This window comes from Paenibacillus sp. SRL342, from assembly GCF_984798905.1.
This window is the reverse complement of sequence record NZ_OZ481790.1, coordinates 1,268,773-1,326,443: the sequence shown is the minus strand read 5'-3', so window position 1 is coordinate 1,326,443 and position 57,671 is coordinate 1,268,773. Positions and strand designations below refer to the sequence as shown.

The 57,671-nt window shown below is 47.7% G+C and carries 54 protein-coding genes (2 of these 54 only partly in view); 20 read left to right on the top strand and 34 right to left on the bottom strand.

What is annotated here, in order from left to right:
- The 4 genes from AC4E8D_RS05900 to AC4E8D_RS05885 form a co-directional block, all read left to right on the top strand.
- Positions 1–221: the 3' end of a proline dehydrogenase family protein gene (locus AC4E8D_RS05900; protein WP_221819017.1), read on the top strand. The gene continues 703 nt to the left of window position 1, outside the view; only the last 221 of its 924 coding nucleotides appear in the window; the start codon falls outside the window, past its left edge; it ends in the stop codon at positions 219–221.
- Positions 222–384: 163 nt separating this feature from the next.
- The gene (locus AC4E8D_RS05895) at positions 385–942 is read left to right on the top strand and encodes a MarR family winged helix-turn-helix transcriptional regulator (RefSeq protein WP_221819016.1); all 558 of its coding nucleotides are present in this window, start codon (positions 385–387) and stop codon (positions 940–942) included.
- A gap of 127 nt (positions 943–1,069) precedes the next feature.
- The gene (locus AC4E8D_RS05890; protein ID WP_221819015.1) at positions 1,070–1,549 is read left to right on the top strand and encodes a hypothetical protein; all 480 of its coding nucleotides are present in this window, start codon (positions 1,070–1,072) and stop codon (positions 1,547–1,549) included.
- Positions 1,550–1,578: 29 nt separating this feature from the next.
- Positions 1,579–2,454: an SDR family oxidoreductase gene (locus AC4E8D_RS05885; protein WP_490205968.1), complete on the top strand. Its 876-nt coding sequence runs from the start codon at positions 1,579–1,581 to the stop codon at positions 2,452–2,454.
- A gap of 137 nt (positions 2,455–2,591) precedes the next feature.
- On the opposite strand, the gene AC4E8D_RS05880 is transcribed toward AC4E8D_RS05885, so the two are convergent.
- Positions 2,592–2,747: a hypothetical protein gene (locus tag AC4E8D_RS05880; RefSeq protein ID WP_221819354.1), complete on the bottom strand. Its 156-nt coding sequence runs from the start codon at positions 2,745–2,747 to the stop codon at positions 2,592–2,594.
- A gap of 237 nt (positions 2,748–2,984) precedes the next feature.
- Here AC4E8D_RS05880 and AC4E8D_RS05875 point away from each other — a divergent pair, with 237 nt between their 5' ends.
- Positions 2,985–4,694: a sigma-54 interaction domain-containing protein gene (locus AC4E8D_RS05875; protein ID WP_490205967.1), complete on the top strand. Its 1,710-nt coding sequence runs from the start codon at positions 2,985–2,987 to the stop codon at positions 4,692–4,694.
- Between the two features lie 47 nt (positions 4,695–4,741).
- Here AC4E8D_RS05875 and AC4E8D_RS05870 read toward each other — a convergent pair whose 3' ends face one another.
- A complete protein-coding gene (locus AC4E8D_RS05870) occupies positions 4,742–6,811 on the bottom strand; it encodes an ATP-binding protein (protein ID WP_221819012.1) in 2,070 nt (689 codons plus the stop codon).
- A gap of 319 nt (positions 6,812–7,130) precedes the next feature.
- Between AC4E8D_RS05870 and AC4E8D_RS05865 the strand changes: the two genes are divergently transcribed.
- Positions 7,131–7,421 (top strand): hypothetical protein, encoded by a 291-nt coding sequence (locus tag AC4E8D_RS05865; RefSeq protein ID WP_221819011.1) that lies wholly within the window; start codon positions 7,131–7,133, stop codon positions 7,419–7,421.
- A gap of 59 nt (positions 7,422–7,480) precedes the next feature.
- Here AC4E8D_RS05865 and AC4E8D_RS05860 read toward each other — a convergent pair whose 3' ends face one another.
- On the bottom strand, positions 7,481–9,151 hold the full coding sequence (locus AC4E8D_RS05860; RefSeq protein WP_221819010.1) for a PucR family transcriptional regulator: 1,671 nt from the start codon (positions 9,149–9,151) through the stop codon (positions 7,481–7,483).
- A gap of 189 nt (positions 9,152–9,340) precedes the next feature.
- Between AC4E8D_RS05860 and ald the strand changes: the two genes are divergently transcribed.
- Complete coding sequence (gene ald / locus AC4E8D_RS05855) at positions 9,341–10,474, top strand: alanine dehydrogenase (protein WP_221819009.1); 1,134 nt, start codon at positions 9,341–9,343, stop codon at positions 10,472–10,474.
- On the opposite strand, the gene AC4E8D_RS05850 is transcribed toward ald, so the two are convergent.
- Positions 10,441–10,656 carry a hypothetical protein gene (locus AC4E8D_RS05850; protein ID WP_490205966.1) on the bottom strand — a complete coding sequence of 72 codons (216 nt, stop codon included), beginning with the start codon at positions 10,654–10,656 and terminating at the stop codon, positions 10,441–10,443. The two genes, ald and AC4E8D_RS05850, sit on opposite strands and share 34 nt — an antisense overlap.
- The gene (locus AC4E8D_RS05845) at positions 10,640–11,557 is read right to left on the bottom strand and encodes a PD-(D/E)XK nuclease family protein (RefSeq protein ID WP_339308619.1); all 918 of its coding nucleotides are present in this window, start codon (positions 11,555–11,557) and stop codon (positions 10,640–10,642) included. The genes AC4E8D_RS05850 and AC4E8D_RS05845 overlap by 17 nt, the downstream gene beginning before the upstream one ends.
- Before the next feature lie 414 nt (positions 11,558–11,971).
- Between AC4E8D_RS05845 and AC4E8D_RS05840 the strand changes: the two genes are divergently transcribed.
- Positions 11,972–12,655, top strand: a complete 684-nt coding sequence (locus tag AC4E8D_RS05840; protein ID WP_221819008.1) for a serine/threonine protein kinase — start codon at positions 11,972–11,974, stop codon at positions 12,653–12,655.
- Positions 12,656–12,807: 152 nt separating this feature from the next.
- Here the strand turns inward: AC4E8D_RS05840 and AC4E8D_RS05835 are convergent, their stop codons facing one another.
- Positions 12,808–13,704 (bottom strand): AraC family transcriptional regulator, encoded by an 897-nt coding sequence (locus AC4E8D_RS05835; RefSeq protein WP_221819007.1) that lies wholly within the window; start codon positions 13,702–13,704, stop codon positions 12,808–12,810.
- Positions 13,705–13,833: 129 nt separating this feature from the next.
- Between AC4E8D_RS05835 and AC4E8D_RS05830 the strand changes: the two genes are divergently transcribed.
- The gene (locus AC4E8D_RS05830; protein WP_076214488.1) at positions 13,834–14,721 is read left to right on the top strand and encodes a sugar phosphate isomerase/epimerase family protein; all 888 of its coding nucleotides are present in this window, start codon (positions 13,834–13,836) and stop codon (positions 14,719–14,721) included.
- A gap of 48 nt (positions 14,722–14,769) precedes the next feature.
- On the top strand, positions 14,770–15,825 hold the full coding sequence (locus tag AC4E8D_RS05825) for a Gfo/Idh/MocA family protein (RefSeq protein WP_490205965.1): 1,056 nt from the start codon (positions 14,770–14,772) through the stop codon (positions 15,823–15,825).
- 301 nt (positions 15,826–16,126) lie between these two features.
- Here the strand turns inward: AC4E8D_RS05825 and AC4E8D_RS05820 are convergent, their stop codons facing one another.
- Positions 16,127–17,446: a glycoside hydrolase family 125 protein gene (locus tag AC4E8D_RS05820; RefSeq protein WP_221819004.1), complete on the bottom strand. Its 1,320-nt coding sequence runs from the start codon at positions 17,444–17,446 to the stop codon at positions 16,127–16,129.
- A 114-nt stretch (positions 17,447–17,560) separates the two neighbouring features.
- On the opposite strand from AC4E8D_RS05820, the gene AC4E8D_RS05815 reads away from it, so the two are divergent.
- Entirely contained in the window at positions 17,561–18,619 is a 1,059-nt protein-coding gene (locus tag AC4E8D_RS05815; RefSeq protein ID WP_221819003.1) for a LacI family DNA-binding transcriptional regulator, read from the top strand.
- 235 nt (positions 18,620–18,854) lie between these two features.
- On the opposite strand, the gene AC4E8D_RS05810 is transcribed toward AC4E8D_RS05815, so the two are convergent.
- From AC4E8D_RS05810 to AC4E8D_RS05800, 3 genes are all read right to left on the bottom strand, one after another.
- Positions 18,855–20,474 (bottom strand): hypothetical protein, encoded by a 1,620-nt coding sequence (locus tag AC4E8D_RS05810; RefSeq protein ID WP_490205964.1) that lies wholly within the window; start codon positions 20,472–20,474, stop codon positions 18,855–18,857.
- On the bottom strand, positions 20,452–21,027 hold the full coding sequence (locus AC4E8D_RS05805) for an RNA polymerase sigma factor (RefSeq protein WP_339307173.1): 576 nt from the start codon (positions 21,025–21,027) through the stop codon (positions 20,452–20,454). The genes AC4E8D_RS05810 and AC4E8D_RS05805 overlap by 23 nt, the downstream gene beginning before the upstream one ends.
- 259 nt (positions 21,028–21,286) lie before the next feature.
- Positions 21,287–21,802 (bottom strand): mismatch-specific DNA-glycosylase, encoded by a 516-nt coding sequence (locus tag AC4E8D_RS05800; RefSeq protein WP_237176703.1) that lies wholly within the window; start codon positions 21,800–21,802, stop codon positions 21,287–21,289.
- 121 nt (positions 21,803–21,923) lie between these two features.
- Here AC4E8D_RS05800 and AC4E8D_RS05795 point away from each other — a divergent pair, with 121 nt between their 5' ends.
- Positions 21,924–22,844: an AEC family transporter gene (locus AC4E8D_RS05795; RefSeq protein ID WP_091015648.1), complete on the top strand. Its 921-nt coding sequence runs from the start codon at positions 21,924–21,926 to the stop codon at positions 22,842–22,844.
- Between the two features lie 63 nt (positions 22,845–22,907).
- Here AC4E8D_RS05795 and AC4E8D_RS05790 read toward each other — a convergent pair whose 3' ends face one another.
- Positions 22,908–23,159, bottom strand: coding sequence for an RNA-binding protein (locus AC4E8D_RS05790; RefSeq protein ID WP_036606446.1), 252 nt, complete (start codon positions 23,157–23,159; stop codon positions 22,908–22,910).
- A 276-nt stretch (positions 23,160–23,435) separates the two neighbouring features.
- Between AC4E8D_RS05790 and AC4E8D_RS05785 the strand changes: the two genes are divergently transcribed.
- Entirely contained in the window at positions 23,436–23,828 is a 393-nt protein-coding gene (locus AC4E8D_RS05785) for a RidA family protein (RefSeq protein WP_221819000.1), read from the top strand.
- Between the two features lie 140 nt (positions 23,829–23,968).
- Here the strand turns inward: AC4E8D_RS05785 and AC4E8D_RS05780 are convergent, their stop codons facing one another.
- The 3 genes from AC4E8D_RS05780 to AC4E8D_RS05770 form a co-directional block, all read right to left on the bottom strand.
- Entirely contained in the window at positions 23,969–26,578 is a 2,610-nt protein-coding gene (locus AC4E8D_RS05780) for a polynucleotide kinase-phosphatase (protein ID WP_490206470.1), read from the bottom strand.
- Between the two features lie 65 nt (positions 26,579–26,643).
- Positions 26,644–28,128 carry a 3' terminal RNA ribose 2'-O-methyltransferase Hen1 gene (locus tag AC4E8D_RS05775; protein ID WP_221818999.1) on the bottom strand — a complete coding sequence of 495 codons (1,485 nt, stop codon included), beginning with the start codon at positions 28,126–28,128 and terminating at the stop codon, positions 26,644–26,646.
- Between the two features lie 59 nt (positions 28,129–28,187).
- Positions 28,188–28,988 carry a nucleotidyltransferase domain-containing protein gene (locus AC4E8D_RS05770; RefSeq protein ID WP_221818998.1) on the bottom strand — a complete coding sequence of 267 codons (801 nt, stop codon included), beginning with the start codon at positions 28,986–28,988 and terminating at the stop codon, positions 28,188–28,190.
- 262 nt (positions 28,989–29,250) lie between these two features.
- Between AC4E8D_RS05770 and AC4E8D_RS05765 the strand changes: the two genes are divergently transcribed.
- Positions 29,251–30,606 (top strand): helix-turn-helix transcriptional regulator, encoded by a 1,356-nt coding sequence (locus AC4E8D_RS05765; RefSeq protein ID WP_490205963.1) that lies wholly within the window; start codon positions 29,251–29,253, stop codon positions 30,604–30,606.
- Positions 30,554–31,438 (top strand): WYL domain-containing protein, encoded by an 885-nt coding sequence (locus AC4E8D_RS05760; RefSeq protein WP_449005271.1) that lies wholly within the window; start codon positions 30,554–30,556, stop codon positions 31,436–31,438. The genes AC4E8D_RS05765 and AC4E8D_RS05760 overlap by 53 nt, the downstream gene beginning before the upstream one ends.
- Before the next feature lie 141 nt (positions 31,439–31,579).
- Here AC4E8D_RS05760 and AC4E8D_RS05755 read toward each other — a convergent pair whose 3' ends face one another.
- From AC4E8D_RS05755 to AC4E8D_RS05730, 6 genes are all read right to left on the bottom strand, one after another.
- Entirely contained in the window at positions 31,580–32,080 is a 501-nt protein-coding gene (locus tag AC4E8D_RS05755) for an LURP-one-related/scramblase family protein (RefSeq protein WP_449005270.1), read from the bottom strand.
- A 180-nt stretch (positions 32,081–32,260) separates the two neighbouring features.
- Positions 32,261–33,001, bottom strand: a complete 741-nt coding sequence (locus AC4E8D_RS05750) for a hypothetical protein (RefSeq protein WP_449005269.1) — start codon at positions 32,999–33,001, stop codon at positions 32,261–32,263.
- The gene (locus AC4E8D_RS05745) at positions 32,998–33,696 is read right to left on the bottom strand and encodes an ABC transporter ATP-binding protein (protein ID WP_490205962.1); all 699 of its coding nucleotides are present in this window, start codon (positions 33,694–33,696) and stop codon (positions 32,998–33,000) included. The genes AC4E8D_RS05750 and AC4E8D_RS05745 overlap by 4 nt, the downstream gene beginning before the upstream one ends.
- Positions 33,689–34,075, bottom strand: coding sequence for a GntR family transcriptional regulator (locus tag AC4E8D_RS05740; RefSeq protein ID WP_026081254.1), 387 nt, complete (start codon positions 34,073–34,075; stop codon positions 33,689–33,691). The genes AC4E8D_RS05745 and AC4E8D_RS05740 overlap by 8 nt, the downstream gene beginning before the upstream one ends.
- A gap of 218 nt (positions 34,076–34,293) precedes the next feature.
- Positions 34,294–35,160 carry an aldo/keto reductase gene (locus AC4E8D_RS05735; RefSeq protein WP_339182490.1) on the bottom strand — a complete coding sequence of 289 codons (867 nt, stop codon included), beginning with the start codon at positions 35,158–35,160 and terminating at the stop codon, positions 34,294–34,296.
- A gap of 43 nt (positions 35,161–35,203) precedes the next feature.
- Entirely contained in the window at positions 35,204–35,761 is a 558-nt protein-coding gene (locus tag AC4E8D_RS05730) for an STM3941 family protein (protein WP_221818991.1), read from the bottom strand.
- Positions 35,762–36,153: 392 nt separating this feature from the next.
- On the opposite strand from AC4E8D_RS05730, the gene AC4E8D_RS05725 reads away from it, so the two are divergent.
- Positions 36,154–38,163: a S9 family peptidase gene (locus tag AC4E8D_RS05725; protein WP_490205961.1), complete on the top strand. Its 2,010-nt coding sequence runs from the start codon at positions 36,154–36,156 to the stop codon at positions 38,161–38,163.
- 130 nt (positions 38,164–38,293) lie between these two features.
- Here the strand turns inward: AC4E8D_RS05725 and AC4E8D_RS05720 are convergent, their stop codons facing one another.
- The gene (locus AC4E8D_RS05720; protein WP_339307153.1) at positions 38,294–38,986 is read right to left on the bottom strand and encodes a stalk domain-containing protein; all 693 of its coding nucleotides are present in this window, start codon (positions 38,984–38,986) and stop codon (positions 38,294–38,296) included.
- Positions 38,987–39,396: 410 nt separating this feature from the next.
- Here AC4E8D_RS05720 and AC4E8D_RS05715 point away from each other — a divergent pair, with 410 nt between their 5' ends.
- Positions 39,397–40,590 carry a MalY/PatB family protein gene (locus AC4E8D_RS05715; protein ID WP_490205960.1) on the top strand — a complete coding sequence of 398 codons (1,194 nt, stop codon included), beginning with the start codon at positions 39,397–39,399 and terminating at the stop codon, positions 40,588–40,590.
- Between the two features lie 183 nt (positions 40,591–40,773).
- On the opposite strand, the gene AC4E8D_RS05710 is transcribed toward AC4E8D_RS05715, so the two are convergent.
- From AC4E8D_RS05710 to AC4E8D_RS05660, 11 genes are all read right to left on the bottom strand, one after another.
- Positions 40,774–41,385 (bottom strand): ABC transporter ATP-binding protein, encoded by a 612-nt coding sequence (locus AC4E8D_RS05710; protein WP_221818987.1) that lies wholly within the window; start codon positions 41,383–41,385, stop codon positions 40,774–40,776.
- A complete protein-coding gene (locus AC4E8D_RS05705) occupies positions 41,375–42,331 on the bottom strand; it encodes an ABC transporter ATP-binding protein (protein WP_221818986.1) in 957 nt (318 codons plus the stop codon). The genes AC4E8D_RS05710 and AC4E8D_RS05705 overlap by 11 nt, the downstream gene beginning before the upstream one ends.
- Before the next feature lie 2 nt (positions 42,332–42,333).
- The gene (locus AC4E8D_RS05700; RefSeq protein WP_221818985.1) at positions 42,334–43,341 is read right to left on the bottom strand and encodes an ABC transporter permease; all 1,008 of its coding nucleotides are present in this window, start codon (positions 43,339–43,341) and stop codon (positions 42,334–42,336) included.
- On the bottom strand, positions 43,338–44,333 hold the full coding sequence (locus AC4E8D_RS05695; RefSeq protein WP_221818984.1) for an ABC transporter permease: 996 nt from the start codon (positions 44,331–44,333) through the stop codon (positions 43,338–43,340). The genes AC4E8D_RS05700 and AC4E8D_RS05695 overlap by 4 nt, the downstream gene beginning before the upstream one ends.
- A 42-nt stretch (positions 44,334–44,375) precedes the next feature.
- Positions 44,376–46,034 (bottom strand): ABC transporter substrate-binding protein, encoded by a 1,659-nt coding sequence (locus AC4E8D_RS05690; RefSeq protein WP_221818983.1) that lies wholly within the window; start codon positions 46,032–46,034, stop codon positions 44,376–44,378.
- Between the two features lie 284 nt (positions 46,035–46,318).
- Positions 46,319–46,852 (bottom strand): nickel-responsive transcriptional regulator NikR, encoded by a 534-nt coding sequence (nikR, locus tag AC4E8D_RS05685; protein WP_221818982.1) that lies wholly within the window; start codon positions 46,850–46,852, stop codon positions 46,319–46,321.
- Between the two features lie 52 nt (positions 46,853–46,904).
- The gene (locus tag AC4E8D_RS05680) at positions 46,905–47,918 is read right to left on the bottom strand and encodes an alpha/beta hydrolase (RefSeq protein ID WP_490205959.1); all 1,014 of its coding nucleotides are present in this window, start codon (positions 47,916–47,918) and stop codon (positions 46,905–46,907) included.
- Between the two features lie 92 nt (positions 47,919–48,010).
- Complete coding sequence (locus tag AC4E8D_RS05675) at positions 48,011–49,114, bottom strand: hypothetical protein (protein WP_221818980.1); 1,104 nt, start codon at positions 49,112–49,114, stop codon at positions 48,011–48,013.
- 288 nt (positions 49,115–49,402) lie between these two features.
- A complete protein-coding gene (locus tag AC4E8D_RS05670; protein ID WP_221818979.1) occupies positions 49,403–51,457 on the bottom strand; it encodes an ABC-2 transporter permease in 2,055 nt (684 codons plus the stop codon).
- Positions 51,432–52,334: an ABC transporter ATP-binding protein gene (locus tag AC4E8D_RS05665; protein ID WP_221818978.1), complete on the bottom strand. Its 903-nt coding sequence runs from the start codon at positions 52,332–52,334 to the stop codon at positions 51,432–51,434. The genes AC4E8D_RS05670 and AC4E8D_RS05665 overlap by 26 nt, the downstream gene beginning before the upstream one ends.
- A complete protein-coding gene (locus tag AC4E8D_RS05660; RefSeq protein WP_036606399.1) occupies positions 52,327–52,716 on the bottom strand; it encodes a GntR family transcriptional regulator in 390 nt (129 codons plus the stop codon). The genes AC4E8D_RS05665 and AC4E8D_RS05660 overlap by 8 nt, the downstream gene beginning before the upstream one ends.
- A 664-nt stretch (positions 52,717–53,380) precedes the next feature.
- On the opposite strand from AC4E8D_RS05660, the gene AC4E8D_RS05655 reads away from it, so the two are divergent.
- The 3 genes from AC4E8D_RS05655 to AC4E8D_RS05645 all read left to right on the top strand — a co-directional run bounded on the left by AC4E8D_RS05655 (position 53,381) and on the right by AC4E8D_RS05645 (position 55,671).
- Positions 53,381–53,599: a hypothetical protein gene (locus AC4E8D_RS05655; RefSeq protein ID WP_490205958.1), complete on the top strand. Its 219-nt coding sequence runs from the start codon at positions 53,381–53,383 to the stop codon at positions 53,597–53,599.
- Between the two features lie 327 nt (positions 53,600–53,926).
- Entirely contained in the window at positions 53,927–54,832 is a 906-nt protein-coding gene (locus AC4E8D_RS05650; RefSeq protein WP_490205957.1) for a futalosine hydrolase, read from the top strand.
- The gene (locus tag AC4E8D_RS05645; protein WP_490205956.1) at positions 54,829–55,671 is read left to right on the top strand and encodes a 1,4-dihydroxy-6-naphtoate synthase; all 843 of its coding nucleotides are present in this window, start codon (positions 54,829–54,831) and stop codon (positions 55,669–55,671) included. Before AC4E8D_RS05650 ends, AC4E8D_RS05645 begins: the two co-directional genes overlap by 4 nt.
- Positions 55,672–56,889: 1,218 nt before the next feature.
- Here the strand turns inward: AC4E8D_RS05645 and AC4E8D_RS05640 are convergent.
- Both AC4E8D_RS05640 and AC4E8D_RS05635 read right to left on the bottom strand, forming a co-directional pair.
- Positions 56,890–57,513, bottom strand: a complete 624-nt coding sequence (locus AC4E8D_RS05640; protein WP_221818975.1) for a pyroglutamyl-peptidase I — start codon at positions 57,511–57,513, stop codon at positions 56,890–56,892.
- A gap of 20 nt (positions 57,514–57,533) precedes the next feature.
- Positions 57,534–57,671, bottom strand: partial view of a Gfo/Idh/MocA family protein gene (locus AC4E8D_RS05635; RefSeq protein WP_221818974.1) — the 3' end only. Its footprint extends 864 nt past the window's final position; only the last 138 of its 1,002 coding nucleotides appear in the window; its start codon lies beyond the right edge, outside the window — the gene reads right to left on this strand; its stop codon occupies positions 57,534–57,536.

Sequence of the window (57,671 nt, the reverse complement as noted above, 5' to 3'; positions counted from 1 at the left end):
GGACGAAACAATACGCCAAGGATCGGGGGATCTCGCCGGATGCCTTTGAATTCCAGATGTTATATGGTCTGCGCATGAGCGAACAGGAACGTCTCGCCAAAGAAGGATATCGCATTCGCTGTTACGTCCCTTATGGCACCATGTGGTATCCGTACTATACCCGCCGTTTGGCCGAAAAACCGGCTAATCTCTGGATGGTCGTTAAGAATATGTTCCGATAGTTAGTTTCCGGCCGGATCAATATATATGAAAAAGAAAACCATGTTGTCTCTTTCTTTCTGGGCACATGGTTTTTTCTGTGCGAACACTTTACGAGAGCATCCAACTTGACGAATGGTCTAAACAAAAGTTGACAACTATATAGTTAGGTACCATACTATGTTCATGGACAATCAAAACAAATCAACAACTGATATGTACCTCATCCCTTCGTTAGTACAAACGAAGCGTCAGGTTGATCGCTATCAATTAGACGTGGATGCACAAGCCGTGCTTGTCGCATCCAGACTGATGGTAGCAGGAGCCAAACTTGGGCATGCTGCGGAAATCCATTTCTCCAGATTCGGTTTATCGACAGGGCGATATCGTCTGTTGGCAGATCTTGAAGATCACGAAGGAGAAGAACTGCCCTCCCAACTGGCGGAAAATCTGGGTGTAACCCGTGCTACCGTAACTGGTTTAATCGAGATTTTAGAACGCGACGGACTGGTTGCTCGTCGGACCAGTTCTGTTGATGGTCGTCAGAAGTCAGTCATTTTGACCGCCAAAGGTGCGAAGAAGCTAACGGATATGGCTGCGGAACATTTTGCCAGACTGGAAGCGATGGTCGGATTACTTACGATCGAGGAAAGGAGTGTGTTTCTCAACCTGCTGGGGCGTGTAACACAAGGTATTACTGCACTTACAGATGAGTCACACGACTTCTCCGAACCAAAATCCTAGGAGCATAACAAAGAAAGGTGAACCGGGCTAGTTCAACTAGCCCATTTTCACCCCCATATAGTTAGGCTCCTAATTATATATAGGTGAAAGCAAATCAGTGATCTCTAAACAAAAAAGGAGTAGTGATATGGTTAACCTTAATGACCCCATTCATTCCGAGGAAGCTTATCCAAACCGAGCCGCTAATCCTCCCCCAAAACCTTTTGTACTGTGGCGTGAATTAATTCCGGCCTACTTGTCTCCTGCCATCATGGCAAGCATCGGGGGAATCGTTACCGCTGATAAAGTCCTTCAGTTACGAGCTTTAACAACGATTGGAGGGGCGTCTCTGCTTATGGCTCTATGGGCCGGACTCTGGCTTCGTAACCGTAAGAACCGCACACGGTGGGTGGCGAAAGCACCCCGGATCATTGTCGTGGGCTGCTTGGCACTTGCAGGCGCAGGGTTTGGCTTGGTGGCGGCGTGGGGGATTTCTAATGTATTGCAGATCGTAAACCCGAGTTCTTCATGGGCTTGGTTGGATCATATTGGGTTCGATTTTCCATTGTCCGGTGCAATAGCTTGTACGATCATGACATGGCGCTGGCGAGCTTACATTATCAAATAAACAAGTTCATTATAAGGAGAGATTGAAACATGATTACTATTATTGGAGCAACAGGGATGATTGGAAATGCACTTTTGAGACGTTTGATGGAAAGAGGTATTCCCGTTCGGGCAGTAAGTCGAAAGCCGGATAAGCTTCGTCAACAAATGGCGGACTTGGCGTTGTCCGGGATTGAAATCTGTGCTGCCGATGCAAATGATTCCGAATCCATGCGCAGAGCTTTGGCGGGTACCAGTCAACTATTTCTAGCGTTATCCAACAACCCTAAACAAGTGGAACTAGAGACATCCATTATTCAGATGGCTGCACAAGAGGGAGTGGAGCATGTCGTCAAAATATCCAGCCCCGCATATGACGAACGTTCACCAGTAACTGTAGCAGGCTGGCATGAACAAATTGAGCAAGCTCTAGTGAAATCCGGGATGACATATACAATGCTGCGCCCCTATGCTTTTATGCAAAATCTGCTCCGACTCGCACCAACCATTACAACCCAAGATGTATTCTTCGGCTGCATTGGAGATTCCCCGTGCAACTTCATTGATTGCCGAGACATCGCAGATATTGCCACAGAAGTGCTGACTAGAGACAAACCAGTGAACCGCATCTATACGCTGACGGGTTCCGAAGCATTCACTTATGCACAGATTGCAGATAAAATGTCCACCCTGTTCAATCGGCCGATCAGATTCCTCAACCTCAAACCCGAGGAGCTTCGAACGGATCTGATCGAACATGGACAGATGCCTCCTTGGCTTGCAGACCACGTGGTGGAAATTCAGACGATGTCTACCGTTGTGCCAGAGAAGCCGACGGATATCGTTCAACGCTTGCTTGGCAGAGCGCCGCGCTCACTTGATGCATTCCTGAGAGAGCATCGAGATGCATTTAAACCGAGACTGTAACCAAGTTAGACAATAACGAAAAGTCATAAAGAATTATGGACAAACAACTATGAGATCTTCAGGAATCATAGGCGATAATAATGTTTTTAAAGAGAACCACAATTTTAAATGTCTATTTTTCTGGACACACCCATTTATTATTCAAAAGTTAACCACTTAAATTGTAGCATTAGGATAGAGGCATTCGCATTGATCTGTGTTTCGCCTGCCAGGGTCTGCAGATCAACTGCCGATGCACTGGAATGATTCCGTAATGTCAGTACATCACTTGATGCAGCAGTGATAATGATCATTCCTGGATTGGGCAACGATGAAAAACACCGCGTAGTCCCCAGCATTACAAAAACAACATTAACCACGATTTCCGATTGCCTTATGTATGATTCATGTCAAAAAATCTATACACACTTCACTTTGAAAGCTATACTATGGATAACTATCTCACTCAAATATTTCCATCTACTCCGATCATAAGAGTTCCTTGTAACAGGTACAGTCCTGAAAGTTATGCCCAAATTGAGGTGATACCGATGAAACATTTACTTCCAGATTTAATGTCTTTATTGCGCACGGATATGGGTACTCTGGATACAGTCCTCCCCACCCCCTGTATCCCTTCATCGACATCGCTGGTAGATGCCATCTCCTTATTCGACACATCTTCTTATCTGTTCGTTCAGGATGAAGGTCCTGTACTGGGATATATCGTGGTATCCGATGTCCTGCATGCCATGATGCATGCGCATCGCCTAATAGAAGCTTATTTTGAGACCACACTGGAGACAGCGGGTTCAGCTCTGACATTAATTAATGAAGATGCCAAGGTGGCCTACTGGACAACTGGCGCGGAGCATGTTTTTTCGATCAGCAAAAATGATATTATCGGAAAGCCTGCGGCAAACTTTTTTCCGCCTGATCGGCTACAGTCTCTCAAGACGTTGTATACCGGCGAAACGGTCTATCGCAAACAGCATCAGCCACGGCCCGACCTGTTCGCCCTGATTAATGCTCGTCCTGTCCAACTGGATGGACATATTGTGGGTGCAGTTGCTGCCGAAGTGGATATAACAACTGAAATCCGATTACATCAGGAACTATTACATATGACATCCAAAGTCCAACATCTGGAAAAAGCCGTTGCCAGACTGCGTCCTGACACAGATCCCTTTGCTCGCATCAAAGGCAGCAGCCCAGTGATTCACCAGTGTTTGGAGACCATTCGCAAGATCAGCACCACCTCAGCAACCGTACTTATTCTCGGGGAGAGTGGCACAGGCAAGGAGTTATTCGCCAAAGCCATTCATGATCTTCGTGAATTGCAGACGGCACCGTTCATCGCGATTAACTGCGGGGCAATTCCCGCTTCCTTGTTCGAAAGTGAATTATTCGGCTACGAAAAAGGCGCCTTCTCCGGAGCGGATCCCAAAGGCAAAAAGGGCAAGATCGAGCTTGCCGAAGGGGGTACCCTTTTTCTGGATGAGATCGGTGAGATGCCATTGGAATTGCAAGTGAAACTGCTTCGGGTGTTGCAGGAGAAGAGTTACTTTCCTGTGGGGGGAACACGTATGAAACAGGCCGACTGCCGGATTATCGCAGCAACCAATCAGAATCTACGGAGTATGATTGCCCGCAATCAATTCCGGGAAGATCTATACTATCGGCTGAATGTCATTAACCTTGTCATCCCTCCTCTGCGTGTGCGCAAGGAAGATCTATATGAATTAACCCAAACGTTTCTTCAAGAATTCTCATTGCTCTATAACCGTCATATTGAGTTGGTTCCACCCGAAGTATTCAAATTGCTGTTCCAATATGATTGGCCAGGCAATGTACGTGAATTACGAAATGTGATCGAACGCCTGACCATTCTGACGACAGATGGTGAGGTGAAGCAGGAATACCTGCCTGATACCCTCACTTCCCTTACCATGCAAGAACAGTGCGAAGTTCAACTGACATCCGGAATTCATTCATATGCCAACAACGAAAATCAGCAACGTCAGGATTCGGCGGGAGCAGAACCAGAACCTCGATCCATTGCAAATGTGGACGAATTAGATCCCTCGAATGATTCCGAACTTGTCTCGGGTGTTACCTACCAGCAAAAATTGGACACCTATGAGGCGCAACTTTTAATTCAATATCTGAAAGCAGCAGGTGGCAACAAACGAACACTCGCCAAGCAACTTGGCATCTCCAGGGCAACGCTCTATAACCGCATGAAGAGGCTTGGTCTATGACCAGCCTCTTCTTGTCGTCATTATCGGTATGATGAACGAATAGAACCCTACAAAATCCGCGCCAAGCGAGTCAGCGCTGTTCTGAGATGGCGATAGAATGTCGCCCGACTCATGGAACACGTCTGGGCTGCGGCAGTTGGATTGCCAGCATGCGTCCAGTAGGCCGCGTATAACAGCATCTGATCCTGTGGAGATAGGCCATGCACTCTGCCTTCCAACAGATCCATGACATACAGCTGTAACTGGATTCCATCCTTTACTCCTCTAACCCTGTCAGCATATTCATGCAATTCTCCCGGGGAACGAAGATCCCCCAACATCTTGCGAACATCCTGTTCAGTCCAGATAACACCATCCACTTCTGTTGTTTCCGGCTGTATACGATCTTCTGTTGATTTCGGATCAAGCAGAGACATGACCCACTCTCCGAATTGCCCGCTACGCAAATCCAAATCAAGTATGTCCGCCCGGTCCTCGAATCTGTCACAGACACGAGTGCGGATTCTTCGCATCTGGAATCCAATACTTTGCAAAAATAGTTTCAGGTGAGGATTCGTTGCAACGAGCATCGCTCTCGCACCATCACCCAGTAGAGATAGTCGATCAAGTGCCATGTATCCCACCAGTTCTTCTCGTGTATAACCAGGCACATCATCTCTTGCCGCAGCCAGCAATGCAAAGTGAGTATCACTCTGATCGGGGTCATTCTCAAGCTCCTGTAGAGTGAAGCATTCCTGCATCTCATTCGGAAAATATTTCAAAAGCAGCTCACTACTACCCCTATGTACAAGTACCGTGATAAACATGGCGATTGTCTCCCCAAGCTTGTCACGCATTAATACGATTCCTTCGGGAAAACGGTGTGCCAACTCATCCAGGAAGGGACCGTAGGACACAGCCTGCCATGGTTCCACGCTGTACTCGCACCATTGCTGTAACAAGCTGTGCAGAGCGGGCAGATCCTCTTTTCTCATCGTCTCAAGAGGGGAGAACAGGGAATCACGAGACACGTCTGCGTACTTGCGGTATTGAAGCATGGATTCCTGACAGAGCAGCAGCATCTTTCGGGCGATTTGACGACGCTCATGAGCCCCTGCGTGTTCATGTAGCGGTTTCAGCAGCTTCGCAATCTTGATACGCATTGTCTGCAACCGATGTGGCTCACGCTGTCGAAAATCCCGGAGCAGATGCACCCTGGCCATGTCATGCAGTCCAAGACCATCCGGACTGGAACGGATAAACGACATCTGTCTCAGCATGTGGTAGTCTTCTTGCGTCACAGTCATGTCCAGGACAGATGATAACAATTCCTGATTGGCTGTCTCAATCAGTGTCAGTACCTCCACCATGGGATGTAGATGGGAATTCGTCAGTTCCAATAATAATCGTGCACTGATCATGTGTGATAGCTCAGCCCATTCGGACTGTGGAAGATTCCTCCTCTGATCCGCAGCTTCTACAGCAAGGGCCAGCCCCAGCGGATGTCCATCGGTCATTCGTGTAATGGTACCTGCCATCCCCTGATCCAGAAAGCCTGCCAACGTGATATATTCCGTAATCTCATCCACTGTGAAATGTTGAAGCCTCATCTGTATAAACCTCTGATGTAATCGGGGATGTGTCCGCCAGGTGGACGCCAGTTCCGGGCGTGATGCAAGAATGACAAGTATCCCTCTTAACGGAAGTTTGGATACAAAGACTTCCATGAACCAGCTTTCTAACAGAGCAAGCTCTTCATAATTATCCACGGCCAGGACCAATCTCTTCTCGATCGATGTGTCTCTCAGCAGACTCAATGGTCGCGGGTATCCTTCACTATCCATTGTTTCCAAGCCTAATGTAGAGGACAAATAATCCATAAAAACGGAAGGAGTTGCCCCACATGATCGACCATCCATCCATATTGCCGTCGCACCTCGATCCCGAGAGACAGATAACATCTCTGAAAGCAAGGAAGATTTACCAATGCCTCCCATGCCCGTAATTGAAAATATGGTTAATGGGGCTTCCGGATGATTGAACCACCGCTCCAGTGTCGTCAGTTCCTTGGTTCGACCAATGAAACGTTTGCCATCCTCAACATATTTGTCGTATTTTGCCTCACTACTGTTTCCCATATATGTCCTCCGTACTAGATACTGGTACTTTTAATATACTTTTTTCTCTCACAAAATTGAGACTATATTGAGACGCGCAATTGCATGTGAAGTGATAGAATCTTGTTAAAAGCCAATTTAATGGAAATATTCAAAACAGCGGACATGGAAACGTATAACAAGGTATACATAAACGCCTCTGCATTATTTCTTATCATAATGGATCATTCCGCCGATCAAACTGCAATCAACATGTTACATGAGCATTTACTGATCTCGAATTCATGCTTCCCTTTCATACCCTACTACCAGCCCGATATTCCAGGAAAGGCGGATTTGTGTGAGAATAAACCTCGATATCTGTAATCTGAGCGGACAACTCGGAATCAATCCCAAACGACTTAATGAATGGCTACACCAAAGTGGCATTTCAATGGAGGACAACGACGCAGAACCGGAAGGACGCCCTGACCGGTCATCCCCCCCGTATCGGCTGGCTGCACCTTCTTCCTTATCACTGGCACCATCCTCCGGTCAAACGAAGCTATATCGGGGCCGACGCTCCACTCCTACCCTGCAACACCTTCCCGCCTCGTTACAACGGACTCGGCGGATCAGTAAAAACTGCTAGACTGTGCTCAAGGTAGTGTAAGATGGGTGCACAGTCTGTCTTACATCCCTTTCACCCCATCAAGAGGATTGCCACTGCCCATTCTCGATCATCGCGTGCGCGAGTAACGCCATCTCCAGACAGATTCTTCTCCCTTGATCCATGTAACCTGGACCCATCAGTTCTTCCAGCTTCTCCAGTCTGTTGTACAACGTTTGCCGATGAATAAATAACTGGGCAGCTGCATCCCGTTTGGAACCAAAGTTCTGCAGGTACGCATCCAACGTCTCCACCAATCGCAGGTGATGCGTTTGGTCATGTTCAATCAACATACCCAGGTGATCCTGGACAAAGGGTTGCAGGAAGGATTGGGGTAACGCTTTTAACATTTGATATATACCCATACGTTCGTAAAAGTGAACATGTTCCATCAGATCTACCGATCTTGAAACTTCGATCACCTGATAGGCCTCCTGAAGGCTCTCCGGCAGGCTGGTCAAACGGTTGCGTAACTTGCCAAATCCCACATGAATCATAACCTGTTTCAAGTTACGACTGGCAAACCGTTTCACGTCCTGGGCAATCCCCTCCAGCAATCGCAGCAGTTGATGACGTGCAGCAGCCGTTACCGCTTCCTTCGCACAGCATAGATATACCTGGTTGTTCTTCAGCATAATCAGGCTAGGCAGATTGTTCTTCTTGAGCAAGGAACGCAGCAGGACAAGAACATCCTGATGATTGGCTTCCATTCTCTCCCGGCCTGTACCCTTCAGTCGATGCTCAATCTCGATGACCCCTCCTGCAAACCAGTACTGTCCCTTCACCAGCAAACGAAGCCCCATTCGAGTCTGAGCCTGTTCCTCCTGATGGATGTTGCCATTCATCAGATCCTGGATCAGTTCATTCTGATTGCGGACCATCTTCTCTTCAAGAAACTGGGATCGAAGCGTGAGCGCCGCCGCCGCCTTCGCTGTATAATCGAGCAACAGCTTGAGATATTCGACTGGAGCTGCGGGATGCACAATCATGCCTACAGCCGAAAATACCTGGCCAAAACAGACGACCGGATGACACAACAGAGCCTTCTCTTCGTCGATGTGGAACCATAATTCAGTATCTGAATCATTCAAATCCAGATGTTCTACCTCCTGCTCATACCAGGTATAGATGGCCTGTTCCATCTCAGGAACAAGTTCGGGCACAAAACTGCCTGGCTCCATGGACGAAATGTAAACCACAGGTTTGGTAGCATACTCATGCAGCAGGTTCAGCACAGCAGACATATCCGTACTCTGTAATGTTCGTTGCTGAAGCTGACGGGAGTATGCTTCCAGACTTTTCAGCAACTGGTGTTGATGATTAATGAGCAGAGAGTGAATATCCTGTGTAATCTCGACAAAACGGACCGGTTGTTCAAATACGATCAGCGGAAACTGGTGTCTGTTCGCCAGTTCAATCAGTTCTTCCGGGATTCCGTATATGCTGGTACCAAACTCCACACATAGCCCCGCTGCCTCACTGCCAATGAGCTGAAGCAGATACTCTTCGCGCCCTTCTTCCGATTGAAGCCACAGTCCAGTGGATAAAATAAGATCATGGGGGCTTACGAATGGAGATACATTTGTAATCTCCAATACATGAACCCAACCAACCTGACGGTTCACTCCATCCTTCCCTGCCGCTAGTCGTGCTCGGCCAAATACTGGACGTGCAAGGATATCTTTGATCGTAAACACACGGTCATTTCGCAATGTCGATCCCTCTTTGTGTTATTTTTTCTTACATTATAATCTATGGACAAATGTCCTGAACAGTCTTTTTCGACAATATGTTGAGTTCAATTCCTAAAAATTAGACATCAAGTAAGGTGCAAAACGAATATCCAAGTCATAAACTTGTAGTATAATCTAACAACCAATAAATGGACGAGGTGCATGGTGATGAGAATCGGAATTCCCAAAGAAATCAAGAACAATGAGAATCGTGTAGCAATGACTCCGGCCGGGGCTACTGATTTCATCAGAGCCGGTCACCAGGTACTGATTGAACAAGGCGCGGGGATCGGCAGTGGATTCACGGATCATGAATATCAAGCTGCGGGCGCCGAGATTCGGATTGATGCCAAGTCCGTGTGGACCGCAGTCGATATGATCATCAAGGTGAAAGAACCGCTTGCCAGTGAATATGGATATTTTCGTCCGGGACTGATTCTGTTCACATACCTGCACCTCGCAGCGGAACCGGAGCTTGCCAAAGCCCTTATTAAAAGTCGGGTAACGGCTATTGCGTATGAGACGTTGGAGGTTAACAATACCCTCCCCCTGCTAACTCCTATGAGTGAAGTTGCAGGCCGCATGGCCTCCCAGATCGGAGCACAACTACTGGAGAAAACGGAAGGTGGCAAAGGCATTCTGTTGTCCGGTGTACCAGGCGTCAGTCGGGGGAAAGTGGTCATTATTGGTGGCGGTACAGTTGGAACAAATGCAGCCAAAATTGCTATTGGTCTTGGCGCCGATGTGACCATCCTTGATCTGAATCTGAATCGTCTGCGCCAGTTGGATGATATCTTCGGCAATCAGATCCAGACGCTGGTATCCAGCCCGTCCAACATTGCAACAGCTGTTGCTGCGGCAGATCTGTTGATCTGTGCGGTGCTGATTCCGGGCGCCAAGGCGCCAACACTTGTCAGCGAGCAAGTGGTTAAGACGATGGCACCGGGTTCGGTCATTGTGGATGTGGCGATTGATCAGGGCGGGATCGTTGAGACCATTGATCATATCACAACCCACGATGAACCGACCTATGTGAAACATGGCGTCGTGCATTACGCGGTGGCGAACATGCCAGGCGCCGTGCCGCGGACGTCCACGGTGGCGCTGACCAACGCCACCATGCCTTATGCGCTGCAGCTGGCCAACCACGGTGCAGCAGCCGCGATTCGCGGCAGTTCGTCCATTCGCAGCGCGGTCAACGTGCTGAATGGACACATCACGTATGAGGCGGTCGCCCGGGATCTCGGGCATGCCTATGTTCCGGCGGGTCAGGCGCTGGAGAATACCGCCGCTGTCCAGTAATCTTGATATGATCGTTCCACCCGGCGCCTTGTTGCCAGGCCTGTGGAACGCAATAGAAGCGCAAGTCGGGCAGATGATGTTCCCGGCTTGCGCTTCTTGATTTTTTTCACATAGGATAGCTTGTTGGTTGGTATAAGGCCTTTAGGTTGCTCCGGTTTTGGCGCTTCAAACTGCTCGCTCACTGCACACTTCGCGGAAGTTGCAATCCCGGCAGGACCGGTGCGAAGGCATCGCTGTGAAGTAGGTGACGTCCTTGGGACGGTTATAATACTCATCCTCCACGCAGGATCGCATCTCCTCGATATAACGGCCTACGTTCTCCTCTACCTTCCTTATATCCTCTTCCGTTGCGGTAAATTCTCGGTGCTTCCCGGTTAACAGATACTCCACTCGCAGCTCAATCTGCTCCAAGGGAACCCGGTAGTGTTCTCTCACATAGGATGCGTACAGCATTAGCTGATCGGAGAAGTCATCTTCCTTGCCCGTCTTCCAGTCCACAATGACAATATTGCCGTTACTGCGCCGATACAATAAGTCCATCTTCACATACACGCGTGTATCGTGCAGCATCATGGTATCCCATTTCTCAATCTCCAGAATGTCCGTACTTGCCCGGGACAAGTCCTCCCACGTAAGCGTCTGGTACAGGTTGCTGACACAGGCCGAAGCCCGTTCCTTAATCGTGGCAATCCGGTCATTCAACGTATCATCCCCGTAATAGATCTCCGACAGCATCGTGCGATTCTTGGGGTTCAGCCGCCACTGATCCACATCCATGGATTCCACATACGCCTGATTCAGCAGCTTGCGTATCGTCTGTTCCAGAAAGTGTTCACGCGGTTTATCCTTGCCCTCTTCCCTGCTGCGTACCGCCGACTCACACATCCGATGTGCGAGATCCCCGAAGACAAGGTACAGATTGCTGAGCTGTTTCAGACGGTACAGACGAACCTGCATCTCATCAGCAGCGTCTGCCTTCCAGCCGTTATGGGCACCGTAATAATGATAATAATATTTGCGCAGGCACTCATCGAACATACTCGCCCGCGACTGCGAATAAGACCATTGCGGGTATTGTGCCATAAGGTATTCTGCCTTTCTGTATGCCGGATCTGCATGAGATCCCTTAATGCTCACAGTATAAAGCCCGGGCAACATTGCCGCAAGCATGCTTCCGTTATTTTCTTCTGACGCAACCGTTTCCGATTCGATCCGTATCGTTTATATAGTAACATCACCAAAAGATGAAATTGCGGAGCAGAACGCTTAATATACTCCATAGAGGGCAGCGAATCCCAGACCGGGATGTTAGTATGGGTCTAACCCAGGGCCAGTGGGGGCCCGCGCTAACGAATCTCACACACCTTATCACGTGGATTATGAGGTTTTATGGAAACTAACGAACCCCAGACACGCTAATTAGTCTTTTTTCGATTGTAGAACGTGTTTATTTTATAAAAAAATTGTACAGGCATATCCTAAAAGGAGGCACTACCCATGAATCGACCGGATTGGTTCCAGGCGGAAGAAGCATTACAACAGATCCAAGTCATCGGAAGCGACCGGAATGAGCTCGTGAACATCATCGGCGATGTAGAAGGATTGAATTGCATTGGCACAGGTACGGATGCGGCTGTATTTACGTATGACGGCTTGCCGCAGTATGCCTTCAAGATGTACTCGGATCATGCCTTGGACAAACTCGAAAATGAAAAACAGGTATACGAGCAGCTCAAAGGCCTGACATACTTCCCTACCTATTATGGCAGCGGCCGGAATGTACTCGTGATCAGTTTTGAACCTGGGGATACCTTGCTGGAATGTTTGGAAAAAGGAATCCCCGTCCCCGAGCAGGTCATGCTCGATGTGGACGCAGCGCGAGAAGCCGTTCGCAGCCGCGGGCTGAACCCTCGTGACATTCATCTGAAAAATGTAATCCTCCAGAACGGACGCGGGAAAGTAATTGACGTCTCCGAGTATATTCAAGACGGCAATGACAATCGCTGGGAGCATCTGGTCTGGGCCTATCACAACATCTATCCACGAATCAAAGGAACGCCCATATCTCCACGCATGCTGCAAACGATCAAATGGGGATACAATCAACTCGATCATGCCAATGTCAAAATGGACGACCTCGCCAAGAAAGCGAATAGATTGTTCTCCAGATTTATGAAATGAGCACGTTGTACACGTAGATAATTGTCTTGATATTATTGAATCAAAACCACCCGGATAATAGCCTTGAAGAGGCCTTTATCCGGGTTATTCTCATAGGGTCACAACCATCTTTATAGACATTTTATTCGAGACTACTGGTAAACTGGTCGTGCTCAATCTTCTTTTCTTCCACGTCCCTGCGAGGGGGTCATGCCCTTGTATTGTTTGTATAATTTCGTAAAATAGTTGGCGTTGTCGCAGCCAACTCTGGCGGCGATCTCCGTAATGGTCAGACTGCTGCCTTGCAGCAGTTGCTCTGCTTCACTCATCCTGCACCCGTTCACGTATTCCACAAAGGTACGTCCGGTCAGCTTTTTGAACATTTTGCAGAAGTGATACGCATTCAATCCCACATGACTTGCCGCTTCCGTAACAGACATCTTACCTGTAGGGTCCGCTTCAATCTGCGCAATTAACTGTTTGAAGCGTTCGCGGTTTGGAAAATACGATCCGACCGTTTTATCCGGTAGCTGCTGCGGCATAAAGGTACGCGCAAGCAGGGTGAACAAAGCATGCAGCTTGGATTTCACCACGAGCTGATAAGCCGGGGGCTGTAACGCCATTTCCTCCACAGCTTCATTCAGCAAAGAATAATAGCCTGTGCATGCTGTGTTTTCTTCTGTCGGTTTGACCGGAAACCTCACTCTTCCTTCCAAATACGGCGCGACATATTGCTCATGCACAGGATCATGAGTGAAATCATGGAACAGTGCACGGTTCACTACAACGGAATCATAATGCACATCCCCCTCATCCAGAGCATATCCGACATGCAGTGTACCTCCAGGAATGATGATGACCTCACCTGCTCGAACCACATAAGGTTTGCTATCAATATGAAACAGCGCACTGCCCTTGCGCATAACAATCAGTTCAAAGTGTTCATGCCAATGCAAATACAGAATACATTCTTCAGCTTTCATATCTGAACACCGATTTTGGAACAGCTGAAACGGATGCGATTTATGATCAATTCGGGTATTTTCGTGAAGCGCTTTCAGATCCAGCACGACTTCTTCCCCCTCTTCACAAGATCCGACTATTATTACACAAGATTGTTTAGAGCCATCCCGTTAATCCACGGCTATAATGAGTGTGTCACGAAGTACTATAAGCCAATATTGGAGTGAAATACAACCATGAATAAATCATTACGCATCGGTACCCTTGTAGGCGGGCAGGACGCCGTCCGCGTTATCCCGCAGATCATGCAACACGGCTTCGAATCATTTAACCTGACCTTCTGGCAAACGACTGGTGATCTGGACCTGGCAGAGACAGCCAAACGTGTCCGTGAAATTGTGGACGAACAAGGCATTGTCATCTCCGCGGTGAGTGTATTTGGTAACCCGCTAACGGGAGCCGGAGACAACGCCGATACACTGGCAAGCTGGGAGCGGGTGATTGATCACGCACAACTCTTCGGTGCGGATATCGTCTCCGGGTTCACCGGACGATTGACCGATCAACCCATTAACGAGTCCATCCCCCGGTTCAAGGAAGTGTTTGGCGAACTGGCACGCCGGGCAGCAGACCGGGGTGTACGCATTGCTTTTGAAAACTGTGATATGGGTGGCACCTGGCAGACAGGCGACTGGAACATCGCCCATAATCCGACGGCCTGGGAGATGATGTTTGATGCTGTTCCGGATGAAAATGTAGGCCTGGAGTGGGAGCCTTGCCATCAAATGTCCAGTCTGATTGATCCTATTCCACAGCTACGCAAATGGGCTCATAAAGTCTTCCACGTACATGGCAAAGATGCCACGATTGCCTGGGATATTGTCAAGGAATACGGCGTGCATGGCCCACGTGAATTTGTCTGGCACCGCACACCCGGCTTCGGGGATAACAACTGGGCAGACATTATCACCATTCTGCGTCAGAACGGTTATCAGGGCACGATTGATATTGAAGGCTGGCATGATCCCGTCTACAAAGACGAACTCGAAATGACCGGACAGGTGCATGCTTTGCGATATTTGAAACAATGCCGCGGCGGCGATTTTGTGCCAAATCCAGTATAGGAAACCATGCGAGCTGTATAACACAATCCATGCGAAGGAGATGAGAACATGACTCATCCTTATCGGGTAATTATCGCTGGCTGCGGTGCCATGGCAAACACGTGGGCGGACTATGCCTTGCAAAGGTCAGATACAGAAATCGTGGGACTGGTCGATCTGTATGAACAGACAGCCCTTGCTTTTGCTACAAGACATGGCCTCACCTGCCCCACGTTCACCGATATCCGTGAAGCCATTCAAGCGACTGGTGCTAATATCGTATTTGATGTCACGATTCCGGCGAGTCATTACGGCATTGCCATGACGGCGCTGAAGGAAGGATGTCATGTATTTGGCGAGAAACCACTGGCAGAGTCCTTCTCCGATTGCACAGATATTGTGCAAACCGCTCGCAGCACAGGACACATTCAAGCCGTCATGCAGAATCGCCGTTTTGATCCGCGTATCCGCGCCTACCAGCACCTCATTTCCGGCGGAGCTATAGGGCAGGTAGGTTACGCAGGGGCTGACTTTTTCCTCGGGCCACACTTCGGCGGATTCCGGGATCTGATGGATAGTCCGCTGCTGCTCGATATGGCGATACATACGTTTGATCAGGCACGATATATTCTCGGAGCCAACCCGGTATCGGTATACTGCCATGAGTTCAATCCTCCAGGTTCCTGGTATCAGGGCAATGCGATGGCGTTATGTATATTTGAGATGTCCGACGGGTCCGTATTCAACTATCGCGGATCCTGGTGCGCAGAAGGTGTACCCACATCATGGGAAGCAAGCTGGCGCGTAATCGGTGAAAAAGGAACCGCCATCTGGGATGGTCATGATGACATCTATGCTGAGGTGCTTACTGCGCAAAGCCTGGATGCTGACGGCAAACCATCCTTTTTCCAGCCAAGTGAGCGGATTGAAGCGGAACTGCCTGTCATGGACAAAACAGGTCATCACGGCTGTCTCGAAGACATGTTCGCCGCACTGGAATCCGGCCGACTGCCTGAGACCGATTGCAGCGATAACCAGTTTAGCATGGCCATGGTCCTCGCTTCCTTGGAAAGCGCACGCACAGGCCAGAAAGTCTTCATCGCCAATCTAATGAAAAACACATAGCGCAGCGCCTGTGTTTTTCATATTAAACAAAGCCCAACTGCAAAGTTCAGCAGTTTGGGCTTTCTTGTTTTTACCTACTCCCCTTGCCTATACAAGGTACAAAAAAGTTTCTGACAAAACACGAAGTAGTGTAGGGGACGAAATCGATTCTGAAGAAACGAAGTGTTCGCCTTTATCACCGGATTTCGACTTTACAGAAGTCGATCAGGAAATCCGGGGATAACAGCGATCGAAAGAACGATTCGTAACCGGAACGGCCACTTTGCAGGCAGTGAGCAATTATTTTTTTGAACTACATCTTTTATAGAATTCCTTTTTTCATTGCCTTGTACACTAACTGCGAGAACAGACTGTTGGACCAAGCAAACCATGGTCTAGTGAACGTGTTTGGATCATCGGCGTGGAAGCCCTCATGCATATATCCAGTACCCGCATCCGTGTTCTCCAGCAATTCAATCATCGCTAGCATCTCCTCGTCATTGTCTGCGGTCAGACCCTGCATGGATAGCGCCATATGCCAGATGTATCCCGGAGGGGTGTGAGGGCTACCTATACCTTTGGCTACCTTCCCTTCATAGTAGAACGGATTTTCCTTACTTAAAATGAATCGACGTGTGTTCTGATACACCCTGTCTTCAATCGAAGCATATTCGATATACGGAATGGACATCAGCCCAGGCGTGCCCGCATCATCCATCAGACAAAAGTTACCGTAACCGTCCGTCTCATAGGCATAAATCTGCCCATACTCTGGATGACGGTAAGTACCGTACAGGGCAATACCATGTCGTATTTCTTCTTCCAAACGAGCCATCCGGCTTACCAGTTGTTCATCCCTGAACACCCACTTCGCGATCTCCCCCATCTGGCGCAAGGTTACCGCAGCGAACATGTTCGCCGGAATATTATAATGAAAATCACAGGCATCATCACTCGGACGAAATCCGGACCAGATCATCCCCGTGTAATTCACAGGCATACCCAATCCTTCATTACGCAGCGTATCATGGGCTGGACAATTACGGCGCATGAACCGGTAAGGTGAACGCTCTGAGTGATGCTGTTCTGTCTCCCACAGGTGTACGATATTCTCCATCACTTTCTTGAAGCGCTCATCGAATATATCTGTAAGTTCAGTCTCCCGCCAATATGTATAAGCCAGCTTCATAGAGAAACAGAGGGAATCCAGTTCAAACTTCCGTTCCCACACCCAAGGTGACATCTCCGTCTCATCATTGGCATCCCAATGCCATCCATTCGCCGTTTCATTGAATGCATTAGCATAGATGTCCATATCAGCATAGAACGTATGCCGTTTGATTAGGCCTCCGATAATACGCTGCAACTTCTCGTCACCCTTGGCAAGCGGAACATAATGCATGACCTGCTCTACGGAATCCCTTAACCACATCGCGGGAATATCCCCTGTAATCACAAAGGTTGTTCCATCATCCAGCAGCTTCGTGGTCGTTTCCAGTGTATTCGGAAAACAATTGCGAAACTGAGCAAGCAATCTCGGTCGATGTTGCAAACGCTCGTCCGCCTCAGTAAGAATATCCTGCACAGCTTGTGGCAATTCCAGTTGTGGCATAGGGATTTTCGGTAATCTGAACTGTTCCATGGATGTCGTCTCCTTACAACTCTATTGTTATTTTTGTTATGATAATTTATAATAACATTATTATTTGTAAGTGTACTGTGTCAGAAGATGATCGTCAAATGAAGGAGTAATGATATGTCACGCAAAGTATCCATTCAGACGCTGGCTGACCAGCTCGGATTATCCAAATATGCCGTCTCCCGCGCACTCAGTGGCAAGACGGGTGTCAGTGAAGCAACACGCGCACGAGTTCTGGAACTCGCTCGTGCTTTAGGATATCGCCAAAGTACTCCAGGTGCTAACAATATTCCTGCTGCAAACCATGCAGATTCGTCCGATCCACCGTTCGCTCTCATATGCATGAATCAGCTCAACCGCGGTGAACCCCACTACTGGCAACGTGTTCTGTCAGGCATGATCTCCGCCTGTAATGAGCGCGGTTGGCATCATGCGATTGTATCTCCCTCACTCGGAGTGATGGACGAGAACACCTCTCCCGAAAAAGCCATTGCTCCTCATTTGGACTGGGAACGATGTGCTGGGATTATTGTCATGGGGGCTTTTCCTCATACAGTTCTGCAACGGCTCTCTCAGACGGGTCGGCCTATTATTCTGGTAGATCATCAGGAACCCCTGCTGAATTGTGATACGATCAGCCATGATAATCTGGAAGCTGGCATCACCGTCGCGAGGTATCTAATATCTATGAATTGCCGAAGGATCGGCCTCATCACAGATGATGGTCGTGCTGCGAGCTTCGCCCAGCGGAAGATCGGGATTGAGTTGGCTTTGAACCATTTCCATGTGGATACCAGTCATACGACCAGCTTCAGAGAATGGAACATTCCGTACGAGAACGGCGAATGGGTTAACCAACTGGCTACCACCATTCAAAACATGCCAGAGGACGAACGCCCTGATGCCTGGATTGGTGTTAATGATGATATTGCTTTGCAATGGATGCACAAATTACAGGAGATCGGCATCTCTACTCCTAAAGATTGCCTTGTCATCGGTATCGACAATGTACACTCTGCGGTTACGTCCTCCCCGCCCCTGACCACAGTTAATCTGTGTAAAGAGGAACTTGGACAGCGCGCGGTCGAGGCTTTGCAACGCCGAATCGAACGCCCGGGGACACCAAAAGAAACCGTCATGTTATCGACCACGTTGATTCCAAGGGAATCGGCATAATTCGGAAAGGGTAACTGCACTTTTCTGAAGATGGATTCGTTATGTACTTGCTGTCTCCGTGAATCTGGTACATACAAAAGAGGCCCCGCATACCATTATGCAGGGCCTTTTCGTATATTAGGCTTATATCCTTATATTCCTGTACATTTACACTTAAATCTACTGATCCCTCCACCCATCCTTATACATCCATTCGAAGCTTCATTTACTTTATGTCTGAGAATTGTACTACTGGTTATTTCAGCCAAGGCAGGCTATCGTACGACGGAAGATCCACTTCCCAATTCACATCACGGACCTCTCGGTTAACTGCGGTTCGTTTCAAAGTGAATTTCGTTCCATTCTCTTTTTTAAAACCATGGATAATCAACCTGAGATCATCTACGATGTATTCTTCGTTTTTATTAGGCTGATTCGTAGTTCCCATCACTTCAACGGGATACTCCTTTCCTTCATGATCTATAGCCACCCATTGATCTCCATTAATATCATTTTGGAAAGTCCCTGATCCCTCCAAAACAAGAGAAGAGGTCCCTTCAAAGTTTCTTTCAGGCAGCTTTAATGATTGCTGCACTGGCCAATAATTGTATTTGGAAAATAAAACTTCATCTCCAAATTGTTCAAACTGTAGTACGTAGGTGTAGAATTCAGCATCCTTACGCATCTTTTCCAAATCCACTTCCAGGGACTTCTCCTCCCACACCGGGATGGTGTAGCCATCGAGGACAAAGCGAATTTTCTTCGCATCCACCGTAACATAAGCAGGGTCCCATGTCTCAGACAACTTCAACTGACCACCGTTCTGGTTCAGTTCGCTCAAATCTCGAAGACGGAACTTGGCTTCACGTGTATCCGGTCTGTTCCCATTGAATATTCGATACTCATTTTTTTCAGGGATTTCGATATGATACATAATGTCCATATCATCTGCCCAATCCTCATCAACTTTGGCACGAAGTTCATTATCCAGACTTACATTCAGGTCAAGCCGGGTTCCGTTTGGCGTACGTACAAGCTGGGTCATATCGAACTTGAGCCCTTCTGGCGTCGTATATGTGTTATCCATAGAATTTTCAACAGCCAATGATTTAGCTTTGGTCATATCGATATTGAATTGGAAGCTCCAATCCACCGTAACTTCTCTATCTTCGTAGGATTTCTTCTCGTAATCATAATAGCTGCCCACATTTAAATTACGCAGTTCACCCCGCACGACCACTTGATCCGGAATTTCATCATGGAACTGGAATAACAATCGTTCAGTTACGGAACCCTTAGTTCTGGTATCTCTTGCAAGAGTGGCAACCTGTCGCCCCTCTTCATCCGTAACATGAATTCTCCCCATCGCAGACAGTGACCGTGATAACCCTAATCCATCAGGTGTTGTTTGTTGCATGGTCATTACCATATGAGATCGGTCTACAAGCACGTCTTCAATTTTAAGCGTGTAGCCCTGGTCATTGATATTGATATCCGGATTAACCACAAGTCCAAGAGGTTTAAGACGTTTATAATCATCCGCAAAATAGGAATATTTCAATGCTTCCGGCACAGGCATATTCGGTAGCGGAGGGCGATCCACAGCGCTCACTGAGGGGGAGGGTGGCTCTGTTGTACGGTCAAAAGCAAACCAGGCTCCTCCGGCAAGAATCACAACTGCCGCTGCGGCGATTCCAGTCCGACGCATCCAATGCGTTCTCATGGATTTTTTCACGAATGGATGCTCGTCTTCTCCACTTTCCATAGACACGCCATCCAACTTCTGCATGACCTTAAGCGTAAAATCTGCGTCCGGCTCCTCACGGTACAAATGCTCTTCCCACAACCGATCTTCATCCTTTGAAATAGGCTTCATACGTGGCTAAACCTCCTTTGCGTTCCATTAGCTTCCTCAGCGTTTTTTTCCCGCGATAAAGGGCATTGCGCACTTTGGTTGAACTCATACCTGTAATGTCTGCAATCTCTTCATAGCTCAACTCGTTTGTGTACTTCAGTAATAACACCAGGCGATACGATTCAGGTAACTGTTCGAGCTGGCGGTATATTTCACGCTGCATCTCTTTATGCAGCACACGCTTTTCAGGTGTTTCATTACTGACAGGTTCGATCCCCTGATCGACCGGAGACATGACGGGTTTCTTTTCCCGTATAAAATCCCGCATCCGATTCACCGCAATGGTGTACACCCACGACGAGAAACTGCTTCCCTCCCGCCGCGACGGGAGATAACGATAGATACGAATGAACGTATCCTGAGCGAGATCCTGTGCATCCGGATGACTCGCGCCCATTCCGCGCATGATGCCGTAGACTTTATTTTTATATCGATCCACTAGCACGGAGAACAACTGCTTATCCCCTGCAACAATGCGCTGAATAAGCTCCTCCTCCGGTATCTGTTGAGTCATGTAATCCCCCTTCTCTACAGCTTCCATGCATGGTTCTGTACTATATAGACGGAAGCCGTTCCCGAAACCTCTCACTTTATCCAAAAAAAAGAATTCGCCCTCATCGGCGAAGCCGACTGGGTGAACTCTGCGTACCAACATATTGTGATCGCCGCTGCACATTCTCTACAGGTTTCGTGGTGAATTTTATGGCAACCCGAATCACACATTCCGTGGTAACCTCTTCCTGCTATCTTACCTTTCCTGTCTTATTTGTCTCTTAATCTTCCCTGTTCTTCTCCGCAACAAAATCAGCAAGCTGGGAATAGATCGCCACAATCTCATCCATCGACATGCGCACAAGTCCACTAGACGATGGAGCGACGAACTCCTGAATCTCCTTGACGATCGGGTCGTCCTGGAATCCCCATTGCACTTTGGCACGCTTGCTGTACTGGGTGTATACACCTTTTCCGACAAAACAGGCGATGTCCGGTCGGTATTTCTCCAACTTTTGCCGTAAAATCTGTCGTCCTTCTGCGTACTCTTCCTTCGTAATATCCTCCATACCTCTGGTGGGACGCGCCACAATATTCGTGAACCCATACCCCAGCTTCAGCAACTCTCCATCCTCCTGTGCATCATATAAACGCGGGGTTAATCCCGACCGTTCAAGAATGCGCCAGAACCGGTTTCCTTTGTAAGCATAATGATGACCCGTCTCTCCAGACGTAATGCTCGGATTGAAACCAATAAACAATATCGATAAACCAACATCCAGATGATCTGGAATCATGATGGGAAGCCCCCTTATCTTTTTTAACTAATTACATCTTTCGTGTGTGTATAAAATGATATAATAAGCAAAGTATTTTCGAAATCGGATTGAAATTTTCATGAAAAAGGAAGCTGAACTAATGATTGCAGACATCATGCTTGAAGTCGTCCTACCCGTCTTTCTCCTGATTGCCGTCGGGTCCTGGATGCAAAAGGTGTTCAAGCTGGACTTGTACACACTCGCCAAAATCAATTTCTATTGTATTACCCCCGCAGCCGTCTTTATGAGCATGTACCACTCAGATATGTCGGGCGAACTGCTTGGGACCGTGACACTCTTTTACGCGATATATGTATTGATTCTCTATATTGTAGGTTCTGTATTTGCGCGCTCGCTTCGGATGAATAAAGGCATGAAGGCTGCCTTCAACAACAGTATCATGCTGGATAACGCAGGCAACTATGGACTGCCCATCAATGCACTGGTATTCCGCGGCGATCCACTCGCCTCTTCCATTCAGGCACTGGTCATGTCTTTGCAGGCATTACTGACGTTCACCTATGGCGTGTTGTCCATTCAGGGCGCGAAGCTCAAAGGTAATTACCGTGCGGTGATTATTGGTTTTCTTAAAATGCCTGTTCCGTATGCGCTGTTGCTGGGGATTCTGTTACACATGTGGAAGGTTCCCTTGCCTACGTTCTTGTCCATGCCGTTGACTTATGCGCAGCAAAGTATGGTTGCTGTGGCACTGTTGACACTCGGAGCACAGATTGTAAAATATCCAATTCAACTGTACCGTCTTGATGTGTATATTAGCACATTTTTGCGTCTTCTGATTGGCCCGGCCATCGGCATTTCGATCGTGCTTATGCTTGGGTTGGAAGGTATCGCTGCACAGGCACTCATTATCGCTTCGGGTATGCCGACCGGTGTCAATGCATCCATTCTCGCGGAAGAATACGATAACGAACCCGATTTTGCAGCCCAGACGGTGCTAATCTCAACGTTGCTTAACATCATTACCATTACGGCACTGATCTCTTATGCCAAAACGTTCTGAACATAAAAAAACAAGTCCATGACCCATGAACAGGGTTGTGGGCTTGTTTTTGCGGTGCTGAAACTATGTCTCAAACGTCGTTCGTTCCGGGAACTTGCCGCCTTCCCTGAATAAACATCGTACCAGTCGCTGCGCGGCTCGGTTAAAGAAAAAACTCGGGCTTACCCCGTCCACCTGGACAGGTTCCAGTTCCTTCACACTTTCCTTGATCTTATTCATCTCAATGAGCCCCATCTTTCGCTCATTTGGTCCGAATCGATAAATAACCTTCTCATCGTCCTCCGTCTGTTTCACCAGCAGAATCACGGATGCCATACAGGTTACCCCCTATCGTTACGTTCTGAGATTCCATTAACTACTTGCCTACTATCATTATTACCCAGATTCTAGTGGAAGGATATAGGACTTAAGTTAGTTATACCTAAATTAAATATCCTGATATAAAGATTCTCTGGAATGAGTCGTTAGGCTCACAAACACCGTGTTTACACTATCCTAATGGATAGTCACTGTCATGAAAGTGCGTACTGCCCAAGTCGTTTTTCTCCGTTTATACTAACCTTATCTTGAATTCCCAAAGGAGAGAAATATATGTCTACAGCTCAAATATATAGCCACGGTGTCCCGTGGGAAGAGGCATTCAGTGTGGCTCAGGGATACAGTGTTAACGGTACGATCTACATTGCAGGACAATTTTCACATGATATGCAGGGGACGTTTATTGGTGTCGATGATATTGAAGCACAGGTTCGCCAGACACTCGATAACTTGGATCGTGTGCTCGCCGCATTCGATGTAACCAAGTCGAACATTGCTGAACTGGAGATTTTCTTAGTTCATCCGCAGGAGCATCTTGAGCCATGTGTTGCCGTGTATAAAGAGTACATTGGTACTCATCGTCCGGCTGTTACGATGGTTGGGACATCGGGTCTGGCCTTCCCTCATCAACTGATCGAGATTCGCGCCGTTGCTCATACCAACTGATTCGGAAAATCCCTAACGCTCCAGCACTAAGAAAAACGACCTGATGAGGTATTCACTTTAACGAAGTTCATACACACAAAAAAAGCAGGGTCGGATAAAATCCGCACCTGCTTCATCATTTATTCTTTTTATTAAACAATTTACAAACGCGGGTCTACCCGCTCCGACTCCAGTGATAGCGTTGCCAGCACACATTCATGAATTCGCTCCACTGGCTCTCTGCGTATAAAGCGCTCAATCCCCTCCATGCCCAAAGCACTCTCCATTAAGGCGTGGCGTTCTTTTTTGGATGTTTTACGTTTACGAAGTCGGGACAGATTCTCGGGTGCCAGGTAATCCATACCATAGATGATGTGCAAATATGCACGTCCTCGTACTTTAATCGCAGGCTGGATGATTTTATTTCCGTTCCAGGCGCGGAACGTTTCAGGTTTGATCACAATCCCCTCATGTCCTTCCGCCGTAATCTCATCCCACCAACGAGTGACATCCGCTTCATCTGCCTCACTTGCGATTACGCGATATTCCGTCTCCATCATCATGGTCGATATCCGGGCGAACTCACGGTTCTGCTCCATATGCCATTCATGCGTTTGCTCCCAAAATGCTCCCGTGCTATGTGCAAGTGTATGGAACGGCGCAATCCGAATGTCCCCGATATCATCCACATCCCAGCAGTATTTCTGGAATACATCGCGGAACGTCTCGGCATTAGCGAGTTTACCTGCTGTCTCCTGCAACCACTCCTCTACGTTACAACCTGCTGCTTGAGCTTCGCGCAGTTTGTCCATCACCGTAGAGCGATCCATCATGGAGGCTTCAGCCACATGTGCATATTGCGAAGCAATCAGCTCACGTGCCTTTAGATTCCAAGGTACAATCTCCGCATCGAGCAATACAAACTCCGTCTGATGATGATCAAAATAACCATCTGCAGTCAAGTCCGCATGTAATCTGGAAAGCACATCCTGCTCTATCGAAGGGGCAAAAAAGGATCGGCCCGTCCGGGTCACAATGTTCCCCAGCATCGGTCGGCCTACTCGCTGCACCGCAGCTTGCTCATCGCGGAAAAGAAGTAAAATGGCCCGGCTGCCCATGTGTTTCTTCTCGGCAACCATACGGGTAACACCCTGTGAACGATAATATTGGAACGCATCCTGTGGATGCTCCAGATATCCCTCTACAGAACAGACACCCGGCGGCGGACTCATCGTAGGCGGGATGTAGAGCAGTTCTTCCAGCGGCACAGTATAATGGGAAAACGTATCAATCGCCGTCTTCGCCACCTCACCGTGCACAGAAACATCCAGTTTGGATGCTGTCTGAACCGTGAAACCCTCCTTGAACTTACGTATGTTGGGCGGAGCAAAACGCCGCTGTTCCCAGCGCTTTAATGGACTATCCGGATCTCCTGCATAATCCTGCTTCGCCGGAACACTGACTGCCTCACGTTCTGGCATTCGCCAAGCAGTGAGCATGCCACCAAAAACGACACCTTGATCAATGTTGACCGTATCATTCACAATCGTAGGATATGGACGGGGATCATGTCCCCAGACGATGTATTCACCCGAATTGTGATCCACGTACCAATCCTTGCGCACAGGCCGACCCTGCTCATCCATACCTTCCACATCGCCATATCGGCAGTAATCCTGAATGCGTTTGGACTGTTTTCCGATAAAATGATCTCGAATCCCCGCGTGTGCAACAACCACTTGTCTTACCCCGTTGCGGGAAAAGACCAGATGAGATGGTGCATCAAGCAGAAAGGTCCTTAGCTCTGCACGTACTCGCTTTGCTGTCTCTTGACCTCGCTCCTGCTCAAGCTGTAGCAGTTCCATCTCCACCCGTTCGTCACCATGACTCAGTGTCACGTCTCGACCATCCAGATAACGTGCAATCTTCCAGCCGTGATTACTGTCAATCATGTAGGCAAGCTCGGCGGCACAATGTCGTTGCCAGAACAACAGACATTTTAACGATTCTGGCCCACGGCTCGTTACGTCACCAACGGAGACCAATTTACGTCCTGCGGGGTGACGGTACAGACCAGTTCCATCCTCGTCCATATACCCTAGACGGACGATTAATTCCATCATTTCATCGTAACAACCATGAATATCTCCGACGATATCAATACCTGTACCCATATCAATCACCAGCGGATTGGATGTGCGGACAAATGTAATCTCATCCGGCTGCTTCAGCACATAGCTGGCATCGAAGCCATCCTCACGGATGGAGCGTAATGTACGCTTGAACTGCTGCACCTGTTGCTTCACCCGTTGACGTCCACGCGGATACTCCCGCTGGGCATCACGTTCCAGCAGTTCTTTTTCAGGGATATCCAGTACCACAGCAATTACAGGCACATGAGCTTTTCTTGCCACCTGAATCAGGCGCTCGCGATCCTCGGGATACAGATGTGTCGCATCCACCCAGGTCAACTTGTTCAGACGGCAGCGGGTTGCCAGCATCGCCTCCATCGCTTCAAATGCTTTAGCCGATACTTGCTGATACTCCGCATAGATCACATCCGCTTCGCTGCGCGGTCGATGTTTCCAATCCACATACTCATCATCCCCAACCAACATGCGGAATTGATCTGACGAGACGGCTTCTGTGCGGCGAATGACACTTTCTGCAATGAGACGATCCAACATCGTACTTTTGCCACTGTTGGACGGGCCAACAAGAACGACGATACCTGCATAGGGCAGACGGATCTCCCGCTGTCTTTCCTTCATCTCATTTTTCCGATCCTGCTGTCCTCTGCCCACACTAGCTGTTTCGCTAGAACCCTTTTCTTTACTCATGATTGACTCTCCTTTCTCCGCTCAAAAATGACCAGTTGGGTAGGTTGTCCATAGCCTTCTGCATGCTCACCGATGCCCTTAATTTCATAGGCATAGTTCCCCTGTTGCGTCCATTCCTCACACCGGGAAACCAGTTCCGCACGGGTCCACTCGAAGCGATGATCATGGTGACGGAAGCTTTCCTGCTCCATTGCATACACTTCGTTATATTCCTTGTTTGGTGTAGTGACCAACAGCACATCTGGCTGATATTCGTTCATGATTGTATCCATAATTCCGTTCAGACGATATTCCTCAATATGCTCAATCACTTCGCACAGAATCATAACGTCCTGGTTTTGCATCTGCTCGTCAAAATAAAACAATGAACCGATGATCGGCTCCGGCATAGCCACCACTCCAGAACGACCCTCGAGCTTCGCGAAGCGCTCCATGGCCCGAAGTCGTGACTGGCCCGAAGGTTCAACGGCCAGAATCGACTCCACACCGGGAATGTACGCCAATCGGGCAGATAGCTTGCCTTCCCCTGCTCCCATATCTACAATGCTCCGTTTCACTGGTAACGCTGCAACCACATCTGTGATTGCACGATAACGCAACTCGTTTAACCTCACAGGAGGTTCTGATTGGCTGCCATCGCTAACAGACTCGGACCCACGCTGCTCTTGTTCTCCGTCTTCTCGATGTTCCACGTTAACCTCCTGAATAACCGCCTCCGAGATGTGGCCTATTCCTCTCTCCTGTCCAAAAGACGCAGACAAAGCACCCTCTTGTCGCTCATACTGTCGGATCAGTTCGGCAAAACGCAACGTACGCTTCACAATGAGTTCTTTCAGTGGGTGAGCATCCAGCCACCCTTCACCATATCGTTTGATTTTATCGATCTCATCTTCACTGATGAAATAATGTTTGTAATTATCCAGCACTGGAATCAGCAGAAAGAGCTGACGCAGCGCATGTTGTACCGTGTTACGACCACGCAGGATGATATGGCGAACCGTGCTTCTATTTTTCAGATCAAATGAATACGAAAGCTCTCCTCGTTCCACCGAAACGGAGTATCCTAATGGCGAGAATAATTCCTCCACAACCTTATCGGGCAGATCGGAAGCCACTGGGCCAAATTTCAGTTCCAGTTCAAAGGCATGATTCACCCACTGCACATAGTCTTCCTTCGGCTTACCATTCAAGGCCGTCCCGAGCGCCGCACGTATGTAGGAGCAGAACAGACTGCTGGTCACGAACTCACGATCGTTAATATATTGCGTTATGTCATATCCATCAGGTGTACCTCTGACCAGATCCACAGGATCAGGCTCGGCATGAATCAGTACTTCTGTTTCGTTCTCTGTAGCCGCAGTGTACACCATTCTTACACGCACACCTTTGTCTACGCGGTCATATATATTCAGCGGATTCTTCGCTAACAAATGGGATACAACCCCCACGTCAGCGCCGCTTGCTTTCAAGATCAGATGCATCAATTCTCCTCCTTCGGATCAATTCCATTCTCTTTCACGATTTCCGTTGTCATCAAGCCCTAATTAGTTCCCCATACCTCTTGCAATGCAAATCGAAAAATCCGGTCCAATTCTTCAAATTCAATAATTTGCTCATTATCCATCTTGCCGGCCATTCGTTCAAAATGCTCGATCTTCTCCGCCAAAAAAGCTTGTATTGCGGGCAACTGCGGCTCCAGATCCAGTTCCTCGCCCGCCTTTTTCCGGCGCAGCAATTCATGAATCTCCGTATATAGCGGTGTAGTCGCAGGTACAAGTTCTTGCACCAGCTCTTCAAATGCCATCGGTGGCATTGCATCATAACGTTCAATCCAGCCACAAGCGAGCAATGGACGAAGCACGTAGAAATACTTTTTGATCTTCACCTGCTCACCTTGTAAATAATCCCGGAAGTTCCCCTTTGCCATATTCAGATAATGATACATGCAGGACTTGGGCGAGAAGGTCAAAGGTGACAGTGCACGGATATGCTGTGCCACGTTATACTGTTCATCATACTGAATCGGGGATTGCAGCCACTCCAGTAACGGTGGATTGGATTTGCGAAACAGCTTCAAGGCCTTGCGCAGATCCCAACCATTGATGTCGAGCTGATCACTGATCGGGCGTTCGATCACATCCCTTTTATCCTCAATCGACAAGTACCATTCCAGTGGTCTTACATACAGAAAACGCACATCATAATCACTATCCTGGGAAGGAAATCCCCAAGCCCGACTGCCGGATTCACAGGCATAGATAATCCGAACTTGCTCCTCCTGTTCAATCTGCTTCAGCTGTTGTCTAATCGTATCTCTCATTTCTTCATGAACATGAGTCATGTCAGTCGCCTCCTTTTAAAAAATTACAATATGGATCATGGATTCCTATTCCCTTCTCGCATTGTTCACCAGATCGATTAAACGTGTTGCCCTTCCTCGCTCATAACCTCATTATGACCCAAGCATGATCATACGAACATGGCAGAAGTATGGCGACGAATCACTTCCATAACTCATTAAATTATCGTTTACCTTCATAAGTTTAAAATGAAACCTGCCGCTCATCCTGCTACAATGAAGGGATAACAAGGAGTGAATGTTCATGGCAAGAGAGAGTTTTGACAAAGAAATTCAGTTCTTACGCATGTTATCCCTAACAAGCGGTGCATATAACCGCAAACAATATGCCGAGCGGCTTGGCATATCCGTACATACCTTTGATAAAACCAATCGCAGATTAAAAGAAATCATGCAGACCGTCGCCGACCAACGCTCAAGTGCCGAAGCAGGCCGGGAAATGGCAGATCTCGTTCGCTTCCAATACGGGGAGTCGGCAGAGCCTATGTTGCTCTTCCTCTTCCGCGCCAAGTCGATGAAAGAGACTGAAGTTCAGCGGCTTTCTGTCCTTTTGCATACCTTACAACATAAAACCCTGACCGCAATGGAACTGCTGGACGCCTGCTGTGCTGATCTGCCGGAAGATCTGGCACTACCTGACGAGAAAACCATTCGTTCCGATCTGAAGTATCTGGAAGAGGTTGGGGTTATCCGAAAAGAGCCAGGTGGCAGACCATATCGATATGCCTTGCAACAGGATGTCCTTACCGAATTAACAGTGGAGGAACAGCTGGAGTTGTATGATTTTGTGGATATGATGGCGAATACCCAGGTTCCGTCCGTACAGGGATATTTATTGCGCGATAGTTTGAAAAAAGCCATTACGGCAAGTTTTCCGCAAGAAGAAGCTACCGAACCCTATATCTATAAGTATCACTATTATTCTCGTATCCTGGATGAAGCTCATCTCTACACACTGCTTGGTGCGATTCGTCAGCGCAAACGTGTGCATTTCCTATACTATTCACCGAAAAAACCATCCAGCTACAGTTCACAGAATACGAATCCACGCTTTGAACGGGAAGCAGATGGTCGATCCAACCGGATCGTGCCCCTTGAAGTGATCTATGACCATCAGTATGGTCGTTGGTATGTAATTGGATATCAGGGCCGCCGCGGGTTTGTGAAATTCCGCATGGAAGGCATAACCCAACTGGAGGAACAGGATTCAGTAGAAGAGCAATACATGCTTGAGTTGAAGCAGCAGTGGACCGACATTAGTCGCTACAGTTGGCTTGTGGATACGGGGAATACCGTGACGGTTCAAGCTCGCTTTTTCCACCCGGAACGTGGTCAGCGCAATTTCATTCTGGATCGGGTTCGTCTGCAAGGTCAATGGGGCAAGATTATACCCGAAACGGATCATACCTTTCTTTACGAAATCCAGGTCAACGGTACCACAGAGATCAAACCGTGGTTACGGAGTTTTGGCTCAAGCTGTGAAGTAATCGCGCCTCAGAGACTACGCCAGGAGATGATCAAGGAATGGAAGGAGATTGCGGAATATTATGAACCTGTTCGAGAAGATGTTCAATTACCAGATGATGACACGACTGAATGAAACCGGACTGTTCACCTGGACCTCACAGGAACGAGCCTGGCTTCGCATGATGCTGAATCACCCTGCTGCGAGAGAAGCGCTGAGCCCTGTAACGTTGGATAAAATGCACAACATGCTGAATAGTGAGCAGAACCTGAACCTTCAGGATTACCTGACCGAAAAAGCCAAAAGCGAAGAAAATAGTGTCTCTCACCCACTACTTCGACAGTTACGGCTAATCATTCTGCATCATCAAGGATTTCGGCTGATCGGTCGCGTTCGCAATGGACGCACAAGCCAAGATGAATTCGGCTTCCCGTATAAACTGGAATATTCCATGGTCAAAAAAGAATGGTACGTGCTGTGGTATGCTCCTCGCTTCGACAAACTCATGTCCACCAAACTGCACAGCATCGTTACCGTGGAAGCCCAACCGGTTGAACCGGATACCGCTTCGGGTTACACTGCCCGAATTGCTGCGATAACGGAGAAGCGTAAAACGACCATCACCATCGAGGTACTGCCCCAGTTCAATCAGGAACTGTCCCGAATCCTCTATGCCTTCTCCTGCTTTGAGAAACAGGTCGAGTACCTCGAAGCCAAGCAGACATATCGGATCGAGCTGACCGTTCCGCGCAATGAGATGGATTACGTCTTATCCAAAATGCGGTTTCTCGGCAAACGGGTTCGAATCGCTGACCACACAGTGCTGCGGGAGCGGATGTCCGAAACAGCTGCGAAGGCATTAGCCCGTTATGCGCAAGCTGAACCTGATCAGCATTCTGAACGCACACGAGGCGTCATACCGCACCAGCATGATGAAGAACCTCTCGCGAATGCCGATGTCCATTGATTTTATGAGAGTGGGTTAAATGTCTATTTGTCAAAAGCAGCAATTTCATCTACGCAAATAAGGTCTGGATGATATTATCCAGACCTTATTCCTCTATTCCTGTAGAACTACCTAACTGCCTGTGAACCCCATTATTCTGCACTACGTTCCGCCACTGCTGGCAGCCGAGTTCCGTCTTTTATTAATCGCGTGCACGCCCATGACCACTGCAATTAATTCATACGTGTCCAGTTGTTCCGACTGGTTATCTAATACAAATGCTCCTGAACTAAACCAGCCGCTGGTACGACGGAAACTGGCCACGATGCGGCCGCCACTGCCACTTATATCATATTCCTGCGAAAATGCTGGAGCAGACACATCATACGTACCGCGTGATCCCGCATCATACTCATACTTTTTGTTAAAGAAACTGAACCTGGCCCGAAGCACACCCAGATGTCTCCCATCTGCTGCAGTGATATCCCAACGATTCGTTAACATGCGGAATTTTCCGCTGCAGACTAATCCCGAGTTATCCGATACATCGAGCGAAGAACCAAAGACACTTTTCAAATCCAGATGCCCTGCCTGTTCCTGATTTGGATTCATAATCTCGGTGTAACCTGCGTTAAAAAAGTTATCCCTGAAATATAGTTCCATAACGCTTTCTCCTTTCCCTTACAGATCCTTTTGTTCTCTATAACCTAATCTCGCATCGAGCACACAATATATCTATATATACGTATAATTAATGGTAGTGGATTCAAAAAGTGGATTATTACTGGATGTAAAAAAACGAGCAACCCTGGTTGCTCGCATCACGTTCAAGTTATCCTGTTATCAGACTTCGACTTTTTTGTTGTTCAGGTAAATGGTAGCCCACACCAAGATGACCGCCACAATAACTTCAAATACAATGCTTCCCCACATGCCGTCCGACCATAATACGCCATTGGCTGTGATCGAGATCCCTGTACTTTCTTCCGTGTACCGGAACATTTCATTTGGACTAAAACGTCCTGTCGTAATGATATTCTCCAACCAGCCAAGCAGATTAACGAGGACCAAGAATGCAACGATTCCGATCCATGGCCCAGTTCTCCAACGGAAGCTGCCTGCAATCGAGATCGAAAGGAAGATAATGACGGTCATGAATACCATAACCCATGCGCTAAACAGCAACAAACTAATATAATCCGAAACATGTAGACCCGAAAGATCAATATTGTTAGCTATGTTCATTCTGAGCTTCATTGAAATATAGATGTAGGCATGAGTCGTAAAAATAATGACTAACCCCAACCCGCAAAGAGCTCCAAAGATCAAAGGAGACAACACATGTGATAGGCCCGTTACGGGTAACAGACGGCGATTATAAGAGCGGATATTGGACGTGTATGTTTTGATCATTTTCACATAAATAGCCACACCTACTCCAACATATCCCATAATGCCAAGCACAATCCCTGTGACCTCAGACACGAAAAGGGAAAGCCCCACTTGAGCGATAATCAAAATAACTAGCCCCGCCAACAGTGTATTCCAGTTCCTTCTAAAGTCATACTTCAATAATGTCATCATTCCGCATAGACCTCCTTGAACATCTCATCCACACTTTTCCCATATTTCAGACGGAGCGTTTCCACTTCTTCCCGCATCACCAGCTCGCCCTCGCGAATAAAGACAACTTCATCAAAAATCCGTTCGATATCATTCACCAGATGCGTGGAGATGATGAGACTGCTGTCTTCATCATAGAATTTGACGATCGCATCCAGAATCTTGCCACGCGCAACCGGATCTACTCCGCCAATCGGTTCATCCAGCAAATACAGACGAGCCTTACGAGAAAGTGCCAGTGTTAGTTGTAGTCGTTCATTCATCCCTTTCGACAGATGCCGTACCCGGTCACTCTCGACGAGGTTCATGAAGTCCAGCATCTCCCGCGCCTTCTCCTCATCAAAATCAGCATAGAAATCGCGATAGTATGCAATCGCATCCCGCACTTTCATCCACTTTTCGGTTAATGGACGATCCGGCATGAACGAAACCAGTGCCTTCGTCTCCAGCCCAACAGGCTTACCTGTGACTTGAATCGTTCCGCTGCTCGGATGCAATAAACCTGCAACCAGCTTCATGAGCGTACTTTTTCCACTACCGTTGCTCCCCAGTAGACCTACGATTCGTCCCGGTGCAATATCCAATGTAATATTACTTAGCGCTTTCTTATTGCCATATGTTTTATTGATCTGGTTCAGTTCAAGGATGTTACTCATGCGTTGTTCCTCCCTTTCCTTCCGCAACGGCATCGGCTACGATGGATAAGATATCCTGCTCTTCGATCCCCAGTTCCTGCATTCCGGTCAGAAAGCGTTCCAGCAATTCACCGGCCATCTCTTTTTTGATCGTCATAATCTTCCGCTCCTCACTGGTCACGTATCTGCCCAAGCCCCGTTTGGTTTCAACCACTTCTTCCCGCTCAAGCTCCTGAAATGTCCGTTGTACTGTATTGGGATTGATCTGTAGTTCGGCCGCCAATTCACGAACCGAAGGAATTTTGTCACCTGCCTGAAGTGTCCCGGTTACAATCTGTCTTTTGATGTACTGCATGATCTGCAGATAGATTGGTAAATTGTTATCAAATTCCATAGTCACAAAGCTCTCGCTCCTCTCTGTACTGGTGTGTTAGTTACATAGTACACTAGTGAAATAGTGTTGTAAAGCCCATTTGTTAAAACCTATTTTTGCTTTGGTCCTGCGGAAGCTTCGGCTATCTGTTTATTGGAGTAGGTTTGTATAGATACATGGGCACAAAAAAGAGCAGATCGGGTAGATCTGCTCCGCATGACTTATTAGTCGTATTTTCATCTATTTCACACGATATCCAAAGGTACCTTACCTTTAGGTGCAGGAAATGCCTCATCCAAACGGGCGAGTTCCTCTTGTGTCAAAACGATATTCACTGCTGCTGCATTGTCTGCCACATGATTCAGCTGTACCGCCTTGGGAATCGCCAGCACATCTCCATCGCTGATCACCCAGGCTAATGCGATCTGCGAAGTCGTAACTCCTCGATCCTGTGCAATATCCTGAATGACTGGATGCTCCAACAATTCACTTCGAAGTCTGCCACCCTGAGCCAGGGGACAATACGCCATTACAGGAACGCTACGTTCCCGCATCCAGGGAAGCAGATCATGTTCAATACCACGCGAAGCTGCATGGTAGAGCACCTGATTCACCATGCACTGAGACCCCTCCGGCAGACTCCATAACTCCTGCATATCCCTTGTATCCAGATTTGATACACCCCAGCGAAGGATTTTACCGGATTGCTTTAATTGTTCCAAAGCCTCAACCGTCTCTTCGAGCGGTACTCCCCCTCGCCAGTGAAGCAAATACAGATCCAGACGATCTGTACCAAGACGCGTGAGACTACGCTCACAGGCCGTAATCATCTGCTTGCGATCTGCATGATGGGGATATACTTTGGATACGAGAAAAACTTCATCACGATGGCCCGAGATGGCCTTTCCCGTAACAACTTCTGCCCCACCTTCTGCATACATCTCCGCCGTATCAATCACAGTCATTCCCAGTTCAATACCAGAACGCAGTGCCCGCACTTCTTCTTGCTGGCTGGATTGCTTCTCTCCCATGTTCCATGTGCCTTGTCCTATCGCAGGCAGGGCAGTTCCATCCGGAAGTAGAATCGTGCGTGTTGGATTACCATGCATCATCTATATTCCTCCATTCTGAAGACTTATGGACATTCTGACCTCTCTAACGACGATGATACGAATCATACATCATGTTATCACTCACATGTCTCCAGTGGCTCATCATCATGATATACAATTGATCCAGTGGCACTGTGAGGCTACTTTGGGCAACGCTGATGGTCGCATCGACCATATTGCTGTTGACCGTCATCAATTTGCGTTTCATCCCGTTCTGGCGATCCAGAAAGGCTTTCTCGTCCCGCAATTTTACCCCGATCATTTTCTGTCCCATTAATTCATACATAAAAATATTCTCAACGTCTTTCCAAGCCACGGCTCCTCCTGCAGTATAAGAAGATGCATCCACAAACCCATCCTCATCGATTACAAAAGAAGGTTCCTTCTTAATCATCTTTACCAGACTGTAGCAGAAACATAGCCCAAAAAACAAAATGGAAAGAAGTCCAATCACATCCGAAAGGATGGAATCATTCGTAACTGAAGAACGATCAAAAATCAAAAAAAATCCGGCTGCCACAAAGAGTGCCGCCCCTGCCGTAAGCCACGCCATTCGTTTCCGGCTTGGATATTCCACATGCTGCTCATAGGATGTGCTCAACGTGACGTTCCTCCTCCATTGTGACTGAATCATACAAGTTCTATATAAACGAATGGCTATGAACCAAATAGCTGAATGTAGAACAGGAATTGCATTGTACATTAAACCAAAATCACCAATGTTAAACATTAAAATTAGACCGTTTTTCCTCATTTCTGCGCTTATTCAACATTAGGATTCGTCATCCTTCGAGCAAATCCTTTAACACCCCTATATGAATTGAACAAAGAATATTTACACTTGCCACTCCGATGACAGAACAACCTTCCGATCACTGTTATAAATGTCTCCCCTCCCATCCTTAGTCATATTGTCCTGTCCCTAGCTTTCCGCTAATATAAATGGAAAGGTTAGGAATTAGCCAATTCTAATTCATGGTGGGAGGACAAACAATGATGAGTCAGCGCGGCATAACGTCGGAAGATCTTTATCAGATTACATGGGTTAATGATCCAACTCCGTCCCCTCAAGGCGGACAACTGGTATATGTAAGCCGGAAAACGAATGAAGCACGTGACGGTTATTGTTCTCACCTGAGACTGCTGCATCTGGGGAGTGGAAAGGACAGACCCTTTACCTCTGGTGAGAAAGATCATTCCCCTGCCTGGTCGCCCGATGGGTCTCAGCTTGCCTTTTTAAGAGAGGTTGATGGGAAATCCCAAGTGTGGATTATCGCATCAGATGGCGGAGAAGCACAGCAAATCAGTCACCTGAAACATGGCGTCAGTTCCCTGCTCTGGTCACCGGATGGTCATACTTTGCTTGTGAAATCATCCGTGGATATGAGCGGAGATGAGGAATCAGAACATACAGATCCTATAGACGATGGACTTAAACTGCTGCAAGAACATGTCGTAGACCGGATTCGCATGAAATCAGATGCCAGCGGATTATGGAACGGTAGACGTTCCCACCTCTTCGCTCTCGCACCGATCGATGTGGAACCACTCCCTGTAACTACAGGTCATTATGACGTTGGAGACTACGCTTGGTCACCGGACGGAAGATCCATTGCATGGATTGCCCAGCTGCCCGAAGATGGCGAGGATCATAACGATTACACTCTAACCAATCATGTGTACCTTGCCAAGGCAGACGGATCGGATGTGCAGCAGTTGACCCCGGAAGGATATACGTTCAGCCGGCTGGCCTTTGCACCGGATGGACAATCCCTGGCACTGCTCGCCAGTGACCGTTCCTATGGGAATGCCACGCTTGTGAAGTTGTACACCCTTCCAATATCAGGTGGTGAACTCGTATGTCTGAGCACCGATTGGGACGTACAGTTGAATCACAGCATTGTTGGCGACATGCGATCACATCTGACAACCACGGAGCCTGTATTCAGTCGGGATGGTTCCTCCATCCTGTGCCTAGCAACCATACATGGTAGTGTCCGCATCGCCAAATTCGCACGAGATGGCAGCAGTGCCGACTATATATGGCCTGACGAACGGGAGATTTATCAATTCGCCGAGTTGGAAAACGGGCAGATTGTTGCCGCTGTTGCCGATACACAAAATCCTGGTGATCTCTATATGTATGAACAACCTGAAGATCCCGTGATAGAGCCGATTCAACTCACCCGCAGCAATCCACAGCTTGAGGATGAGATCCATCTTAGTACACCGGAAACCTTCTGGTTTAATTCCTCGGATGGCCTGCGGCTGCAAGGATGGATCATGAAACCTCATGGTATGGTTGACGGGGTCAAAATCCCGACCATTCTGGAGATTCATGGCGGTCCACACATGATGTATGGTTTTACATTTATGCACGAGTTCCAGATTCTCGCCGCACAAGGCTACGCTGTTGTGTATATCAATCCACGCGGTGGCCTCGGATACGGGCAGCAGTTTGTAGACGCATGTCGCGGAGATTACGGTGGTGGAGATTATCGCGATCTCATGGAGAGTGTGGATTATGCCCTATCTCAATATGCGTTTATCGATGAATCCAGATTGGGCGTAACCGGGGGCAGTTATGGTGGCTTCATGACCAACTGGATTGTTGGACACACCGATCGTTTTAAGGCCGCTGTTACCCAGCGTTCCATCTCCAACTGGTTATCCTTCTACGGCGTAAGTGACATTGGATATTTCTTCACGGAAGACCAGATTGGCGGTAACGCGTGGGATGACACGGAAAAACTTTGGAAGCACTCCCCGCTCGCTTATGTCGGTAACGTGAACACCCCGCTGCTCATTTTGCACGGCGAACAGGACCTGCGGTGTCCAATTGAACAGGCCGAGCAATTGTTCATTGCGTTGAAACGGCGCAAGCAGACCACAAGGCTTGTTCGTTTCCCAGGTGCCAACCATGAGTTGTCCCGTGGAGGCCATCCTCATCTGAGGGTACGCCGTCTGGAGCATATTGCCGGATGGTTTAACGAGTACTTGTAACGGACTATTATTTAGACTATTAATTCAGAGTATAGAACCAGATATGGATTCAACCCTAAAAGCCGTCCAATGAAATCTGTTATGATTTCAACGGGCGGCTTTGACTGTTCACTTTTTATAGAAGGGAAGATTATTCTTCTCCCCATACCACAGTGATTTCATTCAGATCCTTGTTGGTTGCAGACACCGAACCTGTGATCGTTACGGCATATTTGCCATCTTCACGACCCACGATGCTGAAGCCGTCTGCCTGGATATCCTGCGTGTTCTGGCTTAGATTTTTGGTCTGGTAGTAGTCTTTGTAGGATGTTCCAACGGTCAGCAATGATTCTTTGGTTGTGTACGTGAGCACGACTTTTTTATTGTCGCCGTCTACATTGCTTTCAATGAGGCTGATTGCCTTTGCATCCTTCGGTAACGGGAAATCTGCTGGCAGATACTTGGACTTCACGCCTGACGCCTGTGTGTTCGTGCCTGTGGATGGTGATGTTGATCCGCTGTTGCCTGTGGATGTTGACCCACCAGAAGAGCTCGAAGAGCCGATGCTTACTTTATTGTTTTGGGAATCATACTTCACTTCGGTCTTCAACGCATCAGCAATCGAACGAACGGGGAGATATGTACTGCCTTGATATGTAATTGGCGCAAGCTTTTTGCCCTGGTCACCTGTCGGTGTAAATTTATGTCCGTTCACTTCGATGGCGAGCCCATGGTTCAGATAAGCTTTGATTGTCTCCAGTTGTGTACCTGCATATACACCTGCCGATCCGGTTAACACCATGCCAAACACACCCGCAGCAATCAACCACTTTTTGCTTTTCATCCCTAAACGCCTCCTGAGTTCAAATGTCAGCCTTATGCATAATACGATTCAAGCGATCGCTCGATGTACGCGAAAGACTCATGTAGTTATGCTCATCATGTATGGGTACGAGCTTATTCGGATAACAGCCCGTTGTTCCACCAAATGTTAGCAATATAATAGCATCTGACAAGAGGTTGTAAACGATAAATGGACAAAACAGGACCAAGGGCGTACAAAAATAGTCTTTGTCGTATGCCCGTTGTTCTCTGGCTAGTTAAGTTGTTCTTATATGAATAAAGTCCCGAAATCCGGACCAGACATATGAAGCTAATTATACACGCACAACAGTTGCGAAATTAACCAATGTATTAGATAATTATTTGTCGATTTGTGGTCGAAGGAACGGAACTCAAGGGGGATTAAATACGATGAATAACAATAACAGTACATTTGACCAGTCTATTAACCGGATCTCTACCGGATCAGAAAAATGGGATGCGCTTGAGGATATCTTCGGCGCTGCTGATGCGCTTCCGATGTGGGTGGCCGATATGGATTTTGCTGCTCCACCATCCGTCATTCAGGCCCTGCAAACACGGATGGAGCACGGGATTTTTGGTTATACAGTACGGACTGAAGCGTATCATGCAGCTGTTGCAGGCTGGATGGAACGGCGCCACAACTGGAAAATTAACGATGACTGGATTGTATTCACTCCAGGTATTGTGCCCGCACTCAGCATTGCTGTACAACGATTCACTCAACCGGGAGATGCAGTGGTCATCCAAACCCCGGTGTATGCTCCCTTCTATGAAGTAGTACGTGGTCAGGGCCGTGAACTGATCACCAATCCTTTAGTAGAGAATAACGGTCATTACACGATGGATCTGGAACAACTGGAATCCAGCTTGCAGACCGGTCGGGTCAAAATGCTGATTCTGTGCAGTCCTCATAACCCGGTTGGACGTGTATGGACTCGTGAAGAGCTTGAAGGGCTTACGTCACTATGTCTGCAATACAACGTACTGATGGTTTCAGATGAAATCCATGCCGATCTTGTTCATCAGCGCGGAACCCATACACCACTGACCCTGATCTCGGACGCCGTCTCTGATCTAAGTATCATCTGTACGGCTCCAAGTAAAACGTTCAACATTCCTGGCCTCTGCATATCCAACATCATCATCCCCAATGCCAAGTTGCGAGAATCGTTTGCGCAGGGTGTAAAAACGATGGGACTTGCCAGTATCAGTACACTGGGAGCTGTGGCAACCGAAGCTGCATACAATGGGGCCGAGGAATGGCTGGATGAGTGCCTTGCCTATATCCGTGGAAATATGGAGTATGTACAACAGTATGTTACGGAACACATGCCACAGATCAAAATGCATCTGCCCGAAGCAACCTATCTGTTATGGATGGATTTCCGGGAATTGAATATTCCCCATGCACAACTATGCAACATGCTGCTTCATGAAGCAGGGCTTGCTTTCAATGACGGGAGCTTCTTTGGAACAGAGGGTACAGGGTTCATGCGTATTAATGTAGCCTGTCCACGTTCTACGGTTGAAGAGGCGATGCGCAGGTTATCTGTGTTGGTCAGCAATGTGTCGGGCAAATAAACTGTCAGTTACATCTATGTACGTTGCGAACAGAACGTGTACTGTTCGTTAAATGACGAATATTTGTCAAAATAGAAAAAGGGGTGCCCCGTAGTCAAGTCCATGACTCACATTCATGGTCAACGACTCCACAAGGGGCACCCTTTTGTATTCAATCTTTTTATTTATTGAACATAATTAAAATTACAGTGACATCGATATCGGCATCGGTGTCATTCTGTCGCATAACCTGTTCAGCAAATCTCGATCATGGCTTATGATCAGTAATCCCAGATCACGCTGGCGAGCCACTTCCATCACGGTATGCCAGATCTGTGCCTGAGTGATCGCATCCAGCATCGTTGTCATCTCATCTGCGATCACGTAACGTGTCGATGCACCGAGTGCTCGCGCCACACAGAAACGCTGCAGTTCTCCACCGGATAATTCACTCGGTCTGCGGTCCAACCAGGTTTGCTGAATACCCAAAGCTTCGAGCAACTGCTCATCTTGCACAGCTGCCTCTTGGAGTACACGACGCATTCGCCAGCGTGGATTCACAGCTTTCTCCGGGTGCTGGAACACCAGCTGAACCGGACATACCCCTGTACGAGAGAGTGGTCTCCCATCCAGTAGCACTTGCCCTGCCACAGGTTCGGCATATCCTGCAAGGATGCGTCCAAGGCTTGTTTTTCCACAGCCACTTGGTCCCCACAAGCCAACCACTTCTCCCTGTTGCACCTGTATGTTCATCTGTTGGAATACCCATGATTTCTGATCATAACGATAACTTGCCTCCCGTGCTTCAAGTGACATGGAAACACCTCACTTCTCCGCCCCGTACCTTACGAAGCTCTGGACGTTCATCGATACATACAGCGGTTGCTGCATTACATCGGGGAGCAAATGCACAGCCTGTGGTGATCTCTTGACCTGCCAACGGCTGGGAGCCTTGGAGTGACTGAAATCCGTTCTGCGGCAACGCATTCCAGAGCGCTTTTGTATATGGATGACGCAGACATTCTCCATTCCCTTTAAAATCATCCACCTGCGCCGTCTCTACATTGGTCCCCGCATAAAATACAGCGATACGATCGGCTGCCGTCAGGGCGGTCGTGATATCATGAGTAATCCACAGAATGCCTACACCTTGATCTGCAAGTTCACGAAATTGCTTCATTGTCTCGGCCAGCACTTCGGGATGGATGCCTGGTGTTGGCTCATCTGCTATGATCAGCTTTGGATGACCGGAGGTCGCTGTAGCCATCAACACCCGCCTTGCCATACCTCCGGACAACTCAAACGGGTATTTCCCGGCAGTTCCTTGAGGAAGATGATAACGATCCGTCAGCTCCTGCTCCGTCTTTCTCAAGTGAGTTTGATTCATGAACCTACGCTTCCGTCCCAAATCCAGGGTCACCGGCTGAACTTGCCTTCCCACCTTCATCAACGGGTCCAAATAACTAACGGATTGCGGGATTAACATCAGTTCATCACCACGCAGTTGAAGCTGCCGCTCTAGAGTCAAAGGCTCGCCACTATAGCTAATACGCCCCTCCAACCTGGCATTGGTGGGCAGAATGCCCATGATGGCCTGTGCCAGAACACTTTTACCCGATCCACTCGCGCCTACAACAGCCACGATCTCGCCCTCGTTGATGGAAAGATCCAGATTCTGAATGACATACGTCTGTTCATGCCCAAACCAACCACGAGCGCGCCGAAATGACACGGACACTCCCTCAATATCAAGAAGAGCCATATTTACCTCACCTCCCTTGAACTACCCGTACCCGTTAATGTCTTCAGACTATTGCCCAATACATCAAACGCACGAACAACCAGTAACAATGCCAGTCCCGGGAAAAAGGCGAGCCACCACATGCCAGCAGATAAATATCTCATCGACTCTGACAAAATAATTCCAATTGCCGGTTGTTGCGGGGACAACCCCAGCCCTAGAAACGTAATAGCTGCCTCATGCAGAATCGCATGGGGAAAGATTAGCAGTACGCCCACGAACAGCTGCGGGACCAGATGTGGCAGCATATGCTGCACCGCAATCTGTAACCGTGTTTGACCCAACTTGTGTGAAATCTGAATGTATTCTGCAGATTTCAGTTGAATCATCTCCGCTCTTACAACCCGTGCCAGATTCGGCCAGTGCGTCAGCGCTATCGCTGCCGCCACTCCTGCTAAACCTCCACCGAATACAAATGCCAGCATAACTAGCGATACCAGATGAGGTACACTCAGGAACAGGTCGATCATCCATGAGATTACCCGGTCAGCAGCCTTGTTTGAAGAGGCAGCCAAACCCAATAGCATTGCGATCAATCCGCCACCGCATGCAGCAAGTAATCCCACTTGAATGCTGGTTGCCAATCCTTTTAACGTACGCATGAACATATCTCTTCCGAGCCAATCCGTGCCAAATGGATGCGCCCAGGTTGGAGCCATATTCCGATCCATTAATGAAGTCAGCGTAGAACCAGCCGGAAGAAGCCTGCCCGTCAACCACACAACAGCAATCCAGATCACCGCGAGGCTTCCCCAGATCACCGCTCTTTGGCGAGGGTTTCGGAAATTTTGGTCTCTGGCAGCCGTATAATCTTTTCTCGTTTGGCGTGTTGTCCCTGTTCCTTTTCCAGTCTCAGCTTGTAGAGACCCTGTATTAATGTTGTACCGTACCTCTTGATTCGCAGTTTTCACTTTCTGTGCTTCGGCTGTTTCTGCCGTCTGTTCGGAGGAGCGTTCTACCGTCTGCTTCATGACATCAGCTCCTCCTTCATCCGTGGATCAATCATACGATACAGAATGTCTGCAACCATATTACCTGTAAAAACAAAGATTGCACTGCACATCACAAGTCCAAGCAGCAGTGGAACATCTCCACGCAACCCCGCCTGAACCGTTGCCTGACCAAGGCCGGGGTATGAAAATACCTGTTCTGCAAGCACAGCCCCACCAAACAGTTCACTGAACGAAGCAAACTGCAGCGTGATGGCTGGCAAAACAACATGTCTGAACCCATGTCGACGGAACAGCTGAAATCCACGCTCACCCCGCGCTCTCGCAAACAGAATATAATCTGACTCCAGCACATCCATGAGCTTCTGGCGTGTATGCAAAGCGATCGAAGCTACCCCAGTCAAGCTGAGGGTCAACGCTGGCAGAATCATATGAATAGCTCGATCTCCCCATGTGACCTGATCAGCTGACATTCCTGCGGGTACCCCAAGGCCAACTGGAAGCCATCCAAGCCACACCCCAAATACCATCAGCAGCAACAGCGCAATCCAGAATACCGGCGTGGAGGCCAGCGTATAACAATACCAACAGATCAGGCGATCCAGCTTCGAATTCCGTCTCATGGCAGCAACTACACCAAGAGTGAAACCAATGATGCCGGATAATATCCAAGCCACAGCCATAAGCGCAACAGAATTCATGAACCGTTCCTGGATAATATCCGCTACAGGCTGTCTGTAAATCATTGATGTCCCCAGATCTCCCTGAATCAGCGTTTGTCCCCAGGTTAGTAATCGTTCCACGGGAGATTCATTCAATCCCCAACGTTCTTCGATTAAACTGCGCTGTTCGGCGCTTACCCGGATCATGTCTCCACCAATGTAGGCTTCGATCGGATCAACAGGAGAGAATTGCATTAATATAAAAGACAACACACTGACTCCAACCAATAGAGATACAAGTCGCAACATTTTAAAACCAACAAATCTGGCCCATCCATTCCTGCCCGTCATCCAATCTCTCCCCAATTCAGGCTAAAGCTACCGGTACGTTTCCTACTTTGTACTGTTATCCCAGGACCATTCCTCCAGATTGGTTGTCACCGGCCAGCCGTGACCATGAGGATGGATCTGTTGCTCACCAATGTTCAGTCCATTCGTAACCAGATACAGATGATCTATATTTACGAGCCATGCCCATGGCGCATCACCCTGATAACTGAAACCTGTTGTTCCATCCCATTCCGCTTTCTGCCAGAATGGTAATGCCTCTTCTTCACTGGTGGCCTGAAGGGCTTTGTCCATCCAAGAATCCACGACAGGATTACTGTACAGCCCCACATTGTAATACCCTTCTCCTTTGTGAGTACTGCTATAGAGGTTATAGGTTTCCAAAGGGTCATGACTGCCCCACCCAAACAATACAGCGTTGGAGTAAGCCATCTTTTTTGTTTCTTCACGGCTTTTGCCTTCAACATTGATTTTGATTCCCGCCTGGGCTACCATATCCGCAGTAGCCAGTGCCAGAGATTGTCTTGTTAAATCACCTGCAAAATAAAGTAGATTGAACTCGGCCTTAACGCCGTTTTTCTCGACGATACCATCACCATCCGCATCCACCCAGCCACCAGACGCTAGAATGCGCTTCGCTTCTTCTAGATTGGCATCTGTAAATACAGCTTCTGCATTGCTCCAAGGCAGATCATCACTGACGGAATACGCTGGACGACCGTACCCTTCCAGTACACCCTCAACCAAAGCCTTACGATCAATCACAACATTCACCGCTTGGCGAATCGCCAGATCAGATGTCACATCATTCCCTGCGGGAAGACCCTCGCCCGACCTGGCACCAGCAGGTTGCATGGGGAACATGATGCCCCGGTTATCTACGGTTTTCACGGCCTCTAAGCTCATGCCATTCACCTGTTGCTTGCTAAACGCTGCCGGGATAGCAGCGATATCCACCGTACCTGCCTGTGCAGCGGCGTAGGCTGCATCTTCATCCAGATAGAGGAAGGTGAGTTTGTGGAATGCAGACTTGTTACCGTAATATTCTTCATTGGCTTCAACGATAGCCTGTTGTCCTTTGTCCCACTGAACCAGCTTGTACGGTCCTGATCCGACTGGATGTTCCGCATAATCAGCGCCATAGGCGTGTTCAGGTACAATGCCAAGTGTCGTCAGCAGACTGATGAATGTAGACTGCGGCGACTTCAATGTGAATATAACCGTGCTATCGTCGGGTGCCTGCACATCAGCCATATTCGTCAAATCAATCACAGACCCACTCTGAGCAGCCGTATTAAACGTAAATTTTACATCTTCAGCCGTAAGTGGCTCCCCATCAGCGAATTTTACATCATTCCGGAGTGTAACCGTCCAGGTCAGCCCATCTTCACTAACTGAGTATGCGGTAGCCAGATCGTTAACCAGTTGTAGCTTGGCATCCCGCTTCAGCAAGGTACTCTGGAAAAGTGGTGACCCATATTGCCCCCATCCGGTTGTTGGATCAAACCCGCCTTCCGGCTCGGTGCCAACGGCCAGCACCAATTCGTCTTTGGTTAAGGCTGTACCTGATCGTCCATCCTCTACTGATGAAGCTGTTGGCGCTGTGCCCTGTGCACAACCTGATAAACCAATGGAACATACAAGCAAGATGCCTAATCCTGTTCTAACTTTTCGTTTTCCCCATCTCCATGAAAATCTGCCCATTCTGGTCGTTCCCCCTCTAAAGTTGTGCTGCAATCACTTTTTCGTGTTACTTTTTAGAGAAATTGTAGCACAAAACATAAATCATATGTCAACAAAGTTAACTTCATAATCCATATTTTTTCAAATTACAGAATTAATAATTAAAAAGTTATATAACCGAGCATTTGTAGCTCTCTATAAAGTCAGGTATTATAACAAACAAAAAAAACAGACGTTGGCATTTAACCAATAATCTGTTTTTTTAGATTTGTTATATTTTCATAGAAATTACACTCGTATTTGTCTTACTCCGCAGATCGATGATGATGGCTGTGACCATGCTGACCCGCACTGTGATTGTGATCCAGGCCTTGATCCGGATTGCCATCCTGACGACTCTGAGCATGAGCCAGTTTGTTGAGTTCATCCACATAAGTCACAGACAGCTCCGCATACAAAACACCTTTTTGTACCTGGATCTGTTGATGCAAATGACGCAATCGTTCCAGGTTACCCCGTACGGCAATTACCTCCAGGCATTGGTCATGGTTCAGGTGCACGTGCATATTGGAAATGATGTCATGATGCGCCTCATGTTGCAGCTCCATCAAACGAATGGGAAGATCACTGATATGGTGATCGTAGACCATCACAATGGTGCCAGCCACATCCTGGTCGGATTGTAATGCAGAAGGTTGAAGTAATGTTTTGCGAACAAGATCACGGAAAGCCTCAGATCGGTTTTTGTATCCCTGTTCCTCAATATACTGGTCAAACTGCTCAATTAAAGGTGTAGGAAACGCCACCCCGAATCGGGTTAAATCTTCTTTATCTGCCATACTTCTCCTCCTGCGCCCTCATTTGCTTCGAGTGTACCACAGACTTGTCTGCTCATCGACTATACTGTTGCATGAATCGTACTGCCGAATGTATCGCATGTTGTCCAGCGTCACTCTCCAGATCAAATTGATAATCGTGTCCCAGCTTCTCTGATGAGTTCGAGAAAAACAAGGTTTCCACCTCAACATCAAGGCGCTTCAATACTTGTGCCAGCTCAATCGATTGACTGGTCAACGGGTCATCATTGCCTGAGGCAATGAATGCAGGCGGATACTCTGCTGTGGCCTGAAGCACGGTCGACATTTCATGCAGACGTGGATAGTCTTCGAATGTTTTGACTCCGGTATATGACCAGAGAAATGTCCGTATAAGCGGAAATCCCGTTTCCGCTACTGTACTCAGATTGTAAGGACCACAGAATAGAAGAACTCCACGCAACTCTTCCGGCTGGGCGGCTGGTGTTATATTCATCAGTTTGGCGAGGGAAGGATTCGTCACCACTGCCGCAGTCTGACTTGCAATCTGGGCACCTGCCGAATTGCCTGCGAGAAATATTTTTTTTGGGTCACCCTGATACTCACTGACATGGTTCTTCACGTAAGTCAAAGCCTGATTCGTCTGGATCACGGGAGTGGGATATTTCGTATCCGGTGCGAGCGCATAATTCATACTGACCACAACGTAACCCTGCTTGGCTAATTGTACGGCATAATCTGCGATGTCCTCTTTGTCACCCAAGACCCATCCACCACCATGAACCCACAACACGACAGGCAAAGGTTCCGATGTTACGGAAGGATAATAGATATCCAGCGTACTGTCATTACGCCCTTCGTCTGCATAGGGTACATCCGCAACACGAGTTATCCCATCCAAGAGCGTAGTGTCCTTGCTATTTGTATCTGGATTAGCAGTTTCAATTAATGATTTTAATAAAAATACCGTTATTTTGGGTGTCCATTGTGTACCAATCCCAATAAAACCTATGATCATAATTAGTACAACGCTGGGTATCCAGTAACGTTTACGTTTAAAACCTTTTGCCCCCGTACGTTTCGTTTCCAACTTGGACTGCAATAGCTCCACCTCGTTCCATCATCATCGAAGCGTCTTTACATCTAAAGTTGTGTACGTTGCGGAGAGGACCGGGTTTCCTCTTATTTGGGTCTCTTGGCGATTTCCTGTCTGACTTTCACATACGTAGTGGATACTTTTTGCTCCAGTGTGTGGATATGTTGTTTTGTGCCTGCCCACTTCTCTGCTGCAGACGCCAAGGTGTTCAATGAGCTGAGTACACGTGACGGTTGGCCTTGCTTTGTGCTCTGTTTGAACTGTTGCAGGGCGTTTGCATATCGTTCTTTCGCCAGACTCGTCTGTTTTTTAGCCGTTTGAATCTGTTTCTTCGCGGAGTCGGCCCCTGCTAGCATAACTCGTAAACGTTTTATTTCAGCGCTCTTCCGTTTACGTGCTTCAGCAAGTTCCTTTTTCTTGATCCGGATATCTTCTCTGGCAAGCTTCACAACGGGTCTCAACGTCTCTGCCTGAGTACGGATTGCTGCACTCCATTCCTTATTTTTGATGGCTTTGGCTGCATCCAACTGTCGATTGACTGAACTATAGAGGGCGAATAACGGTTCATATCGGGCTTGGGTTTGCTTTACCTTTTCAGCTAAAACTGCGACCTTCGCATCATCGGTTTGTCTTATTTCTACACGTAATCGTTCCAATTCCGCGGTATTGGTGGCATGAAGTGTCTTTATTTTTTGTTCCCAAACCTGCTCTTGTGTCTTCCAGTTCCCCACTTTCTCGTACGCTTGCTTCAACGTTAACTTGGTTTGTGCATCGGCTTTGTTCAATACGGAGTCCCAGGCTTTTTGCGCGGTTACGCCAAGATCTATATCCGCTGCCTCGACTGAAGAAGCAAAGTAGATCGTGCTTGCGCTGAACAGAATCACAAGCCCTATAAGCAGACGTGATCCGAAAATAAGATGAATCAACGATGGCCATTTGCTACGTTGGACGTTACTTTGATTCATCATGTGACTACGGCTACCTGCTATTGGAGAAGGGAATAGAATGTCACTCGTCTCCATTAAAGCTATTTCTTCTGTAGATATATCTTCGATATGCTGTCGCCCCTTCTTCTCTTCTACTAAACCGTGATGTTCTATGAAGTTATGAGAGCTTGATCGTTCCAATAGGGAACAACATACCATGGCCTCCTGTTCATTTATCGTTTCCTTCCATGCTTCTGTTTGCATGCGTCTCTACACCCTTTCTTCTAAAATATTTAGCAGAATAGCCAACGAAATCATCGAACGACAAAAAAGCACCCGCAAGTCAGGCATTTGCCTGCTCTTACGGGTGCTTCCCTCATAAGCCGTTCCATATGAGATTCGATTGAACGAGTTGCTCGAACCTTTCATTTTTCTAATATATTCCATTCGTTGTATCTGGTCAAGTCGTGCTAGCTTGACTGTTCTAATATCTGCCCTTCAATCAACGGGAGAACCCTTCCCGCTTATAGTTAACAACTGATACAGCTCAGCTTATTGATTGACCAAAATAGCTTTCATTTCCTCGGTCAGATCCTCTTCTTTCAGCATCATATAGATGTTCGACCCCCTTACCGAGTTAAGCTTAATTTGGTAGACCGTATCCTGATCGGTGTAAAAACCGGTTCTTTGTCGCAGTAGCAGATCGCTGATTATTTTTTTATTTTTGGTAGCGACCTGTCTGTTACCATCGATATTTACATCCACAAAATTAGGCTCAGGATACACCATTCTGTATTTACCTGGATTATCAATCTCCTGTTTAACAAATTGGGCAGAAGCCATATCCTCAGCCGATACCGTAAGTTGATCATAGAGATTGTTCTGTTTGAGCCATTCCATCAAGCGGCCATAGCTTGCCTTAAACTGATAACTCACACTGTGGCTCGGTCGATCCAGCTTTTCTTTGGAAGATGCTTCATCAAGATAATCCTGATAGACTTCTATCGAAGCGAACGATTCCCATGAGGATAGCTGGTCCTCATATGTCTGATTGAGTATTTCAGACTTCAAAAGTTCCTTGAATTCACGAATCAGCTTAGGATCGCTAATGAATACTTTACGCTCCGAGTTGAGACTGGATCGAATACCAATACTGCGAACATCTTCATCCAGTGCATAGGTGTCATAAGTCGTTGATTTATAATCTTCCCACTGTTTTACCTCTGCTAATTCCTGCCTGAATTCTTCTTCGGGAATCTGATACCTACGTGTCATCGTTTTCCCATTATTGAGTTGGTAGTCGATCAATACATATTCATCGTTGCTTCTGTTCTGACCGCTGTTCTGATTACGTACTCTTTCGAGCAAAGGCAGATCGGAGTGCACAATTTTCTGATGCAGTGCAAGCACAGCATCCACATAACCCGGAGTATCTGAATAAAATGGGCTATCATCCAGTTTTACACTTTTATCATTCACATAGATGTAATGGTCTCCTCCCAGTCGTACCATTTGTACATTTTCCTTTGAGGGCACATTATTAGCGTAACCGTTCCAATCGGCTACAGGGATATACAAAATTAATCCTGCCACGATACCATATACTGCAAACCGGGGGAGTAACCTGCTGCTCCAGATGAGCCATGTTTTACGTATAATCATCTCAGCACCAATATAACCAACCACACCACCTAGCAGATAACCAAAAATACCCCATACACCTGATCCTTCGGGAGCAATTCTGGTAAAGTAGGCACCTCCTAATAATACCAATGTGAACATGAATCCAAAACGGAAGATGGGTTTGACGATCCTGAACGTAATTGCTTGTGTCGCCGACTCTACATGTCTTCTCGCATACAGCACATAACACAACACGAAGAGTATACAAGTTATAGCCGCATAAATTACCAATTCCCCCCATTCTGGAGGATAATAACCCATAGAGCTCATTCGGAAGAGCAGGGATGTTTTTTCCATGTTAAAGTTACTCGAATTATTGTACGTAAAGCCAAGCAAATAACGTTGTAAATGAAGCTCATAAACTCCCCAGAAGATCACCGGAATTAATATTAGACCAAAAACTGTAAGTCCTTGCAGAATAGATTGGCCTATACACATTCCCACGGCAACCGTCAGGGTAAACATAAACAATGAGAAGATGCTCATCGTCACGCCCCACATCCAGATATCATGACCACTGAAAATATAGGATGGTTGATCGAGCACCGCCCATACCCACCCGGTAATCCCGGTGGTTATCCAGATCGGAAGCAGAATCATGACATATCCAGTCAACAGATTCATCGTTAACAGATGTTTACGCTGTAATGGCAGACTGTGGTATAAGTCCGCAGGTGCACCAGTTTGAATATAGCGGAAGAGTAGCAGAGCTATGGCGACAGGAAATGTCAGCGCAAATAGCAGATGAATTTCATTGGCCTGAAACAAACTGGTGATTTCCAGAGGTACTTCTATATATTGTGTTCCAATATATAAAGGTAACGAGAACAACAATGTGACGAGAAATAAAATGCCTATCCATCCATGCTGTCTGAAATTTTGGATCAGGATGCCCCGGTTACAGAACAATCGGTTGAATATCATACCCTGCGTCCTCCATTTCATAGATAAAGATTTCTTCTAGTGTAAGTGGCAAAACATCCAGCAGATATGGATCATGTATACGGAATTGATCGGTCACCTGTTGTCGGTTGCCTTTGACAATATACAGGGATACGCTTCCCCGTTTCTCTTCATGCAAAATATCAATCTGCTCCTCCATGGCTTTGGCATGGTCCGGGTGACGGAAAGCAACTTGGATTTTATGCGTATCCGCCTTCAGATCATCGAGATCCTTCTCTACAATAATTCGGCCTTTATGCATAATCGCCACATGGTCACACAGATCTTCGATCTCACGCAAATTGTGGGACGAGATGACAATGGTTACTTGACGCTCAGCCGCTTCCTGGAACAGCAGGTTTTTAATCTGCTGCCGCATGACGGGATCAAGGCCATCTATCGGCTCATCCATCAGCAGCACTTCAGGCATACAGCTAAGTCCCAGCCATACAGCTGCCTGACGGCGCATGCCTTTGGACATGCGATGCAACTTGCGTTTTACATCCAGTTTGAACACGGTAGCCAGTTGCTTGAACCGTTCCTCATTCCAGCGCGGATATACCGAACGATAAAATGCAGCCATCTGGGTAATTGAAGATTGCGGGAAAAAGTAGGGCGAATCTGCCATAAAAATTGTGCGGCCTTTGATATCCATATTTTCATAAATCTCAGTACCCTCGATACGAACAGTTCCGCTGTCCTGACGGTAAATGCCAGCTATCATTTTGAGCAACGATGTCTTACCTGCCCCGTTGGAACCGAGCAAACCATAGATTGACCCCTTATGTATGTGCATCGTTACGCCATCCACTGCCTTTTCCTGTTCAAATGCTTTGACGACTTGATTCAGCTCAATCATGAGGCTCCTCCTTCTCTATACGGGCCATCGCTTCCTCAAACAAAAGCGTCATATCCGCTTTGGTTAAACCAGAATATGAAGCTTCTGCAATCAACTTCACCAGAGACTCTCTGATCTCATCTCTCATGGCTTCATTCGGATGTTCCACTGACGATGATACGAAGCTCCCTTTTCCCTGCAAAGAATAAATGTAACCTTCACGTTCAAGCTCACGATACGCTTTCTGAATCGTATTTGGATTCACGGTCAGCTGCGTGGATAACGCACGAACGGAAGGAAGCTGCTCGTCGGGCTTTAGAATACCGTATACGATCATTTCTTTGACTTTGTCCACTAGTTGCTCGTAGATCGCCTTACGGCTGCGTACATCTAATTCGAACATCCCGCACCTCCTTTCTGTAAATGTGTGAAACAACCTATGAGTTTAAATGACTGTATCTGAGGTGTATGTGTAGTTATCTAGGTGTAAAAAGGCATTACCTAAGTTGTACAGCTGTACGTATTCAACCCTTAGGTGTATTAACTGTACTACTATTATTAATACAGTTAAATCAGATTGTCAACCGTTGACTTTGACTTCTTGTTTTATTGGGAGTACGTTAGTAAAGAGAGGTTATATGGTTTATTTGACATATCAAATAATTGGAAGCAAGTTCATTTCGACTTGGGACGGGGCACGATCAGATGGCATTCACATGAGGTTAGGCAAAACGGCTATCTGAAGCGAAGTGGCTAGATGTGGCTACTTGAAGTGATACGGCTACCCAAAACCTTTTGCTGACCACTTTTGATAGAATTACATGCCAAGGTTGTTCAGGTCTTTCCCCTTCCGTTATGATGGAGATAAATTATGTTCAGTAATCACTATGTCTTTGTTACTTTTTTGTGCGCGTTTAATCTGATTGATTGTTAGGTCTGTTATTCGTTATATATGTTGTGTTGTGTTGCGTTATAGACCTATTGTCTGCACAAACGGTTAGCCTTACAGCAGACAGCTATTAGAGTTAGCAAGACTGTGTATTTACTTTAAATTCGGGTTTGCACAAATGAGCTATTATGTAGTGGTCGAGTGTAGACTGGACCCGTTATTCGTTTGGTCTGTTGGTCTAACATCCGAAGGTCGATATATGATTAGCGTTGATTGGATTGGGGCAGTCTTCAGCCTTTTTAATCGTTTATCTGTTCGTTTGGAGGGCCAACTCGTGCTGTCCGCACTGAGCATACATATTGTAGATATGTCTTTCAAAGGGTGGACACGGACATGAGAAAGCACTTCGGAATTGATATTCTACATATAGATCATTTTTAATTTTATATCTGAAAACATCTATATGTAGTGTTTCATATTCCTGGATGGATATAGTATCTTTCTAGAAAAAGTGTCCACTCTTTGAAAGACAAAATTAAGATAAATGTCCTTTTGTAGTGGACAAATATATGCCCGAATTCCATTTATATAAGTTGAACTATAAATTTACACAAAAATATACAAGGCAATAATAACTCAAAGAAGTGTAGCTAAAAGCTTGTTGTAAGAAAGATACTATGGAGGCATATGCTACGCCTCTAATACCTCATAAGGAGAATCCGAGATGAATGAACATAGACAGGATGAAGATCAGAATAATAAATCAAACGCATCATTCGAGACTAGTGACCAACAGGGAGAATTAAGCGGGGCAACAACGACTTCAGATACTAGTCCGGTACAAGCAAATTCATCACAACGTGTGTTAATTGTAACCGCGGTTGAGGCGGAAAAAGATGCGGTCCTCCGTGGTTTAGGAGACACGGCCGCGGAACGTTTTGACGTCATCGCTGCGGGCGTTGGCCCAGCCTCGGCCGCAGCAGGAACAGCCACTACATTGGCATATGCCGTAGCGGCTGCAAGTACTAGGGCATTGGCGCAGGGTTCCACTACGCCAAGCCCATCCGATGTGGCACAGGCATCTGCCACATCTTCAAGGCCGGGGCCCCTTGCCGGAGCCGGATCTTCACCAGCCTACATGCTGGTGATCAGTGCCGGCATCGGCGGCGGGTTCCCCGGCCGGGCGGACGTCGGCTCCCTCGTGGTAGCGGACGCCATGGTTGCCGCCGATCTGGGCTCGCAGACGCCAGACGGCTTCCTTAGTGTGGACGATCTCGGATTCGGCTCGTCCATTGTGGCGGCGGACGCGGAGCTTGCCGCTCGCCTGCGCCATGAGCTGCAGCGGGCTGGGCTCGCTGTCAGCGGAGGCACTGCGGTCACCGTGTCCACGGCGACCGGAACAGCGGAGACAGCCGCGGAGCTATTGCGCCGCGTGCCGGATGCCGCCGCCGAAGGTATGGAAGGCTTCGGCGTGGCAACAGCTGCCCAGCAGTTCGGCGTGCCAGCACTCGAACTGCGGGCCATATCCAACGCGGTCGGTCCACGCGACCGCGACGCTTGGCGCATCAAGGATGCCCTCGATGCGCTTCAGGCCGCAAGTTCCATTTTACGGGAGGTTATTACATCATGAAAATTGCATTTTCCCCTTGTCCAAACGATACATTTATCTTTCACGCGTGGGTGCACGGATTAATCCCGGGCGCACCTAAGCTGGATGTCCGTTATGCTGATATTGATATTACCAATGGTCTGGCAGCAAATCCGGATGGACCCGACACACCTGAAGTGATGAAAATATCTTATGCAGCACTGCCATACGTGTTATCTGACTATGCTCTGCTTCCTGCTGGAGGCGCACTTGGCAGAGGCTGTGGTCCTTTGGTTCTGACCGCAAATGGCACGACCGATCCAGCATATCTGTCTGGACGCCGGGTTGCTGTGCCAAGTGAACGCTCGACAGCTTATCTATTATTCCGTCTGTGGGCAGCGCAAAATGTTCCTGGCGGTGTAGGCGAGATTGTTGTCATGCCATTCGACCAGATCATGCCTGCTGTTCGTGACGGCAAGATCGATGCCGGACTTGTCATCCATGAAGCACGCTTCACGTACCAGAATTATGATCTCAAACTAATGACAGATCTCGGGAACTGGTGGGAAAGCGACACAGGCCTTCCGATCCCGCTTGGAGCGATCATCGCACGTCGCAACATGGATGCTCATGCCCTCGCCGGATGGGCACGCGCGTCGGTTGAATATGCATGGGCGCACCCGGATGAGTCGAGAGCATACGTTATGGAACATGCCCAAGAAATGGACCCTGACGTAGCTGCACAGCACATTGGACTGTATGTTAACGAATTCAGCGCCAACCTGGGTGATGATGGTTACGGTGCAATCACTGCACTGCTTGGCCGCGCCATGAAAGAAGGACTCGTTCCCGAGTTCGACCTTAATCTGTTGCGAATCTAACTTTGATTTAATTTGAGTTAGTTTCTCTCGCTCTATATCTAAAGAACACAGCACATCTTATTTAGCCGAATAACGTGGTATGAGAATTCTAAAGAATCTCAGACACCGTATTCGGCTAAATCTCGTTCAAATTGCCGATAACTCTCACACTCAAGCACAATAACGATCCTACGATTCGTTAGAAATTGGTAAGTGCAGATTTTCCTAGAATAGCGTGTGCTCGGTTCGTTAGAGTCCGTTCCAAGGCGTTCTGATGAGCAAGCTTTGTAGAAGCCTATTCGGGGATTCGAAATTTAAGTGGTTTGTAAAAGTAGACTTTGGGTGCTACAAATTCGCAGTTTTTTTCTCTTACGAACCCAGTGCACCTTATCTAGCTAAATATCATGCTACGAAAATTCTAACGAATCCCAGACACTCTATTCAGTTAGAAATGGGTCATATCACCAACAAATTCGCTTCATTCCATCCAATAACGATCCTACGATTCGTTAGAAATTGGTATGTGCAGATTTTCCTAGAATAGCGTGTGCTCGGTTCGTTTGAGTCCGTTCCAAGGTGTTCTGAGGAGTAAGCTTCGTAGAAGTCTATTCGGGGTTTTCGTGGATACAAACCACTTAGCTAGCCAGGGTGATGGTGGTGTCCTGGCGTCTTGTTTCTTAAGAGCTTAGTTACTTAGGGGTAGTAAAGGTCGCATCCAGGAGGGCAACGAATCGGAGTCTGTCCTTTAACTGCCCCGTACCTGTTTTGCTGAATTCCTACCTTCCAGCAACAGTTATATAAGCCTTACCGGGTTTCGGATTTGAGGTTTGCGGTTTGCAGTTTGCAGTTTTAGAGTCTAACCTTTAACTAGGCAAAAAACTTTCATCAAGATAACTGCTGCAAACTAGTGACCTCACTAACCATGTTGGACTACACTACCCATGACACATGACACACGAAATAGAAAGAGCTGTTCCCTAACGTCAGACTTATGACGGTGGGACAGCTCTTTTTTTCACTTTATATTCAACTTCATATTTATACTCATATCCAACACTCTACTCAACCCAAGATCGAAGCGGAAAGAAACCCATGCAACTCCACGCTCTCCACGTCATCTTGAACCCTACTGTAACCCATCCCAACCCACTGCTCTCCCTCTCGCAACGGCGGTCTACGAATCCAACCAACCATCGCCTACGATCTGCTGCAACCGCAGCCGAACAATCGGAACCATCCCTATGAATCAGCCACAACCGTGCGAATCATGATCCGCAGCGCATCCAGCATCATGGGAATAGGCAGCGACGGAACGGAAGGCTGCAACACCGCCATCTCTGTTGAAGCGGGAAAGTGTACAAATCCGGCACGGATCGGAAGTTGCCCTACTCGAATATAATCCAGCACCCGGTACATTGTATTGTTGCAGATATATGTACCTGCTGTATTGGACACGGTAGCAGGAATACCTGCTGCGGACATGTCATTCACCATGGCACGTATGGGCAAGGTGGAGAACAATCCATCTGGGCTGCCGTTTACAATTGGCTCGTCCACAGGACGCTGTCCCTGGTTATCCGCGTAGGAGCCAGGCGGAATGTCTTTGACATTCACGGCGATCCGCTCCGGTGTGATGGACGTTCTGCCCTTGGCCAGCCCACAGGCGATGACCACATCTGGCCGATAGGCTTCCATCTCTGCGATCAGCAGATCTGCACATTCATCAAAGTGCACGAGCAACAGTACTGTTTTTAGCTCAGCACCCTCGATCACTTCGTTTGCAAGAGCATCCATTAACGCCCCCGTCGGATTCACCGCATCCCCGCCAAAAGGTTCAAACCCGGATATCAGAATCTTCACCATCACACGTCAGCTCCTGTCTGTTACTCCGATTTGTAACGTAATCCCCACTGGCCCCGAATCGTATCCATCAGCTTCATGATTTCCAAGGATTCGTCCAGTTTAATGGTGTTGCTCTCCGTCCGACCTTCGAGGATACAACGTCCCGCTTCTTCTGCCTC

What these genes read in the sequence shown, in the direction of transcription:
- AC4E8D_RS05895 (WP_221819016.1), top strand. Translation starts at nt 385, where the DNA reads ATGGACAATCAAAACAAATCAACAACTGATATGTACCTCATCCCTTCG.
- AC4E8D_RS05890 (WP_221819015.1), top strand. Translation starts at nt 1,070, where the DNA reads ATGGTTAACCTTAATGACCCCATTCATTCCGAGGAAGCTTATCCAAAC.
- AC4E8D_RS05885 (WP_490205968.1), top strand. Translation starts at nt 1,579, where the DNA reads ATGATTACTATTATTGGAGCAACAGGGATGATTGGAAATGCACTTTTG.
- AC4E8D_RS05880 (WP_221819354.1), bottom strand. Translation starts at nt 2,747, where the DNA reads ATGATCATTATCACTGCTGCATCAAGTGATGTACTGACATTACGGAAT.
- AC4E8D_RS05875 (WP_490205967.1), top strand. Translation starts at nt 2,985, where the DNA reads ATGAAACATTTACTTCCAGATTTAATGTCTTTATTGCGCACGGATATG.
- AC4E8D_RS05870 (WP_221819012.1), bottom strand. Translation starts at nt 6,811, where the DNA reads ATGGGAAACAGTAGTGAGGCAAAATACGACAAATATGTTGAGGATGGC.
- ald (WP_221819009.1), top strand. Translation starts at nt 9,341, where the DNA reads ATGAGAATCGGAATTCCCAAAGAAATCAAGAACAATGAGAATCGTGTA.
- AC4E8D_RS05845 (WP_339308619.1), bottom strand. Translation starts at nt 11,557, where the DNA reads ATGGCACAATACCCGCAATGGTCTTATTCGCAGTCGCGGGCGAGTATG.
- AC4E8D_RS05840 (WP_221819008.1), top strand. Translation starts at nt 11,972, where the DNA reads ATGAATCGACCGGATTGGTTCCAGGCGGAAGAAGCATTACAACAGATC.
- AC4E8D_RS05830 (WP_076214488.1), top strand. Translation starts at nt 13,834, where the DNA reads ATGAATAAATCATTACGCATCGGTACCCTTGTAGGCGGGCAGGACGCC.
- AC4E8D_RS05825 (WP_490205965.1), top strand. Translation starts at nt 14,770, where the DNA reads ATGACTCATCCTTATCGGGTAATTATCGCTGGCTGCGGTGCCATGGCA.
- AC4E8D_RS05820 (WP_221819004.1), bottom strand. Translation starts at nt 17,446, where the DNA reads ATGGAACAGTTCAGATTACCGAAAATCCCTATGCCACAACTGGAATTG.
- AC4E8D_RS05815 (WP_221819003.1), top strand. Translation starts at nt 17,561, where the DNA reads ATGTCACGCAAAGTATCCATTCAGACGCTGGCTGACCAGCTCGGATTA.
- AC4E8D_RS05810 (WP_490205964.1), bottom strand. Translation starts at nt 20,474, where the DNA reads ATGAAGCCTATTTCAAAGGATGAAGATCGGTTGTGGGAAGAGCATTTG.
- AC4E8D_RS05805 (WP_339307173.1), bottom strand. Translation starts at nt 21,027, where the DNA reads ATGACTCAACAGATACCGGAGGAGGAGCTTATTCAGCGCATTGTTGCA.
- AC4E8D_RS05800 (WP_237176703.1), bottom strand. Translation starts at nt 21,802, where the DNA reads ATGATTCCAGATCATCTGGATGTTGGTTTATCGATATTGTTTATTGGT.
- AC4E8D_RS05795 (WP_091015648.1), top strand. Translation starts at nt 21,924, where the DNA reads ATGATTGCAGACATCATGCTTGAAGTCGTCCTACCCGTCTTTCTCCTG.
- AC4E8D_RS05790 (WP_036606446.1), bottom strand. Translation starts at nt 23,159, where the DNA reads ATGGCATCCGTGATTCTGCTGGTGAAACAGACGGAGGACGATGAGAAG.
- AC4E8D_RS05785 (WP_221819000.1), top strand. Translation starts at nt 23,436, where the DNA reads ATGTCTACAGCTCAAATATATAGCCACGGTGTCCCGTGGGAAGAGGCA.
- AC4E8D_RS05780 (WP_490206470.1), bottom strand. Translation starts at nt 26,578, where the DNA reads ATGAAGGAAAGACAGCGGGAGATCCGTCTGCCCTATGCAGGTATCGTC.
- AC4E8D_RS05775 (WP_221818999.1), bottom strand. Translation starts at nt 28,128, where the DNA reads ATGCATCTGATCTTGAAAGCAAGCGGCGCTGACGTGGGGGTTGTATCC.
- AC4E8D_RS05770 (WP_221818998.1), bottom strand. Translation starts at nt 28,988, where the DNA reads ATGACTCATGTTCATGAAGAAATGAGAGATACGATTAGACAACAGCTG.
- AC4E8D_RS05765 (WP_490205963.1), top strand. Translation starts at nt 29,251, where the DNA reads ATGGCAAGAGAGAGTTTTGACAAAGAAATTCAGTTCTTACGCATGTTA.
- AC4E8D_RS05760 (WP_449005271.1), top strand. Translation starts at nt 30,554, where the DNA reads ATGAACCTGTTCGAGAAGATGTTCAATTACCAGATGATGACACGACTG.
- AC4E8D_RS05755 (WP_449005270.1), bottom strand. Translation starts at nt 32,080, where the DNA reads ATGGAACTATATTTCAGGGATAACTTTTTTAACGCAGGTTACACCGAG.
- AC4E8D_RS05750 (WP_449005269.1), bottom strand. Translation starts at nt 33,001, where the DNA reads ATGATGACATTATTGAAGTATGACTTTAGAAGGAACTGGAATACACTG.
- AC4E8D_RS05745 (WP_490205962.1), bottom strand. Translation starts at nt 33,696, where the DNA reads ATGAGTAACATCCTTGAACTGAACCAGATCAATAAAACATATGGCAAT.
- AC4E8D_RS05735 (WP_339182490.1), bottom strand. Translation starts at nt 35,160, where the DNA reads ATGATGCATGGTAATCCAACACGCACGATTCTACTTCCGGATGGAACT.
- AC4E8D_RS05725 (WP_490205961.1), top strand. Translation starts at nt 36,154, where the DNA reads ATGATGAGTCAGCGCGGCATAACGTCGGAAGATCTTTATCAGATTACA.
- AC4E8D_RS05720 (WP_339307153.1), bottom strand. Translation starts at nt 38,986, where the DNA reads ATGAAAAGCAAAAAGTGGTTGATTGCTGCGGGTGTGTTTGGCATGGTG.
- AC4E8D_RS05715 (WP_490205960.1), top strand. Translation starts at nt 39,397, where the DNA reads ATGAATAACAATAACAGTACATTTGACCAGTCTATTAACCGGATCTCT.
- AC4E8D_RS05710 (WP_221818987.1), bottom strand. Translation starts at nt 41,385, where the DNA reads ATGTCACTTGAAGCACGGGAGGCAAGTTATCGTTATGATCAGAAATCA.
- AC4E8D_RS05705 (WP_221818986.1), bottom strand. Translation starts at nt 42,331, where the DNA reads ATGGCTCTTCTTGATATTGAGGGAGTGTCCGTGTCATTTCGGCGCGCT.
- AC4E8D_RS05700 (WP_221818985.1), bottom strand. Translation starts at nt 43,341, where the DNA reads ATGAAGCAGACGGTAGAACGCTCCTCCGAACAGACGGCAGAAACAGCC.
- AC4E8D_RS05695 (WP_221818984.1), bottom strand. Translation starts at nt 44,333, where the DNA reads ATGACGGGCAGGAATGGATGGGCCAGATTTGTTGGTTTTAAAATGTTG.
- AC4E8D_RS05690 (WP_221818983.1), bottom strand. Translation starts at nt 46,034, where the DNA reads ATGGGCAGATTTTCATGGAGATGGGGAAAACGAAAAGTTAGAACAGGA.
- nikR (WP_221818982.1), bottom strand. Translation starts at nt 46,852, where the DNA reads ATGGCAGATAAAGAAGATTTAACCCGATTCGGGGTGGCGTTTCCTACA.
- AC4E8D_RS05675 (WP_221818980.1), bottom strand. Translation starts at nt 49,114, where the DNA reads ATGCAAACAGAAGCATGGAAGGAAACGATAAATGAACAGGAGGCCATG.
- AC4E8D_RS05670 (WP_221818979.1), bottom strand. Translation starts at nt 51,457, where the DNA reads ATGATATTCAACCGATTGTTCTGTAACCGGGGCATCCTGATCCAAAAT.
- AC4E8D_RS05665 (WP_221818978.1), bottom strand. Translation starts at nt 52,334, where the DNA reads ATGATTGAGCTGAATCAAGTCGTCAAAGCATTTGAACAGGAAAAGGCA.
- AC4E8D_RS05660 (WP_036606399.1), bottom strand. Translation starts at nt 52,716, where the DNA reads ATGTTCGAATTAGATGTACGCAGCCGTAAGGCGATCTACGAGCAACTA.
- AC4E8D_RS05655 (WP_490205958.1), top strand. Translation starts at nt 53,381, where the DNA reads ATGAGCTATTATGTAGTGGTCGAGTGTAGACTGGACCCGTTATTCGTT.
- AC4E8D_RS05650 (WP_490205957.1), top strand. Translation starts at nt 53,927, where the DNA reads ATGAATGAACATAGACAGGATGAAGATCAGAATAATAAATCAAACGCA.
- AC4E8D_RS05645 (WP_490205956.1), top strand. Translation starts at nt 54,829, where the DNA reads ATGAAAATTGCATTTTCCCCTTGTCCAAACGATACATTTATCTTTCAC.
- AC4E8D_RS05640 (WP_221818975.1), bottom strand. Translation starts at nt 57,513, where the DNA reads ATGGTGAAGATTCTGATATCCGGGTTTGAACCTTTTGGCGGGGATGCG.